This window comes from Vibrio sp. TH_r3, assembly GCF_033101115.1.
Lineage (GTDB): Bacteria > Pseudomonadota > Gammaproteobacteria > Enterobacterales > Vibrionaceae > Vibrio.
Map to the genome: position 1 here is coordinate 57,672 of NZ_JAWMPW010000012.1, position 48,338 is coordinate 106,009.

Consider the following 48,338-nt stretch of genomic DNA (forward strand, 5'->3'; position numbering starts at 1 on the left):
AACTTCGTACGTTTAGAAGTTGGCGAAGGCATCGAAAAAGCTCAAGAAATGAGCTTTGCAGACGAAGTCGCTGCGGTACAGAAAGGGTAATTCCTTGTATGATCGCACAGATAAAGACCGTAGCCAAGGCTGCGGTCTTTTTATGACTGGCAAATACTATTTAGCTGTGATGAATTAAAGCTTGAGGTAGTATGGAACTTAAGTGCTCATTCATGACGGTTAATAAATAACTCTACTTTGGAAGGTAAACTTCATGACAACAAATCCAAAACCCGCGTATCAACGTATTTTATTAAAATTAAGTGGTGAAGCACTTCAAGGTGAAGAAGGCTTTGGTATTGATCCAACTGTTCTTGATCGCATGGCTCAAGAAGTAAAAGAACTGGTTGAATTGGGTGTGCAAGTTGGTCTTGTTATCGGAGGAGGTAACTTGTTCCGTGGAGCGGGTCTTGCCGAAGCAGGAATGAACCGCGTAGTCGGTGACCACATGGGTATGCTAGCAACAGTGATGAATGGATTGGCAATGCGTGATGCTTTACATCGTGCTTATGTGGATGCTCGAGTTATGTCTGCTATCCCTCTTAAAGGGGTATGTGATGATTATAATTGGGCCGACGCTATTGCTCAATTACGTCAAGGTCGAGTGGTGATCTTCTCTGCAGGTACTGGTAATCCGTTTTTCACTACAGATTCAGCGGCTTGTTTACGTGGTATTGAAATAGCAGCCGACGTAGTTCTCAAAGCAACCAAAGTAGATGGCGTATTTACTTCTGACCCAGTAGCAAACCCGGATGCAGAGTTGTATGATAAGCTGTCTTATAATGCGGTACTGGATAAAGAACTAAAAGTAATGGATTTGGCGGCATTTACATTGGCTCGTGACCACGATATGCCAATCCGTGTATTTAATATGAATAAACCAGGCTCTCTTCGACGCGTGGTGATGGGCGAAACAGAAGGCACATTAATTAGCAGTGCTGAATAATTGCTTCCTAATGAGTGTAAAGATTAAGGTGAAAAAGTGATTAACGAAATCAAAAAAGACGCACAAGAGCGCATGGAAAAAAGTGTTGAAGCACTAAAGAACACCCTAAGTAAAGTACGTACAGGTCGTGCGCATCCGAGTATCCTTGCAGGAATAACAGTAGAATATTATGGTGCACCTACACCATTGAACCAAGTAGCAAATATCGTGGCAGAAGATGCACGTAGCTTGGCTATTACTGTTTTTGATAAAGAGCTAACTCCTCTAATCGAGAAAGCGATTATGAAATCGGATCTTGGCCTAAACCCAATGTCTGCGGGCACAGTTATCCGTGTACCTCTCCCTCCATTAACGGAAGAACGTCGTCGCGATTTGGTAAAAATTGTGCGTGGAGAAGCGGAAGGTGGTCGTGTTGCTATCCGTAATATTCGTCGCGATGCAAATGGTGATCTTAAAAGCTTATTAAAAGAGAAAGAGATTTCTGAAGATGAAGATCGTAGAGCGCAAGATGACATTCAAAAGTTAACGGATGCTGCTGTTAAGAGTGTTGATGAAGTACTTGCGGCTAAAGAAAAAGACTTAATGGAAGTGTAATCTATTATTTTTTTCGTTTTGAAATAAAACGCTGTGCTAACAGCCCAGCGTTTTTTTTATATTATTACTCTGAATCAATTAGATCTGTTAAATTACTATTATGCCTGACATTCCAGTTTCTTTATCTCATTTACCTAAACATATCGCTGTGATTATGGATGGCAACGGTCGTTGGGCGAAAGCAAAAGGTAAACCTCGAGTTTTTGGACATCGTGCGGGAGCAAAAGCTGTCAGAAAAACAATTTCAGGCGCAGCTAAGCTTGGTGTTAAAGCTATCACTATGTTTGCTTTTAGCAGTGAAAATTGGCGAAGACCAGAAGAGGAAGTCAATTTATTGATGGAACTCTTTGTTACTGCTTTGAGTCGAGAAGTAAAAAAATTACATAAGAATAATCTGCAACTGAGAATTATTGGTAATGTTAGCCAGTTCAACGATTCTCTTCAGCAAAAGATAGCCGAGGCACAAGCACTCACAGAAAATAACACTGGTATGGTGATTAATATCGCTGCTAACTATGGTGGGCAGTGGGATATTACCGAAGCGGCTAAAGCGATTGCCATAAAAGTTAAAGATGGCACATTGCTGCCTAGTGATATTACCCAAGATGTGTTTGCTGCTGAGTTGACTATGGCGGATTTACCTGAAGTCGACCTTCTTATTAGAACGAGTGGTGAATGCCGCATAAGTAATTTTATGCTATGGCAACTTGCTTATGCTGAAATGTATTTTACCGACGTATTTTGGCCTGATTTTGATGAAGATAAGTTAGTTGATGCAGTATCTTGGTATGTAAGTCGAGAAAGACGATTCGGCTGTACCGGTGAACAGATAAAATCTTTAATGGAATAAATTTAAGGTAACGCATTTGAAACAACGAATAATAACCGCGTTAATATTAGCCCCTCTTGCAGTGTTGGCTATTTTTGAGCTCTCTTTACCCTTTTTCATCGTAGTTGCAGCCGGTATTACGGTGTTAGCCTTTTGGGAATGGGCTCAGTTTGTTGGTAGTCAATCGCGTTATTTAGCGATGATTCCAACTTTATGCTGCTTTGCACTTAGTTATTGGTTAATACCAACTGATATACTGAGTTTAAATCAATTAATGCCGTCTCATTTTACCCTTCTTTTTCTTGCTTCTTTTTGGTGGTTGATAGCCAGTTTATTAGCAATTAGATACCCTAAATCTAAAGGGCTTTGGCAGAACTCTAAACTGCTGAGACAACTTTTTGGCTTACTTACTATTCTCCCCTTTTTTTGGAGCCTGCTTATTTTACGGGCTCAAAACATCGATTTAGAACCTTATCACGGTGCGAAGTTAGTTCTGTATGTTTGCTTACTGGTCTGGGCTGCAGATAGTGGTGCTTACTTTGCTGGCAGAGCGTTCGGCAAGCATAAAATGGCACCAAATGTTAGCCCAAATAAAACAGTTGAAGGGTTAATTGGTGGTATTATTGTTGCTCTGATTGTTGGAGGGGGAGCCGCAATGTGGTTTGATATTCCGTTCTCCAGCGTTGGTAGCATGATTATAATTACCTTAATTACGGTGATTATTTCAGTATTGGGTGACTTAGTCGAAAGTATGTTGAAACGAGTGTCTGGGATTAAAGATAGCAGTAATATTATACCCGGACATGGCGGTGTACTTGATCGAGTAGATAGTTTAACCGCTGCTTTTCCAGTGTTTACGTTGTTGTATTTCACAATTTGACTTACTTAAGAGGCAATTTTTTTGTCTCTTAAGTACTCTACCCTTCTTCCCATATATAACGGTTTTTCTTGATGCAAAACATGACGATTTTAGGTGCAACTGGCTCAATTGGCAGTAGTACATTAAAGGTTATCTCTGAAAACCCTGATAAATTTTCAGTGGTTGCTCTTACCGCAGGAACGAACGTAGAAGCTATGAAAGCGCTCTGCGTAAAATGGCGACCTAAGTATGCAGTGATGTCAGACCAACAAGCTGCAAGCAAATTACACTGTGAACTCAAGTCGTTACAGATCCCAACTGAAGTACTTGCCGGGGAAGCTGGCTTATGTTTTGTTGCCTCATTAGATGAAGTAGATTGCGTTATGGCAGCGATAGTTGGCGCGGCTGGATTGCGTCCGACCATGTCTGCTGTACAAGCGGGTAAACGCATTCTACTCGCCAATAAAGAAGCATTGGTTATGTCAGGGCAGCTCTTTATTGAAGCAGTTAATAAATATGGTGCTCAATTACTTCCAGTTGACAGCGAACATAATGCGATATTTCAGTGCTTACCCGAACAAATACAAACGAATCTAGGCCACTGTGAGCTCGATGCACACGGAATTGATACGATATTACTGACCGGGTCAGGTGGTCCTTTTCGTTACACAGATATTGAACAGCTTAAACAAGTGACACCAGAGCAGGCAATCGCTCACCCCAATTGGTCCATGGGACCTAAAATATCGGTCGATTCAGCAACGATGATGAATAAAGGATTAGAGTTTATTGAAGCTAAATGGTTGTTTAATTGCCAAAAAGAGCAATTAAAAGTCATCATTCATCCTCAGTCTGTCATTCATTCTATGGTGCAATATCGAGACGGTTCAGTGTTAGCTCAGATGGGACAACCCGACATGTGTACCCCCATAGCCTTGGCCATGTCCTACCCAGAAAGGATCGCGTCTACTGTTGCAGCGCTCGATTTCACTAAATTAGGTGAGTTGACTTTTCTCGAGCCAGATTATTCTCGGTATCCTTGTTTAGAGTTAGCGATAGAGGCTTGTTATGAAGGTCAACACGCCACAACGGCGATAAATGCAGCAAACGAAGTCGCGGTTGACGCATTTTTGAATAAACAACTGAACTTTATTGATATTGCTGTTGTCAATGAACGAGTACTTTCTAAGGTTTGTTCTGATAGCTATCAATTAAATATGGATGATTTGGAAAGCTTGTTCGACCTAGATAGAATGGCTCGTAAACTTGCTTTAGAAGTGATTAGAGAACGCTCACTATGATTGATGTTTTGTGGAATTTTGCCAGTTTTATTCTTGCCTTGGGTATCTTAGTCGCTGTGCATGAGTTTGGCCACTTTTGGGTAGCACGCAAGTGTGGTGTAAAGGTAGAGAAATTCTCTATAGGGTTTGGCAAATCGTTGTGGAATAAAATTGGTAAAGATGGAACTGAATACAGTTTATCGCTGATTCCACTCGGTGGTTATGTAAAAATGCTTGATGGCAGGGTAGATAATGTACCTGAATCGATGCAACAGTATGCCTTTGATAAAAAACCACTTTGGCAAAGAACCGCCGTGGTCTCTGCTGGGCCTATATTCAATTTTCTATTTGCTATTTTTGCGTATTGGTTAGTATTCCTGATCGGTGTGCCAACAATAAAACCTGTGATTGGAGAAGTTGCTCCTAATTCGATTATAGCGCAGGCAGGGGTAACACCAGGAATGGAGCTTACCTCTATTTCTGGTGTAGAAACGGTCAACTGGGAGTCGGTCAATATGGGATTAGTCTCTCATATTGGTGATGAACAAATGGTTATCACTGTTCGTCCTGCTGATGGTTATGGCATAGAAGAAACAAAAACTTTAGATTTAACCCAGTGGCGTTACGATCCCGAAAGTCAATCTGCGATGCAGACCTTAGGTTTTTCACCTTACCGGCCGGAAATTTATACCTCTGTAGCCTTTATTTCAGAGGAAAGTGCCGCTTATGCTGCTGGATTTGCTGTTGGTGATAATATTGTTGCCATTGACGATACGCCTGTTGAAGACTGGCAACAAATTGTTGAAACCATCAGTCGTTCTGCTGATAAAACTTTAACGGTTGAAGTTGAAAGAGACGGTGTAAATCAAACACTGTTATTGACTCCCGCAAGTAGAGAGTTATCGGACGGCAATGTTATCGGGTTTGCAGGGGTATCCCCAGCGATGGCAGAGTGGCCAGAAGAGTATCGATTTGACTTGCAATTTGGTGTGTTTGAATCATTAGTAAAAGCGACAGAAAAAACGCAGCAAGTCATCAGCTTAACATTTAGCATGCTGAAAAAATTGGTTGTTGGTGACGTAGGGTTAAATAACTTGAGTGGTCCTATATCGATAGCCAAAGGCGCAGGTGCAACGGCTGATTATGGGTTAGTCTATTTTTTAGGTTTTTTAGCATTAATTAGTGTGAATTTAGGCATAATTAATTTAATGCCATTACCAGTACTGGATGGTGGCCATCTATTGTTTTATGCCATTGAAGCGGTTATACGACGACCTGTGCCTGAAAAAGTACAGGAAATGGGTTTTCGCGTTGGAGGAGCTATCATATTTTCTCTAATGGCGATTGCTGTTTTTAACGATTTTATGCGTTTGTGATATCGATATATTTAAGTAAATGGAATTGAAATTATCATTCATGTTTATTAACAATATAATTCAACAGAAAGCAATAAGAAGTATCAAGGAATAGTCAGCAACAGTATGACAATTAAGCAATTATTACTCACTACTCTTTTAATTACTAGTTCAGCAGTTAGTCGTGCAGAGCAAAACCAGTTTGTAGTAACCGACATTAAAATAGAAGGGCTGCAACGGGTTGCTTTAGGTGCTGCGCTCTTGAAAATTCCCGTTCGAGTTGGTGATGATATCGATCAGCAGGATGTCGCTGACACGATCAAAGCACTGTATGCTTCAGGTAATTTTGAGAACGTAACCGCGCTAAGAGATGAGGGTGTATTGGTTATTCAGGTGAAAGAAAGACCAACGATAGCCAGTATCTCATTTTCTGGAAACAGTGCGATAAAAGATGAGCAATTAGAACCAAACTTGGATGCTTCTGGTGTGCGTGTTGGGGAAGCACTTGACCGCACTACGTTAAGTCAAATAGAAAAAGGCTTAGAAGACTTCTATTATAGTGTGGGTAAATATAATGCGACCGTTAGAGCGGTTGTAACGCCTTTGCCTCGAAACCGAGCGGATTTAAACTTTGTTTTTTCTGAGGGCGTATCAGCAAAAATTCAGCAAATTAATTTTATTGGCAATGAAGTCTTTACTGATGAAGAGTTGTTGTCGCGCTTTGATCTCAATGTTGACGTATCATGGTGGAACTTTCTTTCTGATGATAAATATCAAAAGCAAGTATTAGCCGCAGATTTAGAAGCGCTTAAATCGTATTACCTTAATCAAGGCTATTTAAAGTTTAAAGTCGATAGTACTCAAGTCTCCATTTCTCCGGATAAGAAAGGTGTTTATATCACCTTGAATATAGATGAAGGCAAACCTTATACGGTAGACAGCGTTGACTTTAAAGGAGAGTTAATAGGGAAGAAACCCGAATTTGAGCAAATGGTGCCATTTGAAGAAGGTGATTTATACAGTGGTGCTCTAGTTACCGCATTAGAAGAAAATGTAAAGAAAACCATGGGAGAAGCCGGTTATGCTTACCCTAATGTTCGTACTCAACCAGAGTTTGATGATGAAAATCAAACGGTAAAACTCACCATTCATCTTCAAGCTGGTAATCGAATCTATGTGCGAGATATTCGTTTTACTGGTAATAACTCAACACAAGATGAAGTATTACGACGCGAAATGCGTCAAATGGAAGGCAGCTGGTTAAATTCTAAAGCAATCGAAACCAGTAAGTCTCGATTGAGTCGTCTTGGTTTTTTTGAAACTGTGAATGTACAAACCGTAAGAGTGCCAGGTACGGATGATCAGGTCGATTTGGTTTATTCTGTTAAAGAGGCGAACTCAGGTAGCATCAATTTTGGTGTTGGTTATGGTACGGAGTCTGGTGTAAGTTTCCAAGTCGGCTTACAACAAGATAACTTTGCTGGAACAGGTAACCGAGTCGGTATCAGCGCCAGTACAAATGACTATCAAGATAATATAACCCTTGAATACCGAGACCCGTATTGGAATTTAGATGGTGTGAGTTTAGGCGGAAAAATTTTCTACAATAAATTCGAAGCCTCTGAAGCAGGGATTGTCGATTATACTAATGAAAGTTATGGTACTAGTTTAACCTGGGGGTTCCCGTTTGATGAACTCAACTTTTTTGAAATAGGCCTAGGATACACCCATAATAAAATATCTAACCTTGATCCCTATGTTCAAGTCGAACAGTTTCTTGAAGCTCAAGCAGATAATATTAATAGTTCTGGTGAGCTGATGGTTGATGATTTTGATGTCACATTAACATGGACTCGAAATAACCTAAACCGAGGTTACTTCCCAACCGCAGGTAATCATCAAAGAGCATCGTATAAAGCGACTGTTCCGGGAAGTGACGTTCAGTTTTTTAAAGCTCAATACGATGTTCGACAATATATTCCATTGACCAAAAAACATGAGTTTACTTTATTGCTACGAGGCCGGTTAGGTTACGGAAATGGTTATGGTACCTCTGATGATGGTAATGATAACTTATTCCCATTTTATGAAAACTACTATATGGGGGGCTTTTCTTCCCTCAGAGGATTTGGTTCAAACTCTGCTGGCCCTAAAGCGGTTTATGATGAGAATGTAAAAGGTAATAACCCTAACTACATCGCCACAGATGATGCGGTTGGTGGCAATGCGGTTGCCTTAGCGAGTATCGAGTTGATTTTGCCGACCCCATTCTTGTCTATAGAGATGCAGAGCCAAGTACGTACCAGCGTTTTCTTCGACGTAGCTAGCGTGTGGGATACGGAGTTTAATTATTTAGAAAATAATACGTCTTATGGTGAAGATTATTATTATGATTACTCCGATCCATTAAATTATCGTTCATCTTATGGTGCTGCATTGCAGTGGATCTCTCCAATGGGACCATTAGTATTTTCTATTGCAAAACCAGTCGAAATATATGAAGGTGACGATGAAGAATTCTTTACTTTCACAATAGGCAAAACTTTTTAAAAGGAACATGTTTTGAAAAAATTAGTTAAAGTGGTTGGCGTAAGTCTTGTTATTATTAGTTCGGCTTTTTTTGCCAATGCAGCAGAAGCCGCACAAAAAGTAGGCTATATCAGTACCAGTTATATCATTAGTAAATTGCCTCAACGTGAAGCTATCGTCAAAAAATTACAAGCTGAATTGAAAGATGACAGAGCTGAATTAGAGAAACTTCAAGCAGAAATATCGACAAAACATCAAAAAATTCAACGTGATGGGGCATTATTGGGTACTGAAGGTGTTGAGAAACTTGAGATTGAAATCAGTAAGCTCAATGCAGAAGGTCAAATTAAGCAACAATCATTTAAGAAAAAAGCACAATCTCTTGATATGCAATCACGACAAGAAATGTTGAAGCTCATTCAAGAAGCAACGTCGAAAGTAGCAAAGAAAGAAGGGTTTGACATGGTAATTGATAGTCAAACACTTCTCTATGCTTCGGATGACTCTGATTTAACCAAGAAAGTATTAGCAGAGCTGAATTAAAAATATGGCTAGAGTGACTCTCGCTGATTTAGCAGCGATTACAGGAGGCACAGTACATGGTGATAGTACTATCACCATTACATCTGTAGCACCAATGGATAGATCAGGAGTTGGACAAATCACCTTTTTGTCTAATGTTAAATACCGTAAGCATTTAGGTGAGTGTCAGGCTTCTGCGATTATGGTTAAAGAGTCCGAATTAGAACTCTGTAAAACCAACGTTTTAGTCGTTAAAGATCCCTATCTTGCTTATGCGCTTGTCGCTCAAGCATTGGATTCTACTCCTAAGCCAGCGTGTAACATCCACTCTTCTGCCGTTATTGCCAATTCTGCATCTATCGCTTCAGGCGTTACCATTGGAGCGAATGCCACTATCGAGGCGGGTGTGTCACTTGGTGAAAATGTATCGATTGGAGCCGGTTGCTTTATTGGTAAAAATAGCACGATTGGTAAAGGTAGTAAGCTTTGGTCGAACATTTCGATATATCATGATGTTCAAATTGGTGAGAACTGTCTTATACAGGCCAATACCGTGATCGGATCGGATGGTTTTGGCTATGCAAATGATAAAGGTGAGTGGGTTAAAATTCCACAAGTTGGCTCAGTGAGAGTAGGAAATCGTGTAGAAATTGGTGCATGTACTACTATTGATAGAGGGGCGTTGGATGACACGGTTATTGAAGACAATGTCATTCTAGATAATCAACTGCAAATTGCACATAATGTGCAGATCGGATATGGTACCGCGATTGCTGGTGGTACAATTATCGCAGGCAGTACGTCAATCGGTAAATACTGTATTATCGGTGGCGGTACCGTTATTAATGGTCATATACAAATCACAGATCAAGTGACCATTACTGGTATGAGCATGGTGATGAAGGGGATCGACACTAAGGGTGTCTATTCTTCTGGTATTCCTGTTCAGCCAAATAAAGAGTGGCGGAAAATGGCGGCTCGTACTCATCGTATTGACGAAATGCATAAGAGACTGAAAGAAATAGAGAAAAAACTGGACGCGTGACGCGATCAATTTCTACTAATTCTTATTAAAAGGTCTGCAAATAGCGGGCCTTTTTCGTTTATAATGCGCCCTAAATATGATGCTTTATTATTTGTGATAGTAATCAATTGAATTGTTAATAGGAATATGGCTTTGACAACTGAAAAAAAAACCATGGATATAACTCAAATCAGGGAATTACTTCCTCATCGTTATCCATTTTTATTAATCGATCGTGTTACCGAGTATGTAGAAGGTAAGCACCTGATTGGTTTGAAAAACGTATCAGTAAATGAACCTCAGTTCACCGGTCATTTCCCTCAAATGCCGATCTTCCCTGGTGTACTTATTTTAGAGGCAATGGCACAAGCAACTGGGCTACTTGCTTTCGCTACTTTTGGCGCACCGACCGAGAACGAATTGTACTACTTTGCTAGTATTGATAACGCAAAATTTCGTAAACCAGTTGTTCCTGGTGATCAACTCGTCATTGAAGTTGAGTTTATTAAAGAGCGCAGAGGGATCGCCTTATTTACTGGAGTAGCAAAAGTGGATGGCGGTGTGGTGTGTTCTGCTGAACTCAAATGTGCCCGTAGAGAATTCTAATTATGATCCATGAAAATGCTCAGGTTCATCCAAGTGCGATTATTCACTCAAGTGCCATCATAGAAGAAGGTGCGGTTATTGGGGCGAATGTTAAAATTGGTCCATTTTGTACTGTTGGTCGTAAAGTAGAGATAGGGAAAGGGACAGAACTTCTCTCTCATGTTGTCGTAAAAGGGCCAACAAAAATTGGCCAAGATAACCGTATCTTTCAGTTCGCTTCTATTGGTGAAGAGTGCCAAGATCTTAAGTTTGCAGGCGAAGATACTCGCTTAGAGATCGGGGATCGTAATACCATTCGCGAAAGTGTGACAATGCATCGAGGTACAATTCAAGATAGCGGTTTGACCAAAGTTGGCAACGATAACTTGTTTATGATTAATGCACATATAGCACACGATTGTATCGTAGGTGATCACTGTATTTTTGCTAATAACGCGACATTAGCAGGTCATGTTACCGTTGGAAAAAATGCGATTATCGGTGGGATGAGCGCTATCCATCAATTCTGTCATATTGGTGACCATGCGATGCTAGGTGGTGGATCTATTGTGGTTCAAGATGTCCCTCCTTACGTTATGGCTCAAGGTAATCATTGTGCTCCCTTTGGAATAAATATCGAAGGTCTGAAACGTCGTGGTTTTGAAAAGAAAGAAATCCATGCCATCAGAAGAGCCTACAAAGCACTGTATCGGAGCGGTAAAACATTGGAAGAAGCCAAAATAGATATTGCTAAAGAAGCACAAGATTTTGCTGCAGTTAAGCTATTCTTAGCCTTTTTAGAAAAATCTGCTCGTGGCATCATCCGTTAAGTTTTTATATAGGCTTAACTTCTTAAAGATCGTAACCTTTGTTACGGTCTTTTTCGTCTTAGTAATAAGTGAATTTTAGTTAAGTTAGGGAAACGAAATTTATGCAGCAACCTCGTCCTTTTACTATTGGTATCGTTGCCGGTGAACTTTCAGGTGATACACTTGGTGAAGGGTTCATAAAAGCGATAAAACAGATCATACCTCACGCACAGTTTGTTGGGATAGGTGGACCCAAAATGAATGCATTGGGTTGTCAGTCGTTGTTTGATATGGAAGAGCTCTCTGTTATGGGCTTGGTTGAAGTACTTGGCCGTTTACCGAGACTTTTAAAAGTAAAAGCTGAATTAGTTAACCATTTTACTGCTAACCCACCTGATGTATTTATTGGTATCGATGCTCCTGATTTTAATCTTCGATTAGAGAAAACGCTTAAGGATTCTGGTATTAAAACGGTGCATTACGTCAGTCCTTCAGTATGGGCTTGGCGACAAAAAAGAATTTTTAAAATAGAAGCTGCAACCAATCTTGTATTAGCATTTTTACCATTTGAAAAAGCATTTTATGATCAATACCAAGTACCTTGTGAATTTATTGGTCATACGTTAGCCGATGCTATCCCATTAGAAAGCCCAAATAAACAAGCACGACAAAAACTTAATTTACAGCCAGATAAACAGTGGCTCGCTGTACTCCCAGGTAGTCGCGCTAGTGAATTAAAAATGCTCGCGCAGCCTTTTATCGAAACCTGTCAAAAGTTACATAAAAAAAATCCTGATCTTGGTTTTGTGGTGGCGCTAGTTAATGAAAACAGAAGAGCGCAATTTGAGCAAGTCTGGCAAACCATCGCGCCTGAGTTATCTTTTACTCTCGTAAATGATACGGCTAGGAACGTGATAGAAGCATCAGATGTGGTGCTATTGGCTTCTGGAACCGTTGCGCTTGAATGCATGTTAATCAAAAGGCCAATGGTAGTCGCGTATAACGTGAATCCTATTACCGCCTTTATCGCTAAACGATTAGTGAAGACAAAGTTTGTCTCTTTACCTAATATCTTAGCTGACCAAGAATTGGTAAAAGAATTTATCCTAGAAGAGTGTCATGCAGATAACCTATTTACCGAAGTTGATAGATTACTTTCGAGTGATAATCAAAAAATGTTAGACAAGTTTACTGAAATGCATCAATGGATCCGTAAAAATGCCGATAAACAAGCTGCATTAGCTGTTTTAAAGCTAGTAGGTAGAGAACATGGATAAAGAGTTTCCTCCGTTTGAGTATCCTAGCGAGTATAAATTGTTCGCTGGCGTTGATGAAGTAGGCCGTGGTCCATTAGTTGGTGATGTTGTGACTGCTGCTGTTATTCTCGATCCTAACAAGCCTATTTCAGGATTAACCGATTCGAAAAAATTATCGGAGAAAAAACGTTTAGCTCTGTTTCCTGAAATTCAAAAAAAAGCGATATCATGGTCTATAGGTCGTTGTTCTCCAAAAGAAATAGATAAGTTAAATATCTTGCATGCTACAATGCTTGCGATGCAACGTGCCGTGAATGGATTATCTATTCAACCAGAATTTGTATTGGTTGATGGTAATAGAATACCCAATTTATCTATGCCTGCTCAGGCGGTAGTGAAAGGTGATTTACGTGTAGCGGAAATTAGCGCCGCTTCGATTTTAGCCAAAGTTATTCGTGATCAAGAAATGGAAGCCTTAGACTTTCAGTACCCAGAGTTTGGTTTTGCCAAACATAAGGGTTACCCAACTAAAGCGCATTTTGCTGCAATTGATAAGTATGGTGTCATTGAGCAACATAGAAAAAGTTTTAAGCCAGTAAAAAAAGCACTTGGCTTACTAGAATCGTGAACATTAAATAGAATTTTTTATCGCCAGCAATGAATACCGAGTAATCAAAAAATAATGTCAGAACCTAAATTTATACATCTACGTGTTCATAGTGACTATTCCATGATTGATGGAATATCTAAAGTTCCGCCGTTAGTTAAAAAAGTAGCAGAATTAGGCATGCCAGCGATGGCATTGACTGATTTTACTAACTTATGTGGCTTGGTTAAGTTTTATTTTACCGCACATGGTTGTGGTGTTAAGCCAATTATCGGTGCTGATTTTGTTATGCAGTCAGATGAGTTTGGCGATGAACTCACGACGTTAACCATCCTGGCAAAAGATAATAAAGGTTACAATAATCTTACTTTGCTGATCTCTGAAGCTTATCAACGGGGACATATTCAGCATAGACCAGTGATTGATAAAGAGTGGTTGATCAATCATAAAGAAGGGTTAATTGTGCTTTCCGGTGGGAAAACAGGTGAAATTGGTAAGGCACTCCTTAAAGGCAATCAAACTCTCGTTAATAAATGTGTTGATTTTTATCAGACTTATTTTCCTGATCACTTCTATCTCGAGCTAACAAGGACAGGTAGAGTGGATGAAGAAAGTTATCTTCATTTCGCGATTGAGCTAGCGGAAAACACGGAGTTACCCGTTGTAGCAACCAACGAAGTGGTTTTCTTGAATGAAGAGCAGTTTGATGCGCATGAAATACGCGTTGCTATTCATGATGGTTACACCTTAGTTGATCCTCGTCGACCTAAAAATTACAGCGCTGAACAGTATTTACGCACAGAACAAGAAATGTGCACTTTGTTTGCTGACATACCTGAGGCATTAGCGAATAGTGTTGAAATTGCCAAACGTTGTAATGTAACAGTTCGTTTGGGAGAAATATTTTTACCTAACTTCCCAACAGAAGGAATGAAGATAGAAGACTATTTGGTTAAAAAATCCCAAGAAGGTTTAGAACAACGCTTGGCATTTTTGTTTCCTGATGAACAGGTAAGGTTAGAGAAGCGGCCTCCTTATGATGAACGGTTACAAATTGAATTAGACGTTATCAACCAAATGGGATTCCCTGGTTACTTCTTGATAGTGATGGAGTTTATTCAGTGGTCAAAAGATAATCTTGTTCCTGTTGGTCCCGGTCGTGGTTCCGGTGCAGGTTCATTAGTTGCCTATGCGCTGAGTATTACCGATTTAGATCCTCTTGAGTATGATCTGCTATTTGAGCGTTTTCTTAACCCTGAACGTGTCTCTATGCCAGATTTCGACGTTGATTTCTGTATGGACAAACGTGATAAAGTAATAGAACACGTTGCTGAAATGTATGGTCGTGATGCGGTATCTCAAATCATTACTTTTGGTACGATGGCTGCCAAAGCGGTTATCCGAGATGTAGGACGAGTTCTTGGCCACCCTTATGGTTTTGTCGACCGTATCTCTAAACTTGTTCCACCTGATCCAGGAATGACGTTAGAAAAAGCCTTTAAAGCCGAACCGCAACTACCTGAAATCTATGCTGCCGATGAAGACGTTAAAGAACTCATTGATAAATGTAGGATCTTAGAAGGGGTCACACGTAATGCCGGTAAACACGCTGGAGGCGTGGTCATTTCACCAACCACAATTACCGATTTTGCTCCTATTTATTGTGATGCCGAGGGTAATTTCCCCGTTACTCAGTTTGATAAAAACGATGTTGAAACTGCTGGCTTAGTTAAGTTTGACTTCCTCGGTCTACGTACGTTAACCATCATTGATTGGGCTCTGGGCTTAATTAATCCTCGTTTAGAAAACGAAGGTAAGCCACCGGTTCGTATTGAATCGATTCCTTTAGATGATCCTCGTTCATTTAAAGTGTTGCAAAACTCTGAAACAACTGCAGTATTCCAACTTGAATCACGTGGAATGAAAGAGCTGATTAAGCGGCTTCAGCCAGACTGTTTTGAAGATATTATTGCATTGGTGGCCTTATTCCGTCCTGGTCCCTTGCAATCGGGAATGGTAGATAACTTTATCGATCGTAAGCATGGCCGAGAAGCCGTCTCATACCCGGATGAAACATGGCAACATGAGTCATTAAAAGAAACCTTAGAACCGACTTATGGCATCATCTTGTATCAAGAGCAAGTTATGCAAATAGCTCAAATTCTTGCTGGCTATACCTTAGGTGGTGCCGATATGTTGCGCCGTGCTATGGGTAAGAAAAAACCAGAAGAGATGGCAAAGCAACGTTCTGTATTTAAACAAGGAGCCATAGACAACGGTGTTGATGGCGAATTGTCGATGAAAATCTTCGACCTTGTAGAAAAATTTGCTGGTTATGGCTTCAATAAATCACACTCCGCCGCCTACGCATTAGTGTCGTATCAAACACTTTGGTTAAAAACACATTATCCGGCCGAATTTATGGCTGCGGTAATGACGGCTGATATGGATAACACCGAAAAAGTGGTCGGATTGGTTGATGAATGTATTCGTATGAAATTGACGGTTTTACCGCCTGACATTAATGCGGGTGTGTACCGCTTTAATGTTGACGATACTGGAGCCGTTGTATACGGTATTGGCGCAATTAAAGGGGTTGGTGAAGGACCGATAGAAAATATTATTGAAGCTAGAAATCGTGATGGTCATTTTAAAGATCTGTTCGATTTTTGTGCTCGTATAGACCTCAAAAAAGTCAATAAACGAGTAATAGAAAAGTTGATTCAAGCTGGTGCATTAGATAGATTGGGCCCACATCGGGCAGCTATGATGGCGTCAGTTGAGGCTGCGGTAAAAGCGGCAGGTCAGTACCATCAAGCAGAAGCTTTTGGTCAGTCAGACATGTTCGGAGTACTAACGGACGCGCCTGAAGCGGTTGAGCAAGCGTATGCACAAGTGCCTGCATGGCCAGAGAAAGTTTGGCTAGAAGGTGAGCGTGAAACGTTAGGGTTGTATTTGACTGGGCATCCCATAAACGCGTATTTAAAGGAACTTGCTCGGTACACCAGTTGTCGGTTAAAAGATGCGACACCGACTAGAAGAGATCAAAGTCTTACTTTAGCTGGATTGGTTATTGCAGCAAGAGTGATGACAACTAAGCGCGGATCGCGAATTGGATTAATGACATTAGATGACCGTTCTGGCCGAATAGAGGTGATGCTTTATTCAGATGCTCTTGATCGGTATGCAGAATTGTTACAAAAAGATAAAATATTGGTCATTTCTGGACAGGTCAGCTTTGATGACTTCAATGGTGGCCTTAAACTGTCTGCTCGTGAAGTGATGGATATTGGAGAAGCTCGTGAAAAATTCACTCGAGGCTTATCTATTTCTATTATGGAATCACAGATTAATAACCAGTTTTTTGAACGGTTTAGTCGCATATTAGAACCACATAAAGCTGGAACCGTTCCGGTTAATATTTATTATCAAAGAAAAGATGCTAGAGCGAAACTGGCATTAGGAACAGAATGGCGTGTGACGCCGAATGATGAGCTAATAGACGAATTAAAACAATTGCTTGGAAAGAACCAAGTAGAACTCGAATTTAACTAAATCCAGATGCGATAACCTGAACTATATTAGTTTAAAGTTAACAATATTGTTCAAAGTTAGCTATATTGATATAAAGTTAATTATATTGATATATCGTTAATTTTATCAATATAAAGGGTTGTTAGCGGCTGAATAACAAAGGATTCATGATGAGCCTGAACTTTCTAGAATTTGAAAAGCCTATTGCTGAACTAGAAGCAAAGATCGAAGCACTTAGAGATGTATCGCGTCATGGTGGCGATGTATCGGTGGATCTTGACAAAGAGATTTCTCAATTAGAAGAAAAAAGTTTAGAGTTAAAAAACAAAATTTTTAACGACTTAGGTGCGTGGCAAGTTGCTCAACTTGCCCGTCACCCAAAACGTCCATATACACTAGATTATGTTGAAACCGTCTTCACTGAGTTTGAACCCTTAGCCGGTGACCGTGCTTATGGTGATGACAAAGCGATTGTTGGTGGTATGGCGCGTTTAGATGGTCGACCAGTTATGGTTATCGGTCATCAAAAAGGACGTGAAACTAAAGAAAAGGTACTGCGTAATTTTGGTATGCCTAAACCTGAAGGGTATCGTAAAGCGTTACGTTTAATGCAAATGGCTGAACGTTTTAATATGCCTATCATTACCTTTATTGATACGGCCGGTGCCTATCCTGGTGTTGGTGCAGAAGAACGAGGCCAATCTGAAGCAATTGCAAGAAACCTAAAGGTAATGTCCGGCTTAAAAGTGCCTGTGATTTGTAATGTTGTAGGTGAAGGTGGTAGTGGTGGGGCGCTAGCTATTGGTGTTGGTGATTATGTTAATATGCTTCAGTATTCTACTTACTCAGTGATTTCTCCGGAAGGGTGCGCCTCTATTTTATGGCGTGATTCTGATAAAGCACCGCAAGCCGCTGAAGCGATGGGTCTTGTTGCTCCGCGTTTGAAAGAACTGGAACTCATTGATGAAATCATTCAAGAACCATTAGGTGGCGCGCATCGTGATCCAATTCAAATGGCTGAAAATATAAAGGCGACACTGATTAAGCAATTAGATGAGTTGGTCGAAATGGAAAATGATGATCTGCTAGAACGTCGTTACCAACGCCTGATGAGCTACGGCTATTGTTAATGGCTATTTTGATGGTTGCCTACAGCGGGTAATAATAGCGCACTAGGTAGAGTCATAGGTTAGAATAAAACGGACTTTTGAGTCCGTTTTTTACATCTACAAATAGAGGTTACGCTTTGTTAGATTCGGTTATCTCATCGATTGAAAAGTATCGCCAACCAAACAGTCGAGTGGTACTGGCGTTAAGTGGGGGGGTTGATTCTAGAGTTCTACTCGATCTGTTGGCTCAGTATCAAGCACAAAATCAATCAGTGACTTGTTTTGCTATCCATATTCATCACGGTTTAAGTGACAACGCAGATGGCTGGGTTGAATGTTGCCAAAAATGGTGTGATCAATATCAGTTGCCATTAGTAACGGAACGAGTCGAACTCAATCTAGGTGGGCAAGTTAGCCTTGAGCAAGAAGCTAGAAATAAACGTTATCAAGCGCTAACAAAACATATAAATAAAAATGATTTACTACTTACTGGCCAACACTGCGATGATCAAATGGAGACTTTCTTACTGGCATTAAAAAGAGGCAGTGGTCCCAAAGGGTTATCTGCAATGCCGAAAGTTACCGAGTTTTCAGATGGCTGGTTACTTCGGCCTCTGTTAGATGTATTTCGTGCCGATATTGTAAATTATGCTCAGCAAAAAAAGTTACATTGGATAGAAGACGAAAGCAATCAAGATACTAAATTTGACCGTAATTTTTTGCGAAATGACATCATTCCTAAATTGAAAAAACGTTGGCCAACCATTGCTAAATCAGTATTACGTAGCAGCCAACTTTGTGCTGACCAAGAAGCTCTTATTAATGAATTGCTCGCCGAACGACTAGCACAATATATCGATAATGATTGTGGCTTGTGCATTGCTCAACTTGAAACTGAAAGTGAACTTGCTAGAAACCAATTGTTGAGGCTTTGGCTTGCTAAGCAAAATTGTATAATGCCTTCGTTAGTACAATTACAATTAATTTGGCAGCAAGTCGCTTTGGCTAAAGAGGATGCCAATCCAGTTATCAATATTACTTCGGGACAAGTTCGTCGTTTTAGAAATCGGCTGTATTGCATTCAAAAGTCTACCGATGTGACTTTTTGGTCTGCTGATATGTTTGTTGACAAAACAATACGGTTACCAGATTCATTAGGGAAGATTTGTTTAACGAGCAAATACGGCTCTGGCAATTTATCATTGCGAGCACCAACACAACATGAACAGGTTCGCGTTCATTTCAACCCGACAGGTTTAGTTGCTCATCCGTTGGGAAGGGGACACAGTCGTAAACTGAAAAAACTCTTCCAAGAATATAACGTTCCAAGTTGGTTAAGAACCAGAACGCCTATTATTATGTATGGAAATGAGGTGGCTATGCTAGTAAACCTCTTTGTGTGCAAAGATTTTCATGGTGATGATTGTGAAATTCAGTGGGATAAAGTATAAAAGTGTAAGATAAATAATAAAAAAAACTTAGGTATAAGGAAGCATTATGAGTAAATTTGTCGCGGGGTTAGTTGTAGTAACAGCGTTATTGAGTAGTTCTGCATTCGCTGGCGATCCAGAAGCAGGTAAAGCTAAATCTATGATATGTGCTGCTTGTCACGGTATGGATGGAAAATCTGTTATTGATGGCTATCCTAACTTAGCAGGACAGAATGAGAAATATATTATTTCTTCAATCAAAGCTTATCGTTCTAAGCAAAGAACGGGTGGAAATGCCGCAATTATGCAACCACAAGCTGCTATTTTGAATGATCAAGATATTGAAAACTTGGCCGCTTATTATTCACAGATGAAGTAAGCCGATTAACTCATTAGCTTTATTTGTTTTTATCAGTACAATTACAAATATTGTCATATGAGTAAGATTAAGGGATTAAGATGAAAAAAATTGAAGCGATCATTAAACCATTCAAGCTAGACGATGTTAGAGAAGCGTTGGCAGAAGTTGGTATTACAGGTATGACTGTCTCAGAAGTTAAAGGATTTGGACGTCAGAAAGGGCATACTGAATTGTATCGTGGCGCTGAATACGTTGTTGATTTTCTGCCTAAAGTAAAACTCGAAATCGTAGTTAATGCTGATGTTGCAGAGCAATGTATTGATACGATTATTCAAACATCGCAAACAGGAAAAATTGGTGACGGAAAGATTTTCGTAACCAATGTTGAACGCGTAGTACGTATCCGTACTGGCGAAGAAGATGAAGACGCTATCTAAAGTTATATGATTAAAAGGAGCCTTAGCTCCTTTTTAATCGTTTGGTCCTGTCTCTTTCGTAATGAAACCATTCATAAAAAAACTTCTTACTGTTTATTTCTTGTTAGCGGTACTAGGTTTATTACTGTTTAAACTCATATTTGATGTGCCGCAACAGCCTCTGCAATTTGTTATAGGCAGTAATCAAGATAGTTTAATACCGTTTTGTTATCACAACGCTTCACCCGAACCAGTTGATAAAAATGGACAATTGAATCTATTAGTTTGGAATATTTATAAACAAAATAGAAGCAATTGGAATAAAGCTTTAGACGCCTTTAGCCAAGATGCCCAACTGTTGTTGCTACAAGAAGCGAGTCTATCGGATGAATTTAAATCCTGGATAAAGAAACAAGAATGGGATAGTAATTACCTCCAAGCATTTTCGGCTTTTAAGACCAGTGCTGGCGTGGTCAATCTAGCCAACCAATTTCCAACCACTGCTTGTGGTTATCGTGTGATGGAACCTTGGCTTCAATTGCCTAAGTCAGGCCTATATGCTGAATATTTGTTATCTAATGGACAAACACTTGCTGTAGTTAATATTCATGCAATTAATTTCACTTTAGGTACCAAAGACTACCAACAACAAATCCAAGTTTTTAAGCAAAATCTACTGTTACATTCTGGCCCGATCATTGTTGCAGGGGATTTTAATACTTGGAGTGAGGATAGGTTAGCCAGTTTACGACAACAACTGGATGTATTGCAGTTAACAGAAGTAAACTTCATACCTGATAACCGAAAACGCTTTTTGAACGGTATGCCTCTTGATCATGTTTTTTATAAAAGACTTACTCTTATCAGTGCAGAAGCGCCTATTACCGACGCTTCAGATCATAATCCGCTATTGGTTAGCTTTGCATTAAACAATTAAAAAATGATTAGGTATACAGCCCAAATAAAGTAGTAACCCAACCATGGCAATGCAGAAATCATTATCGCCTGTTTTTTGGTAAATTCAGTCCATGCACCCATTGCAGCGTAACCGAGTATGATATACCAAGGTAATAAAAGCGGAAATGCACGCGCAAACCCAGACCATTGTTCAGTTAAAGGAAGTTTAATTAGTCCATTTAAACTATTAAGATCCGCTGCATAATAAAGCACATTACCGTGGTTCATCAGTAGACTAATATAACTGGTAAGATCGCCCAAAACAGCAGGAAACATCACGACACTCGAGGCGGCAAACCATTTCCAATATCCGTGTTGATAACGACTAGGTTTCGCAGCCAATAAAAACCAGAATGCTAATAGTCCAATTGTTAACGTCCTATTAAAAATCGCTTTTATTATTTCGCTAGCCATTAAAGTATTGGCTTCAATGAGCTCTATTTGTTCTGGTTCGGAAGATGAAATTTGATCGACTAAATGCGATTTTAACCATTCAAAATCAACCGTGTCAAAATAGTAACCCCAAAATAAAAAAGGGCTAAGTAGCAAAGCAACGAAAGGTAACCATCCCCATATCCCTTTTTCATACAAAGCAGCGAAGCAGGAACTAGGCGCACGAAAGATATCGAGTAACATGGTTAACGGATTACTGGAAGGAATGATCATACATTTACCTTGGTTACATCAACATACAGTTTAAGGCTTTGGCCTGGATTGATGTATTTTTGGTTGGAGAGATTATTCCACTTTACGATATCTGAAGTTTTGACTTTAAATTTATTGGCGATAGCACTAATCGTATCTCCTGAGCGTACCTTATAATGTACGGTGCGCATGATGCCACCGTCACTACTATTTTTCCATATAACCAGCTTCTGACCAATTTTGAGTGTGTCTCTCGGTCCCATACCATTCCATTCTGCCAATGATTGGTAGCTTACTTTGTGCTCCTTCGCAATAGTCCACAAACTTTCGCCTTTAGAAACGGTATGAGTTACTTTAAACTTACCTCGTTGCTTAGACTGAATTTTTGTTAGTCGGTTAGTGGCGCTTAGAGCATAAGCTTCATTATTCTTACTGGAAATCGGTACCATTAACTGCTGTCCAACACGAATTAAGTTACTGGATAAATTATTTGCAGTTCTAATGATTTTACTTGTCGTATCATAATTTCTTGCTATAACACTCAAAGTGTCGCCCGACTTAACTTGATATCGTACTAGTTTGACGCCTTTACCTTTGTTTTCTTCTACCGATTTATTGAATTGTTCGATGGAATTTAGCGGCAGCAGAAAATGGTGTGGTCCTTCTGGTGGTGTAGCCCATTGGTTGTAAGCAGGGTTGTAGCTTTGTAGTTCAGTGACCGACAGTCCCGCATAGTTGGCGGCGATAGCTAAATCTAACTGCTCGTTTGGATCAACGGTTTGTAAAACGGGTTTATTTTCAATCGCAGGAATAGTTATGCCGTACTTTTTCTGGTGTGAAACCACATCGGCTAATGCAAGTAATTTAGGCACATAGCTACTGGTTTCTTTAGGTAAATCTAACGAGAAAAAATCAATGGGTTTGTTGGCTTTTTTATTTTTAGTGATAGCACGAGAAACTCTTCCACCACCGCTATTGTAAGCGGCAATAGCATGGCTCCAGTTTCCGTTAAATCGTTTGTTTAGAGCGGTTAAATAATCTAATGCCGCGTCTGTTGCTGCCGCTACATCACGTCGACCATCGTACCAGTAGTTTTGTTCTAAACCATACATTTTTCCGGTGCCGGGAACAAATTGCCACAAGCCTGCCGCACTGCCATGTGAATAAGCAAAGGGGTCAAATGAGCTCTCTACTATAGGTAACAGAGCAAGTTCCATAGGTAACTCGCGTTGTTCGATTTTTTCTACAATAAGATAGAGGAAGGGTTCTGCACGTTTGGAAACAATAGCTAAATGATTTGGATGAGAAATGTACCAGTTTCGATACCGTTCAACGGTAGTTTGATCCGGTATATCTAACGATAATTGCATCGCTATGCGCTGCCATACATCTGAACTATTTTGAGGCGTTGCTTTTTGTGCCACACTATCGTTGTCTTTACTCGTATTTGATGAAGTACGGTTAATATTTGATGAGCGACTGGTATCAGAAGAACTTAAAGTCTGATTGGCATTATTATTGTTGGTTGGATTCGTCTCAGAGGCAGACTCAATTTGTTGGGTCATTTGGCACCCCGCCAATAAAAACACGACGACCCAACTAAAAAAGATTCTCATTTAATATCACCTAGTAAAAAATTGACTGATGATAATACTTGCGCTCTAAATTATAGACAAGCTTGAAAGTGTTAAAATGCGTTTTTCCACTCTCTTAAAGCAGTAAAAACTGCAATTTTAGACGTTTCTTTGGTTCTATTAGCGACGGAATTGATCACACTCGGTTGATCTACTCGTAAAAATGGATTAATTCGTTTCTCTTTACCTATTGTTGTAGGAAGCGTTGCAATGCCTTCTGCTCGTTTTTGGAAAACTTCTTCTCGGTAGGAATGTAAATCTTGGTTATCCGGTTCTACCGATAATGCAAAGGATATGTTTGCACTGGTATATTCATGTGCAGCATACACTTCCGTTTCGTTTGGCAGGATTTGCAGTTTATTTAATGATTCAAACATTTGCTCTGCTGTTCCTTCAAAAATGCGCCCACAACCAGCAGAAAATAAGACATCACCACAAAATAGTTTACCATCGCCAAGGTAACCTAGGTGACCTTTAGTATGGCCTGGTAGTTCTAGTACTAGAAATGTTTCTTCAAATAACCCAAATTGATCGCCAGCATTGAGCTGATGAGTAAGAAGAGGTATATCTTCTTTTTCTGGACCAACTACTTTTATACTGGGAAACTGTTCTAGCAATGGCAATACACCCCCAATGTGGTCTTGATGATGATGGGTAATGAGGATGGCTTCTAAAACCAAATCATGTTGTTTTAAATAATCGAGTACCGGTAAAGCATCACCAGGATCAACAATAGCACAGCGTTGATCGCTATTTTGAATCAGCCAGATGTAATTATCATTGAATGCGGGTATGCTCTTGATGGTTAACATTTTATTCTCCAGCAATGAAATAGTAAGTTAGGGTATAGATGAAAGCAGCACATACAGCAAAAAAAAATCAACAGCCACATTCTTGGCAACAGCTGAAAAACGGAGATTGGGTTTCCGAATCCGTTCAAACGCGGCTTGATGAATGGTGCCCTAAACTGTTTGGTTACCATATGCTCAAACTGGGTGGACTCAGTTGTGAGATAATGAGTAGGATGTGTAATATTCAGCATCAAGTCAACCTCGATATTGAGAATCCAAATCATACTTTGGTTGCTGATTTGTTTGATTTGCCTTTTTTAGAGAAAAGCATCGACGTCGTTTTGCTTGCCCATCAATTAGACTACTCGCCCGATCCCCACCGTTTATTACGTGAAGTTGATAGAGTCATGGTGGACGATGGATATTTAATTATGAGCGGCTTTAATCCTATAAGTTTAACTGGGTTATCCAGTTTAATGCCATGGCGAAAAAATAATCTACCATGGAGTGGTCGCATGTTTACGCCAAGACGGATAAAAGATTGGCTTAGTCTTTTGAATTATGAAGTGGTGCATGTAGACCAATACGCTATTTTTCCAATGAAGCATCCATTTTGGACGTGGTTAGAAAATATTATTGGTGATTGGTTACTACCTTGTGGCAGTCTATATTTCATCGTAGCGAGAAAAAGAACTTACCCACTTAAACTGATTAAGCCGCATTGGCATCTAAAAAGCCGATTAGCTCCGGTTGGGGTCAATTTAAAAGCGGGCTGTCGTTCTGAATCTGTTGATAAATAAAGCCATTATTACCTTTATTTTCAGATGTATGGGTACGTTATTTTTTTGTCCTTTAGCTATTTTTCGCTAACATAACCTTCGTCTATGTTCGATGGATTTTCAGCCGCAGCTCTTGCAATTTCATCACATATTTCATTTTCTCTATGTCCAGCATGGCCTTTAACCCAGTGCCATTCGATAATGTGACGAGCAGCTTGTTGGTCTAATTTTTTCCACAGATCGGCATTTTTTACCGGTTGCTTATTCGAGGTTTGCCATTCTCTTTTCTTCCAATTATGTATCCATTTAGTGATCCCTTGGCGTACATATTGGCTGTCGGTAGTGAGGGTTACATTACACGATTCTTTTAACGCTTGCAGTGCAACAATAGCCGCTAACATTTCCATCCTATTGTTAGTGGTTAACTTATAACCTTGTGCTAATTGTTTTTCTGTTTGCTTATATCTCAGTACAATACCATAGCCACCAGGGCCGGGATTACCTAAACATGAACCATCTGTGAAAACTTCAACTTGTTTCGCCATGATTTGATATTATTACTCTATTCGCTTTTTCAATATGACTCTAGTCTGACATATATACCATTATGAATACCAATAACATTTCAAAACAACAAAGAATAGTCGTTCTCGATACCGAAACTACCGGTATGAACCGGGAAGGTGGTCCTACCTATCTTGGGCATAGAATTATAGAAATTGGTGCGGTAGAGATTATAGACAGAAAGTTAACAGGCAAACATTTTCACGTATATATAAAGCCAGATCGTCTGATTCAAGAAGATGCGATTGATGTTCACGGTATTACCGACGAATTTTTAAGAGACAAGCCACTTTATAGTGAAGTACACCAAGAGTTTTTAGACTTCATACAAGGTGCGGAGTTGGTTGCTCATAATGCTCCCTTTGATGTGGGGTTTATTAATCACGAATTTGAAACGCTTGATCCAGCTATTGGTAAAGTAGAACAGTTTTGTAACATTACCGATACGCTTGCCATGGCAAAAAAATTATTCCCTGGCAAAAGAAATAATCTGGATATTTTATGTGACCGTTATGGCATAGATAACTCTCATCGTACCTTACATGGGGCATTACTGGATGCCGAGATTCTAGCGGATGTTTTCCTGTTAATGACAGGGGGACAGACAACCTTAGAGTTTAATGCAGCGGAAAAAAATGATAATCGAGATCAATCTATCAAACGAGCTGTTATCGAGCGAAAAGCTCTTAAGGTTTTAAGTGCATCTGCCGATGAAGTAGAAGCGCACCAAAAACGTTTGGATATCGTAGCAGACAAAGGCGGGATCTGTCTCTGGCGACAATAGAGGTCATTATGTTCAGGGTTGTACTTTTTTTTATCTATCTTATGGCGAGTTTTTCAAGCTGGGCAGAAACAGCAACATCATCAGTGTCTTTGTTGGATAATCGATTTAGAGTCGATCCAACCATAAAACAGATATCGTTTGTTATTTATCGAGAGAGTCCTTCTCGTTCTGTGGTACTGGTTCGTCCCGATGGGGAAAAATATTACGCTTGGGAGCATCCAGAATCCGTATCATGGTATGAAGAAAATGGTATGGATATTGTTTCTATTGAAAGTCCAATGCCTGGGCCTTGGCAAGCAGTAGGAAAAGTTACGCCTAAAAATAACATCAAATTATTATCTAATTTAAAATTACATGTAGACAGTTTCCCAAGCCGATTGTATCAGAACGAGAAGTTAAAATTTACCGCGAGGTTGACTCAAGAAGGAAAACCTTTAGTTCTGCAAGATTTTCTCGATAGAGTAAAATTAAGTGTCAAGCTTATCAAATATGTAGAAGACGAGGATAACCCAGAATTAAACACACAACCGGAAGCGATTAATTTAGGGGACTTTGAAGATGATGGCAAAAATCTAGATGAAATTTCCGGAGACGGTGTATTTACTGTTGATCTGCCCATTTCAGTTTCTCCTGGAAAATATCGAGCGCGAATTACTTCCGAAAACGGCGTGTTCTTAAGAGCGGTAGAGCAAACAGTTCTTATTTATCCTTCACCTATTACTGTCAATTTTACGCAAGCCAAAGAAGAAACTGAACCTCATATGGTTACCGTTATTGGTGAAGCAGGGATGATTTTACCAGGAACATTAGCTGTGAGCGTAGAGCAAACCACCCCCGATAAACAGACCATTACTACGCAAAGTAGTGTGGCGAGAGATGAACTGACCACCGATCTTTTGATGCCTAATGATCGCCAAGCGGGTAAACACATTTGGAAAGGAACAGTTTATGCCACAGAAGGTGCCGCCAGAAGAGAGCTAGTGTTACAGATTCAAGAGCGTGCTTTTAGTGTTATGGCTAAATTAGATATAGAGCAATCGACTAAAGAGTACCAGCGTATTCAAGAAGAGAAGCGTCGGTTACTTGAGATAGAAAGAATCAAACGTGATCGGGAAGAAGCGAGAATGACAGGGATGTTAACAATTCTGGTTGGTAACCTTGTTGTTATTGTGCTTGGTTTACTCATTTGGTTTATCATTGGTAAATTAAGGGCTCGTAAGGCTGCTGTCCCAACAATGCAACTGGATGCGCCACCTAAGAGCTAGGTAATTGGTCATCAGGAAGTTGGTTTCTTGTTTGTATTGTGCGCAATGATAGATAAAAAGAGAAGAGTCAAACAAAGGCTCTTCTCTTTTTATCCTAAATAGGAATCTTTTATTTATTTACTCGACAGCCGAATTATATTCTAGGTAAACTCTAGCCATATTTTTATTTCCCCCCAAAAAACTAGTGAGAGTCATTATGTATCAAAATCTTATTCGCTCTGAATTAACGGAAGCTGCAGACGTACTTAATAAGTTTTTAAGCGATGATCATAATATTCAACAGATCGAAGCAGCCGCAAAAATGATAGCAGACTCTTTTAAGCAAGGGGGGAAAGTACTTTCTTGTGGTAATGGAGGATCTCATTGCGATGCTATGCATTTTGCCGAAGAGTTAACTGGACGTTATCGTGAAAATCGTCCTGGTTATGCAGGCATTGCTATTTCGGATCCAAGTCATATCTCTTGCGTTAGTAACGATTTCGGTTATGACTACGTTTTTTCTCGTTACGTTGAAGCAGTCGGCTCAAAAGGCGATGTATTGTGGGGGCTTTCAACTTCAGGTAATTCAAGTAATATTTTGCGCGCAATTGATGCAGCTAAAGCAAAAGGAATGAAGACTATTGCTTTAACAGGTAAAGATGGCGGTAAAATGGCAGGTTGTGCAGATATAGAAATAAGAGTTCCTCACTTTGGTTATGCAGACCGAATACAAGAAATTCATATTAAGATTATCCATATTGTTATCCAATTAATTGAAAAAGAGATGGAAGGTTAACGTTAACTTTTTACTCATACTGTCTTATTTTTCGTTATAGCGGTATCGAATTATTGGCAAGAAAATTGTGAATTATAGTCAGTTAAATAAAAGTACTAATAAAGGTCAGAAAAATGTGTGAATTGCTCGGAATGAGCGCCAATGTGCCAACAGATATCTGTTTTAGTTTTTCTGGATTAATGCAACGAGGTGGCAAAACTGGCCCTCATAGTGATGGCTGGGGCATTACCTTTTATGAAGGAAAGGGTTTTAGAACCTTTAAAGACCCAAATCCTAGTTATAACTCTAAAATAGCAGAACTGGTTCAGCAGTATCCGATTAAAAGTCTGGCTGTTATCAGCCACATTAGGCAAGCAAATCGTGGTGGTGTTAATTTAGAAAATACACATCCTTTTACACGAGAGTTATGGGGACGCTATTGGACCTTTGCTCATAATGGTCAGTTGTCTAATTATGAATCACTCGATACTGGTCGAATTAGGCCAGTAGGAAAAACCGATAGTGAATTGGCATTTTGTTGGTTGCTGAATAAATTAGAATCTAAATACCCACAGCCGCCAGAAAATATGCAAACAATGTTCAGCTTTATTGCAGAATGTTGTGATGAATTAAAGCATCTAGGTGTTTTTAATATGATTTTAAGTGATGGCGATTATGTGATGACTTATTGCACCAATCACCTTTACTGGCTGACACGTCGTGCCCCATTTGGTAAGGCTAGCCTAATCGATGAAGACATAACAATTAATTTTCAAGAAGAAACCACACCAAATGATGTGGTTTCGGTTGTTGCTACTCAACCTCTGACCGATAATGAAGCTTGGATTAGAATGAAACCTGGTGAGTTTAATCTATTCTATTTTGGCGAAGTAGTCAGTAGTAACTCAGAGTCGTTAAAGGATGTTGCTTTCGCACCACCAAAACAAGATTAATGAGATTACTATAACCAGATAACCAGGCCTTAGATGTACTGATTACTCGGCTGCGTAGCCTGAATGACCAAGAACACAGTCATCAAGAACCGCTTGGTTATCGATCATTTTTAGTCGTGATTCGATAAACCACCGTATAGTGAGTGGGTAGATATCATATTCTTGTTTTTGTACTCTTTGACTCAGGGTTTCTGCGCTGTCATCTTCAAACACTGGCACTTTTGCTTGCAAAATTACCGGTCCACCATCTAACTCTTCGGTAACAAAATGCACGCTGGTGCCGTGTTGGCTATCACCTGCGTCAATCGCACGTTGATGAGTGTTTAGCCCTGGGTATTTAGGTAATAAAGATGGGTGTATATTAAGCATCCTACCGAGGTAATGATTTACAAATTCACTGCTTAGTATGCGCATGTAACCAGCCAGAACAATAAGATCAGGCTGGTAGGTGTCTATTTGACGCATAAGTTCTGCGTCAAATAATTGCCTAGAGTCAAACATACTAGGATCGACAAAATGAGCGTCTATACCTGCAACTTTGGCTCTTTCAAGCCCGTATACATTAGCCTTATTAGAAAAAACAGCGACCACTTCCGCATTGGGTATCTGTGAACCACAAGCATCAGATATTGCTTGCATATTACTGCCATTTCCGGAAAGGAGTATTACGATCCTTTTCATCATGTTTGAGCTATTCCTTAGTTAATTTCGACCTGCTCTTCGTTTTCGGCTGCGTTAGCTATTTCGCCTATTACCCAAGCATTTTCGCCTTCAGATTTCAGCAGTTCAACGGCTGATGCAGCTTGCTCTTTAGGTAAAGCAATCACTAGACCAACGCCACAGTTGAATGTTCTGTACATTTCGAAGGTATCAACATTGCCTTTTTCTTGTAACCAATTGAAAACGGCAGGCCATTGCCAGCTGTTACCATCAATAACGGCTTTAGTGCCTTGAGGTAAAACGCGAGGAATATTTTCCCAGAATCCACCACCAGTAATATGAGAAATTGCATGAATGTCGTGTTCTGCAATCATCTTGAGAGCGGATTTAATGTAAATTTTGGTTGGCTCTAATAGTTGCTCACCGATAGTTTTACCGTTTAGTTGCTCGGTTAAGTCGGCGTTTGATACTTCAATTATCTTACGAATTAAAGAATACCCGTTTGAATGAGGACCACTTGATCCTACCGCGATAAGTGCATCACCAGCCGCAACCTTTGTGCCATCGATGACATCAGCTTTTTCTACCACACCAACACAGAAACCCGCCACATCGTAATCTTCGCCTTCATACATACCTGGCATTTCAGCGGTTTCACCACCGATTAATGCACAGCCAGCTTGGATACAACCTTCACCAATACCGGAAACGACATTTGCTGCCGTATCAATATCGAGTTTACCAGTCGCGTAGTAATCTAAGAAAAATAACGGTTCAGCACCTTGAACAATTAAGTCATTAACGCACATTGCTACAAGGTCTATCCCTATAGTGTCATGCTTATTCATATCCAAAGCGAGACGAAGTTTAGTACCTACGCCATCTGTGCCTGAAACAAGTAAAGGCTGTTTATATTTAGTTGGTAGTTCGCAAAGGGCACCGAAGCCACCAATACCACCCATAACCTCTGGGCGACGGGTGCGTTTAACGACCCCTTTAATTCGATCTACTAGAGCATTACCTGCATCAATATCTACACCAGCGTCTTTATAGCTAAGAGAAGTCTTATTGCCACTCACGGGAAGTCCTCGTCATGATAGTTTGGATGTGAAAATCGGCGTTATTCTAACTGAGTTAAGCCAATAAGGAAAACGTTTGCGTGAGAAATTTTTGCTTATATTATCTCGGGGAAAAGACAAAAAACATGTATAATTAGAAGGTTTATTTAAAATATTGTCGGAGATGGAAATGAAAGTTGTTGAAGTAAAACACCCTTTAGTTAAACACAAAGTTGGTTTATTACGTGAAGGGGATATCAGCACCAAGCGTTTTCGTGAGTTAGCTACTGAAGTTGGTAGCCTGTTAACCTACGAAGCGACTGCAGATTTCGAGACAGAAAAAGTGACCATCGAAGGTTGGGATGGTCCGGTAGAAGTGGATCAAATTAAAGGTAAAAAAGTCACCGTTGTACCAATTCTGAGAGCAGGATTAGGGATGATGGATGGCGTACTAGAACATGTTCCAAGTGCTCGAATTAGTGTGGTCGGTATTTATCGTGATGAAGAAACGTTAGAACCTATTCCTTACTTCAACAAGTTGGCTTCACATATTGACGAGCGTATTGCGTTAGTCGTTGATCCTATGCTGGCTACTGGTGGTTCAATGATAGCCACTATCGATTTGCTAAAAGATAAGGGCTGCAAATATATCAAAGTGTTAGTTTTAGTTTCGGCTCCAGAAGGCATTGCTGCTTTAGAAAAAGCGCATCCAGATGTTGAACTGTATACCGCTGCAATCGATGAAAAACTGAATGATAAAGGTTACATCGTACCGGGGCTTGGTGATGCTGGCGACAAAATTTTCGGAACCAAATAAACCTTCTATTTAAGAAGATTAACAAGGGTTATTGCGTTTGCAATAACCTTTTTTTTTGCCTTTTATGTACTAGTTTGCGATAACAATACCATGATGTGACTTACATGCTTAATGCCAGGTTTGCTTTGGTGTAGCATGGTTAATTGCAATAATACAACGACAGTAAAGGATGATAATAATGAAAAATAGTTTTGAGCATAAGTTGCCTAATCAAGATGGATATTTTGGTGAATATGGTGGAAGTTTTATCCCACCACAGTTAGACGTTATTATGAAAGAAATTAATGATGCTTACCAAACTTGTCGACAAGACCCACAATTTCAAGCTGAACTAGCTAGGCTTTATAAGCATTTCGTTGGACGACCAAGTCCTATTTTTCATGCTCAAAATTTATCGGAAAAATATGGGGTTGATATTTATTTAAAAAGAGAAGACTTAAACCATACTGGTGCTCATAAAATAAATCACTGTCTAGGAGAAGCGTTACTAGCCAAAAAGATGGGTAAGAAAAAAATCATTGCAGAAACAGGGGCTGGTCAACATGGCGTTGCATTGGCTACCGCTGCAGCATTAGTGGGCTTAGAGTGCGATATTTACATGGGGGAAGTTGATATTGCTAAAGAACACCCTAATGTGGTGAGAATGCATATATTAGGGGCGAAGGTTATACCTGTTTCTCATGGGAGAAAAACGTTAAAAGAAGCTGTAGATGCAGCATTCGAAGCCTACCTCAGCGATCCAATTAGCCAACTTTATGCTATTGGTTCTGTGGTTGGTCCGCATCCATTTCCTATGATGGTACGTGATTTCCAATCGATTGTTGGTAATGAAGCCAAAGTTCAGTTTGAAGAAATGACCGGTAAACAACCTGATCATCTTGTTGCTTGTGTGGGCGGTGGTTCCAATGCGATGGGCTTATTTACTGCTTTTTTAGATGATGAAAAGGTTTCTATGCATGGTGTGGAACCATCAGGTAAAGGGTTAGACATTGAGGGCGAGCATGCCGCAACGCTAACCTTGGGTGAGCCTGGTGTGATGCATGGTTTTAAATCTTACATGCTCAAAGATGCTCAAGGCGAACCGCAAGAAGTGTATTCAGTTGCGAGTGGATTAGATTATCCGTCAGTCGGTCCTCAACATAGCTACTTAAAAGATATTGGTCGAGTACAATATGGTTCGATAGGTGATAAAGAAGCCATTGATGCTTTTTTTGAACTGTCCCGTTTAGAAGGCATTATTCCTGCTATTGAATCCTCTCATGCAGTTGCTTATGTTTTTAAATTAGTTGAGCAAGGGCTAAAAGGTAGTGTACTAATTAACCTATCCGGCCGAGGAGACAAAGATATAGATTTCGTAGTTGAAAACTATGGACAGCAGTATGGAATTACCTCGGCTTGATAATGTACGGAAGTGATAAGTAGGTGAATATGGTTTCAATAACAGGATATTGAACCGTCAATCATTGCAAATAAATAGAGGGAGACTTTAAAAGTCTCCCTCTTTAGTAATGCCGTGAAGTGTAATAACCTGTTTGAAACCTAAAAAACTAATTTGATGAATAAGATTTGATTTTATGCGTTAGACGTTGACGCTATAGAATTAAGCATCATCCTCTATTTGTGCATTATCTACCACATGGTTGTCACCTAAATCGTGAGGCAGTACTAGGTTGAGTATAATCGCAACAATACCACATAGGCTCACACCTTGAAGGCTAAATTCTCCAATACCGAATGCCATGCCACCAATACCAAAAACAAGCGTAACAGCAACAATGGCAAGGTTACGTGATTTATGTAGATCAACGTTGTTTTTAATTAATGTGTTAAGACCAACGGTTGCAATTGAACCAAACAGAAGGATCATAATGCCGCCCATTACTGGCATTGGGATAGTTTGTAACACGGCGCCAAGTTTTCCAACTAATGCAAGAACGATAGCGGTAACCGCAGCCCAAGTCATTATTACTGGATTGTATGCTTTAGTTAACATAACCGCACCTGTCACCTCACTATATGTAGTATTTGGTGGTGCACCCAGCATAGAGGCAGCCATGGTTGCCAGTCCGTCACCAGTAATGGTGCGATGCAATCCTGGCTTTTTAAGATAGTCTTTACCCGTTACATTAGATATTGCCAGCATGTCACCGACATGCTCCACTGCCGGGGCAATCGCGACTGGAATCATAAATAATATAGCGTTGATGTTAAATTCAGGCGCGACAAAGTTAGGAATGGAAAGCCAAGCCGCTTGGCTAACAGGCGTAAAGTCCACTACGCCAAACATCAGGCTAGCGGCATAACCAACAAAGATGCCACCGAAAATCGGCAACAATTTCATGAAACCTTTAGCAAAAACGCTAATGATAATAACGGAGATAAGCGATAGACTTGAAATCCATAGCGATGCTGTTGCATCAACCAACTGAGTACCATCGCCAGCCCTACCTAATGCCATGTTTACGGCAACCGGTGCTAATCCTAAGCCAATAACCATAATAACAGGGCCAACAACGACAGGAGGTAAAAGCTTATGAACAATCTCGACGCCTTTTGCCTTGATTACTCCACCAAGTACAACATACATAAGCCCTGCAGCCATAAGACCACTCATTGTTCCAGCAATACCCCATGTTTGTACGCCATACATAATAGGAGCGATAAAAGCAAAAGAGGAAGCTAAGAAAATTGGAACCGAGCGTTTTGTTACCACTTGAAAAATAAGCGTTCCTATACCAGCACCGAACAGTGCTACATTGGGGTCGAGCCCGGTTAATAGAGGAACGAGTACAAGCGCACCAAATGCAACGAAAAGCATTTGTGCTCCCTGAAGTACGTTAGTCATGATTCCTATCCATAGTTGGTTAAAATTAAATTCGCAGGATTCTATCATTAATGCAAACGTTTGCCTCGGGGTTTAGATCAAAAAATGTATATAATTAATCTGTTTTTAAACAAGCGATAAACTATATTACAGTGGGACTAAGTATGATCCCGAATAAAGCTATTTGGGCTTAATTTGGTAGAGTGTCTTTTTCTCGTTATACTAGAAACACTTAAAACGTTTTATTTATTCATTCCTCATTTTAGTTAGGGTTAGCATGCACTATTTAGTTGTTTTGTTCATTGGATTATTTGTTTTGCCCGTTCAAGCTTCAGTCAATATAGATGTATTTAACTACGAAGTTGTTCTGGACAGTAATCAAGCCGATGCCGAAAGTATGGCGAAAACAGAAGCGATGAAGCACGTCGTAATTAAAGCGTCAGGTAATAGTAACGCCATTACTAACCCTGTAATTAAAAAGGCATTGAATAGAACCAGTTCTTATTTATCTCAATTAGGTCATGGAGAGATAAATGGGCAGAAAACACTCCAAGTCGGTTTTAACCCAGAGCAAATTCAATTACTTCTAAATCAAGCTGATTTGTCATATTGGTCAAGTTCTCGCGCTAATTTATTAGTTTGGGTGGTTAGAGATGGGGAATATGGTCGTCAGATTCTTTGGGAGCACGATGAAGATGAGTCGTTAAGTAATATAAAATCGTTTTCCAGTTCGTTAGGCTTACCTATTGTTGTCCCTGTAGGAGACATTGAAGATGTCAGCAATATTACTGCTTCTGATTTATGGGGAGGATTTACTTCATCAATTAGTACGGCAAGCCAACGCTATACTTCTGACGCAGTATTGGTGATAAAAATACAACAAGCTTCCAATGGAGAGTATATCCGTTGGACATTATATGACGAGAAAGCACAATTTATTGTCGATTCAAAACGTCAACCGATAGTAGGGACGGCTAGTGGCAATGCGAATGATGCTTTACGAGATATTATTGATGAAATTAGTCAGTATTATGCGCAAAAAAGCGCAATTAAATTCAGCGGTAAGTCAAAAAATACCGTATTAGCCAATTTTATAGGCATTAGCTCAGCAACGCGTTTTTTTAGCCTAGAAAAAACATTGAAGAGCCTAAATTCGGTTGCTGGTGTTGATGTGGAAAAAATTGTTGGTGATGAAGTGATGTTTACCATTCACTTGCTTAGTTCAGAAGAAGATTTCTCAACCGAAGTTGGCCAAATTCCTAATATTGGTAAGTTAGCATTTCCAAGTCAAGTAGAGCAACCGGTTACTTCACCTGAAATGGGTGAAAGCTCGGAAATACCAGTAAGTAATATGCATACCAATATTAATGATGAAAATAGTCCTGCTCAGTTATCTGAGCCCGATGCTAATTCGGAGCGACCAGATTCAGCGAACAATAATAATCAAATTGACGAAGCGAAAGCTGAGTTGCCAGTAATAGAAAAGGCCAGTGTGCTGACCTTTGAATGGATCAATTAACCATTCTCTACTGAATCATATGGTTGTTATAGTGACCAATCGAAGCCACCTTTATCGGTGGCTTTGTTGTTTGGGGTTACTTTTTAATATGGTTGCTTGAATGGTTAAATTTAGCTTTCTCTTGTTTTTCAACTTCAGAAAGTCTAGGCAATTTTAGCCCTAATTCCCTACCTCGATTTCTTGCGTACATGACGTTACCAATAAAAGCCACACAGGTTAATAGTAACTCAATTGCCGCAAGCCATCTTTCACCTTGGTCGACATACAAAATCGTTAATGAATGTAAAAAATACAGCATTAAAATAAAGTTTGCCCAAGCATGGGTATAAGCTTTTCCTGACAGAATCCCTCTTAGTGGTAGTAATAATGGAATACACCAAGCAATTGCCAGAGTTGCCGAATTTATATGGGGATGAGGCGAAACAAATATTTGCCATAAAGCAACCCAACTCAACAGTGACAGGTACCCTGTAAGGGCAATATATCGATAGCGCTGAGTATTCGGTAGAGTTTGTTCTTTTGCCATTGCCAACTCTCTAAATTATGTCTAATACTTGTTCAGGTGGTCGGCCGTGTCTAGCTTGTCCATTGGCGACAACAATAGGTCGTTCAATCAGTTTTGGGTTTTCAGACATAGCTTGAAATAATTGGTCGTCAGATAAACTTTGATCAGAAAGATTTAACTCTTTATAGACGGTTTCTTTTGTTCTCATCATATCACGTACTTTAGTACAACCGAGTTGCGTATAAAGTGTTTTCAAAGTATCAACAGACGGCACATCGGTTAAATACGCGATGACTTCAGGTTCAATCCCATTATCTTGCAGAAGTTGTAGGGTTTGTCTGCTTTTAGAACACCTTGGATTATGGTAAATCAAGACGGTCATGAATCTTCTCCTTGCTTATTAGAATTATTGTAGTGATAGAAACCTATCACGCTGAACTAACAGTTGATCGATTCTAGCATCATATCGAGCTTGATTTAAGCTACCTAATTCAGCTATTTGACCCGCTTGAGTAAAGTTTTGTATTGCTTTATTCCAATTCGCCTTTAGGGCAAAAACTTCACCAAGAGCCGCAAGATTTTGGTCTGTTTTTCCTTGTTGCCCGTAGGCGCTTGCAAGTAGTTGCCAACCAACCGTATCGGTAGGGTTATCGTGGGTGTATCGTTGCAATAGGCTGACTGCTTGGGAGTAGTCACTACTCTCAATCAATGCGTTAGCGTAGTTAATCAGTAATACAGGATTATTGGGTTTTTTATTTAAAGCGTTTTCAAGCATCTGCACAGCTTTTTTTGATTTATTTTGATAAATATATAAATCCGTCAACGCATCAAGATAAAAGTCATTCAAAGCATCTTGTTTGAGTAACGATGTTAAGATAGATTCCGCTTCATCTAGTTTTTTGCTATCTAGATAAACGAGCGCTTTCCCATATTCATACGTGGGTTTTAATGTTGGGTTATTTTTCTTTAATCTTCTTTCAAACCAGTCTAAAGCTGCGTCAGATTCGATGCTGACATGTCTCGCTATAATTCTGGCTTTTGCTAAATGGTACTCGATAGACGGGCCTAATTTTATAGGGGAATAGTTTTGAGCTCTAGCCCTAGAGTCGGTAATTCGATCTTGCGGTAATGGGTGAGTTAGCAACATGGCAGGGGGGGTACTTGCATAGCGGTATTGATCTGCTAATCGGCTAAAAAAGGTCGGCATCGCATTTACGTCAAAGCCAGCTTTGGCTAGTGTGCTGATACCAAATCGATCCGCTTCTTTTTCATTGCTACGAGTATAGTTTATTTGACTTTGTATATTACCGGCAGTTGCCGCGGTAAATGCAGCAATACCTGCTTCTGGTGCCGCTATAGCTAACAATAACGATCCTGCAAGTGCCGCTATTGTTGCAGGTGAGCGCCTAGCTTGTTCTTCCATACTTCTGGCTAAGTGACGTTGGGTAACATGAGCAATCTCATGGGCAACGACCGAGGCGAGTTCGCTTTCGGTACTGGCATGTAGAAACAAACCGGAATGCAATGCCACGTAGCCACCAAAAAAGGCAAAAGCGTTAATATCCCGATCTCTGATCATGAAGAATTTAAAAGGCGTTTTTACATCATCTGAATTGGCAACGAGCTTGTGGCCGAGATTGGTAATGTATTCGTTGATAACTGGGTCGTTCACAATCGGTTTACTGGCTCGAAGCATTCTCATGTAAGCATCACCATAAATTAGCTCTTGATCTATGGTTAACGTGCCAGCGGCAGCCGTGCCAATATCGGGAAGGTCGTTATTGGCTGCACTTACAGGCATGACCATATAAGCGGATAGGATTAAAGCGATAACAGAGCGTGTTCTTTTCAGCATTGTTGTTGTATAAACTCCGAGTTTATTTCCAGTTAAGACCGCAAAATAACGGATTTGTTTCTGTTTGTTTCAGCAAACTCTATCTTTCTGTTTTAACAAAAATAGTTACATAATGCTCGAGTTTTACTAAGTTTATTTTTTTGGTCATCAAGAGTAAGATGATAAAACAAGCTCTTGATAGCAAAACCCATTACAATATCCTCTTTATAATAAACATCGAACAATATAATGAAACCTTATATTCTGGATTTACGTGAAGAAGGTTGCCCTATGGCACTTTTAACAGTTAAAAGAGCAAGTCGTAACCTAGACAATAGTCAATTAATTGTTCAAATTAGAGACGTTAGCTCTAAGGATGATATTGTACGGTATTTACATAAGCAGAATTTTTCGGTGCAAGTTGAGCAAAAAAAGCACCATTACGAGTTAGTTATTCATAAATTAGAGAGCTCATTTTAATGTTTGATATGATCAGTCGCTGGTATAAGCGACGTTTTTCAGATCCTCATGCCGCGAGTTTAGTTGCTATTCTCCTCGTTGGATTTATAACCATTTATTTTTTTGGACACTTGTTAGCGCCTTTATTAGTCGCTATCGTGCTTGCCTATTTGTTGGAATGGCCTGTGGTTCATATGGTGCGTTTGGGCGCGCCTAGAGTTGTGTCGGTTGTATTGGTATTGATTATATTTGTAGGGATAATGATTCTCGCCGTATTTGGATTGGTGCCAACCATTTGGAAACAGGTCGGTAATTTAATTAACGATATACCAACCATGTATAATGGTTTTCAGGAATTTTTGAAGACGATTCCAGAGCAATACCCAGAACTGGCGAATCTACAAATCGTTGAGTCAGTCTTAGAAAATACCAAAACTCAGGTTTTAGGTTTGGGTGAAACGGTGGTTAAAGGCTCGCTTGCTTCGTTGATAAATTTAGCAGCTTTAGCTGTTTACATGATCTTAGTTCCGCTATTGATTTTCTTTTTATTAAAAGACAAAGAAGAAATGTTAGCAATATTTAGCGGTCTTCTTCCTCAAAACCGCCGTTTAGCAACAAAAGTGTGGAAAGAGATGAATCTACAGATCGCCAATTATATTCGCGGTAAAGTGGTTGAAATCTTAATCGTAGGGTCATCGAGCTATATTACTTTTGCGCTACTAGACCTTCGTTATTCCGCTTTGCTTGCTGTCGCTGTTGGGTTATCTGTACTGATTCCTTATATTGGTGCGGCCGCTGTTACGGTGCCTGTGGCTATTGTTGGTTTGTTCCAATGGGGATTGACTCCAGAGTTTTATTGGTTACTTGCTGCGTACGGTATTATTCAAACTTTAGATGGCAATGTATTAGTTCCCGTACTGTTTTCCGAAGCTGTTAATCTTCACCCTGTCGCCATAATATGTGCTGTATTAGTATTTGGCGGGTTATGGGGCTTTTGGGGGGTCTTTTTTGCCATTCCACTTGCCACACTAGTAAAAGCGGTATGGAATGCGATTAAAAACCAAGAAACATCAGAAGCGTTAACTATCACAGATTAAATAAGCTCCAGAATAAAAAGCTCCCCCGAATCTTAATGGTTCGGGGGAGCTTTTATTGGATAGTTTCAAGTAGTAGCCTGAATAAGTTTATTTTTCAGTTAAATATTCCAATACAACTTCATGGTGTGTTTTGGTCTTAAACTTATTAAATACATGCTCAATGATGCCATCTTCATTAATCAAAAATGAGATTCGATGAAGGCCATCATAAACTTTGCCCATGAACTTCTTCTCTCCCCATACCCCAAATTTATCTGCTGCTGAATGGTCTTCATCTGAAAGTAGCGTGAAATTTAATTCATCTCTTTCGATAAATTTACCTAGACGTTTTACTGGATCAATACTGACACCAAGAACCACCACATTTAGGTCATCAAGTTGTTTTTTTATGTCTCTAAGGCCTTGTGCTTGTACCGTACAACCGGGAGTCATTGCTTTTGGATAAAAATAGAAAAGCACTTTCTTTCCTTTGAAATCGGAAATAGTCACTTCGTTACCGCTTTGGTCGAGTAAAGTCACATCAGGTGCTGGTGTTCCAGCCGTTAATGTTTCCATTTCGGGTTTCCTTTATAGACTGTTTTTTATGAAATTGAGAGAACCTTGCACCGATAATTGAGTACAAAGCTGGTTAAAGTCTTCTTGTAACTGCATCAAGTTATACTCTGCGTTTACTGTTGCTGTAATAGTAATTTGAAACAAATTATTGTCTCTGTTCAGTTTGTTTTTATCTATAGTTTTTGCACTTAGCGAGGATAGTTCTATATTTTTTTCGGCAAAAAACTGAGTAAACTGTTCGGTTAACCCTTTTCTATCATCCGATTCTACGTATATCTCAACCGTATAATTTTGATTTAACGCTTGGTGAGGAGAGGTGCGCTTCATCATGGTAATTAACCCGTGCTCCTGCCCAAGAGTTGGAAGCATCGTTTCAACACGCGTAATGGTGTTCGTGTCGCCAGATATCAACATTAATAGGGTAAATTCGCTACCAAATAATGCTATTCGACTATCTACAATATTACACTCTGACTGAGTGACCAGTCTAACAATTTGATTGCATATCCCTGGTCGATCCGTACCTACCGCAGTAATGACTAGATGTTGAGGCATAAATGTCGCTTTTTTTTGAGTTATAAATCAATACTAGCACAATTGATATTTGGGTAAATAACAAACCAGTTTGACGCTTTTTGTTTAATAAATGGATAAAAGGGTAATTATTGGCGTATTTAGTGTAAAGCATCACACTATAATCCCTTGTGTTTTCTCAGTTTCATGCATTACTATGCAGGTAGTTAAATTAAAGGGAGAGAGACATGTTTTCAGGAAGTATAGTAGCGTTAGTTACACCATTTAAAAGTGACGGTGAAGTAGATTACGATGGCCTAGAGAAATTAGTAAATTTCCATGTTGAATCGGGTACTGATGGTATTGTAGCGGTAGGTACAACAGGCGAATCAGCTACGTTGACTATTGAAGAGCATGTTAAGGTTGTAAACAAAATCGTTGAGTGTGCTGATGGTCGAATTTCGGTTATTGCGGGCACAGGTGCTAATGCGACTCACGAAGCTGTAACTTTTAGCCGTTTGCTAAATGATTCTGGTATTGACGGTGTTCTTAGCGTAACGCCTTATTACAATAAACCGACGCAAGAAGGCTTGTATCAACATTACAAAGCGATTAACGATGTAAGTGAAGTTCCGGTTATTCTTTATAATGTACCAGGACGTACAGCTGTTGATCTTCTTCCAGAAACCGTTGCTCGTTTATCAAAATTAGACAAAATCGTTGCTATTAAAGACGCGACAGGTGATTTGAAAAGAGTTGCAATTCATCGTGAACTTTGTGGCGAAGATTTCGTCTTACTTAGTGGTGATGATGCAACTAGCCTAGAATTTATTCGATTAGGTGGTAAAGGTTTTATCTCTGTTACAAATAATGTAGCCGCTAAAGAGATGGCTACACAATTTAAACTTACCCAACAAGGCAAGTTTAAAGAAGCAGCAGAAATTGATAAAAACTTAGCAGCATTACACAAAAATTTGTTTATTGAAGCGAGTCCAATTCCAGTTAAATGGGCAGTGCATCAAATGGGTCTTATAAGTGATGGCAGTTTACGTCTACCGTTAACCGTACTTTCTGAAGAGGCTCAACCTGTTGTATTGAAAACCCTTAAAGACGCTGGAATATTATAAGTCGATATTAAATTCGAGATAACTCTATGGTCATCTCGAATTTTATTAGGAGTACAGATGAAGTTTTCTCATCAGCTAGTGATTGGTTCACTGGCTGTTCTTGTTTTAAGTGCATGCGCGAGCAGTCCTGAACAACGACGCCAAGCTAAAGATGATTTTGAATACCTAGATACGGTTGCCTTTGAATCATGGAAGGTCCAAGAAGATGCGATTGGAGAGTTCTATCCGAACTATGATATTCCGTCTGCGGATTATAAAGGACCGATTGGTCCTGAGGTAGATATAAGACCACCGCAACAAGTTTTGGAATTGATACCTGGTGCTCGATCTGAAGTTAAAGATGGCGTGGTCACACTTTGGTTACTTCAAGAAGCAGAGCTAGATAAAGTATGGAATACCTTGCGTCAATTGATCGATGATAGAAACATTCAATTAATCGATGATAGCGATAAGCACATAGAAACCGATTGGATATCTTGGCAGTCTGAAGATGAAGAAAGCCTGATAGAAGCACGTTATTTATTCGAAAGATTTGCTGCTAATAATCGACATGGTTTTAAAGCGACGTTGATTGATTGGAAAGAAAATGGTGTAGAGAAAGAGGTTAGTATCACTAACAAAGAACGATACAACACATTTATGACCAACGTAATTACTTCTACCTATGATCAAAACTTACGAGCAGAAGCCGAACTTAAAGCGCTTGAATTAGTTAAGAAAATACCGATTAGCATGGGTAAAGATAGAAGTGGTCTGCCGGTTATTATTGCTCGTTCACCTTATAATATCTTTTGGCAAAGAACGGTGACAGTTCTTCCTTTGGTCGGGTTTGATTTAGAAGAGAGAAACCAATCTCAGGGATTAATAAAGGCAACATATTCTTCACCAGACGATGAGTTTTGGACTTCAATAGGTACCAAACCATTACAACTGGAAAGTAAAAGTTATACTTTTGTTCTTGGGGATCTCGGCAACCGTACTTCGGTGAATATTACTGATAGCTCAGGTAAACCAGTAACTGAAGAAGTTTTACAATCCATCGTTCCAGTCTTGACCGCAGTGATAGAGAATCAAGAATAACTTTTATTACTTGATTGTAGAAAAGAGGACGCTATTCAGTGTCCTTTTTTTTATTCGGTGTTTGCCGTTGTTTGTCTAACTCGTTCAATTTATCTAAATCGCTTTTTTCTTTATTCTGACCAAATTTCATATTGGCGGTATATTTTAATGCGGCAATATTACCTATAACTACACTTACAATAATGATACTGATGACCCAAGGGTTTAAAAGAAATTCAATCATATGACCTGCTCCGGCAGATGTTCGTTACGTAGTGGGTATATATGTGCTTAAAATTTTCATTAATCACTGAAAAACCCAAGACATCCTGTTGTTCTAGCGTTTCTATGATTACTGATTTCGATAATTTTTCCAGATAGGGTTCACTGATTTTAACGTGACTAATATGCCAAGGCTCAGGAGCTATCCCCCCTAGATCCATCTCATAAGGAAAGAAAAAACCGAACTGGGTTAAATTTCGTTTAAGCCAATGGTAAAAAGGAGCTTGATGTCCAGTTAAATACTCCCATGGCTCTAATTGTAGGCGATGATTTTTAGGTAGTAAGTTTTTTGCATAGATATCGAGGTCCGTTCCCCAGTGGTGTCGACTTGTTCCGGGTAAAGCGGACCAACGTAAAATAGCAAACAAACGTTCCTTATCCGTTAGCAAAGAGTGATCTAGCGTTTGGCTTGCCGAATCTAAAATTGCTGTTTTACCTGAAAACTTATTGTTCCAAATTTTCTTCTGCCGTTCAAAATTACGAAAACCACTTGCTACTTCAAGTTGAAATCCGGCTTTATCAGCAGCATCAACAAGATGAAGTAAATCCTCTTGAATAAGAGTGTTGATTTTTACTGTTTGGAATTTTGTCTGAGCTAAGGTCAAATGAGATTCCGTTAATCCTATTAATTGCTGCTGATTCATCGGTTCTATTTACCTAATAACTTTTGCAGAGTTTTTTCATACATGTCGGTAAGTTTTTCAAGATCAGAAATACTGACACATTCATTAACTTTATGAATAGTGGCGTTTATAGGACCAAGTTCTATTACCTGGCAATCCATTCGAGCAATAAAGCGTCCGTCGGAGGTTCCTCCAGTGGTTAACAATTGCGGTTTGGTATGGTTTACCTCTTCAACGGCTTCTACTACCGCATCGAGAAGTGCACCACGATCAGTTAAGAAAGGGTCGCCATTAAAGGTCCAATCTAATTCATAATCTAGACCAAAGGAATCTAATGTGGAATGAACTCGACGCATTATCTCTTGGTTATTTAATTCGGTGCTAAAGCGCATATTAAACTGAACGTTAAACTCACCCGGAATCACATTCGATGCTCCAGTACCAGATTGAATATTTGGAATTTGGAAACTGGTTGGCGGAAAGTACTCATTACCGTCGTCCCATTTTGTGTTAACCAGTTCAGCGAGAGCGGGCAGAGCTTGATGAATAGGGTTGTTGGCTAAATGCGGGTAAGCAACATGACCTTGTACCCCTTTGATCTTTATATCGCCAGTGATAGAGCCCCGACGGCCATTTTTAATGATATCACCAGTGAAATGAGTACTAGAAGGTTCACCAACAATACACATGTCAATATTTTCACCGCGCGCCATCAATGCTTCAACGACTTTAACGGTGCCGTTGATAAACGGCCCTTCTTCATCAGACGTGATAAGAAAGCCAATAGAACCGGTATGATTTGGATTTTCTGCTATGAATCGTTCTACTGCAACAACCATACAGGCTAATGAACCCTTCATATCAGCGGCTCCACGTCCATGCAAATGTCCATCAATAATTGTTGGTTCAAATGGAGGAGTATGCCACTGATCAACTGGACCAGATGGTACAACATCGGTATGCCCAGCAAAGGCAAAGAGAGGCGCTTGAGTACCACGTCTAGCCCAAAAATTGGTGGTATCGTCAAATACCATTATTTCGATTTCAAACCCTAGCGCTTTAAGTCGTTCTATCATTACAACTTGGCAACCTGCGTCTTCCGGAGTGACCGATTGACGACTAATTAAATCTTTTGCTAATGCTAGTACTGGGCTGTTGCTCATTTTAAAAAAATCCTTTTATTTGAATATATCTGTGTACATTGGTGCTTTAAAACCAATATAAAATTGGTCATTTACTTTTAAAATAGGGCGCTTGATCATCGCTGGATACTCAACCAAAAGAGTGACAGCCGATTGTTCATCTAATGCCTCTTTTTGCTCGGCAGATAATTGGCGATAAGTGGTGCCCCTCTTGTTCAGCACTTGCTCCCAACCCAGAGTTTGGCAAAATAATTCGACTAGTTCAGAGTCAATGCCTTGTTTGCGATAATCATGAAAATCAAAATTGATATCAGCCTCTTGCAGCCACTTCTTTGCTTTTTTTATTGTGTCGCAGTTTGGAATACCGTACATGGTAATCATTATTATTTTCCTTATGTTTGAACTCTATCTTGAATCCTATCAGGAACATGGCCTACAGACAAAGTAACTCAGCTTAACGATTAAATTACCATCTATTACATAAATTATCTTAATCCTCATGAATAATGTGTTCTTATTGATCGAACGCAAAAACAATCACGGCAAAAAAGAAATAATACAAGGCACTGTGAATTTAATTCCTGAAATGATGAGTCATCGACTCTACGCTGTATTGGAGAGAGCAATGGATTTGAGTCCTGTTTTTGCGAGAAGGTTATATTTAGCTCTTTTAGTAGAAAATTTAGAAAGGCCAAACGTACCTAAATTAATTGAAAAAACGGGCTGGCCACGCAGAACCATTCAAGATGTATTAAAAGCATTACCAGGTATTGGTATTGAGCTTATTTTTGTTCAGGATGGTAGAAGACATAACGATGGTTACTATCAGCTTTCAGATTGGGGGCCGTTCGATAGTCAATGGGTATTAGAGCGACGGAGAGAAATTGCTTCTGCGTTGCTTGAGCGTTAATAGGTTTAGCCGGTTAATTTAATTAACAGCGTTAAGCCTATCTAATCAAACCAACAAAAAGTGCCGCTCGGAACGTCGCACTTTTTGTTGTCAAAATCATATCTTCTGGCAGAAATAACATTCACGGCAATAATAAATAGGCTAAAAATCCTAACCAACTTAGCAACAGCAACAGCCAAGGTAATTTTTGTGTATGGTTATTTGAAATGTTTGTTTCAGCGTGGTCTGAGGCGTTTTCAGTTAAGTTACTTGCCTGTTGTTGTTTTACCTTTTGGCTTTTCTTTCTGGTTTTATCCGCTTGACGTTTTTTTTCTTTTTGTTGTTTCTTATACAGCGAAATACCTTTTTCAATGCCTTGTGCAATGAGCTTAGTATGTTCTTTGCTTTGGCCTTGTCTTTGGGTTGCTTTAGCGATTTTCATTGCTTCAGCTTGAGATTCGGCAGAAATTGTTTGTTTTGTTGGTTTCATAAAAAATCTTACAGAAAAATGAGTAACCGAGCTAGATTATATGATATATGTTCCTAGATAAATAACTTGATGAATAATGTGATCAGTGCGTTACACAATAGAAGAATATAATAGCGATGGATTTCTAAAAGCTCCAATATGGTTGTGGCTAGGTTGGTTACTTTTAGCCAAGGCATGGATTGTTTTTGTTGTGGCGGGTGCCAGTCGAAATGTAGGGGCGACATTGTTGGAAATTATATATCCAGTGCATTCAACTTTATATATCGGCTTAGTGGCAGGTTTTCCTGCCATTACATTTATGTGGTTACTTGGTTTGCGAAAAACAGAACGAAAACTGATTTGCCGCTTGTTAACGCACGGCAAAAGCTGCACTATTTTTACTGTGTGTATTCAGTTAATTTTAGTCAGCTACCAAATTTATTTAGATGATATTCAGTTTAACTGGCCTAATGCCATCACTTTAGTCAGTTTATTATGGTTGTTGATTTATGTCGTAAAAAGTCGGCGAGTTCGTGATTGTTTTCGTTCTCCATTATTGACATAAATTATGAAAAACTTATTTAATGATTGTTGGTTTTTACATCATGGATGTGAGTGTGTTACAAGATAAGTTTTGAAGGCAAGTTTGAACTTGCGTGGTATGTAATCCCCTCAGTTGGATGTCGCTAGTTATATGCACTTCCCGTCGTTGGGAAATAGAATTTTACAATATGTATGCGGAGACAACGCTATGGCGTCATATCAATCGGCTATTGTTCCAGTTACTGGACCATTTGCACTTTATGTCCAATTAAAAATAAATTCACAGGCAAAAGAAGTCATTGCTCAGCTCAAAGCACTACCTAGATTGGTAGATGAAGTAAATCAAAGTCAATCTGGAGCAGCGTTAACCTGTTCTATGGCTTTTAGCCGCAAATTTTGGGCGCAGAGTAACCAGCCTATGCCTGAACAATTGATTGATTTTTCTCAACTAGGAGAGGGTGATATTACTGCTCCAGCAACCGACGTGGATGTTCTGATGCATTTTCACTCTAATCGTCACGATCTCCATTTTTATCTATTTAGAAAATTGATGTCAGAAATACAAGATTATGTTGCTGTTGTTGATGAAACATACGGCTATCGTTACTTAGACGCTCGTGATATGACTGATTTCATTGATGGAACAGAAAACCCACAAGGCTCAGAACGAGAGAAAGTAGCCATAATTCCGGATGGTGATTTTGCTGGTGGTAGCTATGTTATGGCACAAAGATTTGTGCATAATTTGCCTGCATGGAATCGGTTATCTGTTTCAGCTCAAGAAAAAATTATTGGTCGTACCAAACCAGATTCTATAGAGCTTGACGACGTACCAGCTGCATCTCATGTTGGGCGCGTTGATATAAAAGAACAAGGTAAAGGGCTTAAAATCGTTCGGCAAAGTTTGCCTTATGGTTCTGTGACAGGAGAGCACGGGCTATTTTTTATTAGTTATTGTAATCAATTACACAATATTAAAGTCATGTTAGACAGCATGTATGGAGTAACGGATGGCAAAACTGACCAGATGTTACGTTTTACTAAAGCCGTTACAGGCGCCTATTTTTTTGCACCATCGAACGAAATGCTTCAAGTATTAGACGTTTAATAAACAGGTAAATAGACAGAATAGAATCAAGAGAGCATGTTGCTC

52 protein-coding genes (1 of these 52 only partly in view) are annotated in these 48,338 nt (G+C 39.6%); 35 read left to right on the top strand and 17 right to left on the bottom strand.

What is annotated here, in order from left to right; all coding sequences use genetic code 11:
* From tsf to R3X26_RS11630, 20 genes are all read left to right on the top strand, one after another.
* Window positions 1-90: the final stretch of a translation elongation factor Ts gene (tsf, locus tag R3X26_RS11535; protein WP_317717466.1), read on the top strand. Its footprint begins 756 nt before the window's first position; 90 of the gene's 846 nt are visible here — the last part of the coding sequence; the start codon falls outside the window, past its left edge; it ends in the stop codon at window positions 88-90.
* Between the two features lie 163 nt (window positions 91-253).
* Window positions 254-985 (top strand): UMP kinase, encoded by a 732-nt coding sequence (gene pyrH / locus R3X26_RS11540; RefSeq protein ID WP_317717467.1) that lies wholly within the window; start codon window positions 254-256, stop codon window positions 983-985.
* Between the two features lie 36 nt (window positions 986-1,021).
* Complete coding sequence (frr, locus tag R3X26_RS11545; protein ID WP_317717468.1) at window positions 1,022-1,579, top strand: ribosome recycling factor; 558 nt, start codon at window positions 1,022-1,024, stop codon at window positions 1,577-1,579.
* 100 nt (window positions 1,580-1,679) lie between these two features.
* Window positions 1,680-2,429 carry an isoprenyl transferase gene (locus R3X26_RS11550; protein ID WP_317717469.1) on the top strand — a complete coding sequence of 250 codons (750 nt, stop codon included), beginning with the start codon at window positions 1,680-1,682 and terminating at the stop codon, window positions 2,427-2,429.
* A 16-nt stretch (window positions 2,430-2,445) separates the two neighbouring features.
* Window positions 2,446-3,288, top strand: a complete 843-nt coding sequence (locus tag R3X26_RS11555) for a phosphatidate cytidylyltransferase (protein ID WP_317717470.1) — start codon at window positions 2,446-2,448, stop codon at window positions 3,286-3,288.
* Between the two features lie 71 nt (window positions 3,289-3,359).
* Window positions 3,360-4,568, top strand: a complete 1,209-nt coding sequence (gene ispC / locus R3X26_RS11560; protein WP_317717471.1) for a 1-deoxy-D-xylulose-5-phosphate reductoisomerase — start codon at window positions 3,360-3,362, stop codon at window positions 4,566-4,568.
* On the top strand, window positions 4,565-5,923 hold the full coding sequence (gene rseP / locus R3X26_RS11565) for a sigma E protease regulator RseP (RefSeq protein WP_317717472.1): 1,359 nt from the start codon (window positions 4,565-4,567) through the stop codon (window positions 5,921-5,923). The genes ispC and rseP overlap by 4 nt, the downstream gene beginning before the upstream one ends.
* A 105-nt stretch (window positions 5,924-6,028) precedes the next feature.
* Window positions 6,029-8,452 (top strand): outer membrane protein assembly factor BamA, encoded by a 2,424-nt coding sequence (gene bamA / locus R3X26_RS11570; RefSeq protein ID WP_317717473.1) that lies wholly within the window; start codon window positions 6,029-6,031, stop codon window positions 8,450-8,452.
* A 12-nt stretch (window positions 8,453-8,464) separates the two neighbouring features.
* A complete protein-coding gene (locus tag R3X26_RS11575) occupies window positions 8,465-8,974 on the top strand; it encodes an OmpH family outer membrane protein (protein WP_317717474.1) in 510 nt (169 codons plus the stop codon).
* Window positions 8,975-8,978: 4 nt separating this feature from the next.
* Window positions 8,979-9,998, top strand: coding sequence for a UDP-3-O-(3-hydroxymyristoyl)glucosamine N-acyltransferase (gene lpxD, locus R3X26_RS11580; protein ID WP_317717475.1), 1,020 nt, complete (start codon window positions 8,979-8,981; stop codon window positions 9,996-9,998).
* 153 nt (window positions 9,999-10,151) lie between these two features.
* The gene (gene fabZ / locus R3X26_RS11585) at window positions 10,152-10,583 is read left to right on the top strand and encodes a 3-hydroxyacyl-ACP dehydratase FabZ (protein ID WP_317717515.1); all 432 of its coding nucleotides are present in this window, start codon (window positions 10,152-10,154) and stop codon (window positions 10,581-10,583) included.
* A 2-nt stretch (window positions 10,584-10,585) separates the two neighbouring features.
* The gene (lpxA, locus tag R3X26_RS11590; protein WP_317717476.1) at window positions 10,586-11,392 is read left to right on the top strand and encodes an acyl-ACP--UDP-N-acetylglucosamine O-acyltransferase; all 807 of its coding nucleotides are present in this window, start codon (window positions 10,586-10,588) and stop codon (window positions 11,390-11,392) included.
* A 101-nt stretch (window positions 11,393-11,493) separates the two neighbouring features.
* Window positions 11,494-12,648 carry a lipid-A-disaccharide synthase gene (gene lpxB / locus R3X26_RS11595; protein ID WP_317717477.1) on the top strand — a complete coding sequence of 385 codons (1,155 nt, stop codon included), beginning with the start codon at window positions 11,494-11,496 and terminating at the stop codon, window positions 12,646-12,648.
* The gene (rnhB, locus tag R3X26_RS11600; protein WP_317717478.1) at window positions 12,641-13,255 is read left to right on the top strand and encodes a ribonuclease HII; all 615 of its coding nucleotides are present in this window, start codon (window positions 12,641-12,643) and stop codon (window positions 13,253-13,255) included. The genes lpxB and rnhB overlap by 8 nt, the downstream gene beginning before the upstream one ends.
* 54 nt (window positions 13,256-13,309) lie before the next feature.
* Window positions 13,310-16,789 carry a DNA polymerase III subunit alpha gene (dnaE, locus tag R3X26_RS11605; RefSeq protein ID WP_317717479.1) on the top strand — a complete coding sequence of 1,160 codons (3,480 nt, stop codon included), beginning with the start codon at window positions 13,310-13,312 and terminating at the stop codon, window positions 16,787-16,789.
* 149 nt (window positions 16,790-16,938) lie between these two features.
* A complete protein-coding gene (accA, locus tag R3X26_RS11610; RefSeq protein ID WP_317717480.1) occupies window positions 16,939-17,898 on the top strand; it encodes an acetyl-CoA carboxylase carboxyl transferase subunit alpha in 960 nt (319 codons plus the stop codon).
* Between the two features lie 116 nt (window positions 17,899-18,014).
* The gene (tilS, locus tag R3X26_RS11615) at window positions 18,015-19,328 is read left to right on the top strand and encodes a tRNA lysidine(34) synthetase TilS (protein ID WP_317717481.1); all 1,314 of its coding nucleotides are present in this window, start codon (window positions 18,015-18,017) and stop codon (window positions 19,326-19,328) included.
* A gap of 46 nt (window positions 19,329-19,374) precedes the next feature.
* Window positions 19,375-19,686 carry a cytochrome c gene (locus R3X26_RS11620; protein WP_317717482.1) on the top strand — a complete coding sequence of 104 codons (312 nt, stop codon included), beginning with the start codon at window positions 19,375-19,377 and terminating at the stop codon, window positions 19,684-19,686.
* 80 nt (window positions 19,687-19,766) lie between these two features.
* A complete protein-coding gene (gene glnB, locus R3X26_RS11625) occupies window positions 19,767-20,105 on the top strand; it encodes a nitrogen regulatory protein P-II (RefSeq protein WP_317717483.1) in 339 nt (112 codons plus the stop codon).
* Between the two features lie 61 nt (window positions 20,106-20,166).
* A complete protein-coding gene (locus tag R3X26_RS11630) occupies window positions 20,167-21,021 on the top strand; it encodes an endonuclease/exonuclease/phosphatase family protein (RefSeq protein ID WP_317717484.1) in 855 nt (284 codons plus the stop codon).
* Here the strand turns inward: R3X26_RS11630 and R3X26_RS11635 are convergent.
* From R3X26_RS11635 to gloB, 3 genes are all read right to left on the bottom strand, one after another.
* Complete coding sequence (locus R3X26_RS11635; protein WP_317717516.1) at window positions 21,018-21,704, bottom strand: YIP1 family protein; 687 nt, start codon at window positions 21,702-21,704, stop codon at window positions 21,018-21,020. The genes R3X26_RS11630 and R3X26_RS11635 overlap by 4 nt on opposite strands.
* The gene (locus R3X26_RS11640) at window positions 21,704-23,302 is read right to left on the bottom strand and encodes a LysM peptidoglycan-binding domain-containing protein (protein ID WP_317717485.1); all 1,599 of its coding nucleotides are present in this window, start codon (window positions 23,300-23,302) and stop codon (window positions 21,704-21,706) included. The genes R3X26_RS11635 and R3X26_RS11640 overlap by 1 nt, the downstream gene beginning before the upstream one ends.
* Window positions 23,303-23,373: 71 nt before the next feature.
* A complete protein-coding gene (gloB, locus tag R3X26_RS11645) occupies window positions 23,374-24,132 on the bottom strand; it encodes a hydroxyacylglutathione hydrolase (protein ID WP_317717486.1) in 759 nt (252 codons plus the stop codon).
* A 38-nt stretch (window positions 24,133-24,170) separates the two neighbouring features.
* Here gloB and R3X26_RS11650 point away from each other — a divergent pair, with 38 nt between their 5' ends.
* Window positions 24,171-24,911 (top strand): class I SAM-dependent methyltransferase, encoded by a 741-nt coding sequence (locus tag R3X26_RS11650; protein WP_317717487.1) that lies wholly within the window; start codon window positions 24,171-24,173, stop codon window positions 24,909-24,911.
* A 56-nt stretch (window positions 24,912-24,967) separates the two neighbouring features.
* Here R3X26_RS11650 and rnhA read toward each other — a convergent pair whose 3' ends face one another.
* Window positions 24,968-25,435, bottom strand: a complete 468-nt coding sequence (rnhA, locus tag R3X26_RS11655) for a ribonuclease HI (RefSeq protein ID WP_317717488.1) — start codon at window positions 25,433-25,435, stop codon at window positions 24,968-24,970.
* A gap of 62 nt (window positions 25,436-25,497) precedes the next feature.
* On the opposite strand from rnhA, the gene dnaQ reads away from it, so the two are divergent.
* The 4 genes from dnaQ (at window position 25,498) to R3X26_RS11675 (ending at window position 29,210) form a co-directional block, all read left to right on the top strand.
* On the top strand, window positions 25,498-26,238 hold the full coding sequence (gene dnaQ, locus R3X26_RS11660; RefSeq protein ID WP_317717489.1) for a DNA polymerase III subunit epsilon: 741 nt from the start codon (window positions 25,498-25,500) through the stop codon (window positions 26,236-26,238).
* 8 nt (window positions 26,239-26,246) lie between these two features.
* On the top strand, window positions 26,247-27,503 hold the full coding sequence (locus R3X26_RS11665; protein WP_317717490.1) for a TIGR03503 family protein: 1,257 nt from the start codon (window positions 26,247-26,249) through the stop codon (window positions 27,501-27,503).
* Between the two features lie 196 nt (window positions 27,504-27,699).
* Window positions 27,700-28,278, top strand: a complete 579-nt coding sequence (gene lpcA, locus R3X26_RS11670) for a D-sedoheptulose 7-phosphate isomerase (protein ID WP_317717491.1) — start codon at window positions 27,700-27,702, stop codon at window positions 28,276-28,278.
* Window positions 28,279-28,391: 113 nt separating this feature from the next.
* Window positions 28,392-29,210, top strand: a complete 819-nt coding sequence (locus R3X26_RS11675) for a class II glutamine amidotransferase (RefSeq protein WP_317717492.1) — start codon at window positions 28,392-28,394, stop codon at window positions 29,208-29,210.
* 42 nt (window positions 29,211-29,252) lie between these two features.
* Here R3X26_RS11675 and purN read toward each other — a convergent pair whose 3' ends face one another.
* A complete protein-coding gene (gene purN / locus R3X26_RS11680; protein WP_317717517.1) occupies window positions 29,253-29,891 on the bottom strand; it encodes a phosphoribosylglycinamide formyltransferase in 639 nt (212 codons plus the stop codon).
* 17 nt (window positions 29,892-29,908) lie between these two features.
* Window positions 29,909-30,949 carry a phosphoribosylformylglycinamidine cyclo-ligase gene (purM, locus tag R3X26_RS11685; RefSeq protein ID WP_317717493.1) on the bottom strand — a complete coding sequence of 347 codons (1,041 nt, stop codon included), beginning with the start codon at window positions 30,947-30,949 and terminating at the stop codon, window positions 29,909-29,911.
* 169 nt (window positions 30,950-31,118) lie between these two features.
* Between purM and upp the strand changes: the two genes are divergently transcribed.
* Both upp and trpB read left to right on the top strand, forming a co-directional pair.
* The gene (gene upp, locus R3X26_RS11690) at window positions 31,119-31,745 is read left to right on the top strand and encodes a uracil phosphoribosyltransferase (RefSeq protein ID WP_317717494.1); all 627 of its coding nucleotides are present in this window, start codon (window positions 31,119-31,121) and stop codon (window positions 31,743-31,745) included.
* A 178-nt stretch (window positions 31,746-31,923) separates the two neighbouring features.
* On the top strand, window positions 31,924-33,144 hold the full coding sequence (gene trpB, locus R3X26_RS11695; protein ID WP_317717495.1) for a tryptophan synthase subunit beta: 1,221 nt from the start codon (window positions 31,924-31,926) through the stop codon (window positions 33,142-33,144).
* Window positions 33,145-33,345: 201 nt separating this feature from the next.
* Here the strand turns inward: trpB and R3X26_RS11700 are convergent, their stop codons facing one another.
* On the bottom strand, window positions 33,346-34,590 hold the full coding sequence (locus R3X26_RS11700) for a uracil-xanthine permease family protein (protein ID WP_317717496.1): 1,245 nt from the start codon (window positions 34,588-34,590) through the stop codon (window positions 33,346-33,348).
* 256 nt (window positions 34,591-34,846) lie between these two features.
* Here R3X26_RS11700 and R3X26_RS11705 point away from each other — a divergent pair, with 256 nt between their 5' ends.
* Window positions 34,847-36,088 (top strand): DUF2066 domain-containing protein, encoded by a 1,242-nt coding sequence (locus R3X26_RS11705; protein WP_317717497.1) that lies wholly within the window; start codon window positions 34,847-34,849, stop codon window positions 36,086-36,088.
* A 76-nt stretch (window positions 36,089-36,164) separates the two neighbouring features.
* On the opposite strand, the gene R3X26_RS11710 is transcribed toward R3X26_RS11705, so the two are convergent.
* From R3X26_RS11710 to R3X26_RS11720, 3 genes are read right to left on the bottom strand one after another with little or no spacing between them, the layout of a single operon-like run.
* Window positions 36,165-36,614, bottom strand: a complete 450-nt coding sequence (locus tag R3X26_RS11710; RefSeq protein ID WP_317717498.1) for a DUF2069 domain-containing protein — start codon at window positions 36,612-36,614, stop codon at window positions 36,165-36,167.
* A 10-nt stretch (window positions 36,615-36,624) separates the two neighbouring features.
* Window positions 36,625-36,975 (bottom strand): arsenate reductase (glutaredoxin), encoded by a 351-nt coding sequence (gene arsC / locus R3X26_RS11715; protein WP_317717499.1) that lies wholly within the window; start codon window positions 36,973-36,975, stop codon window positions 36,625-36,627.
* A gap of 24 nt (window positions 36,976-36,999) precedes the next feature.
* A complete protein-coding gene (locus R3X26_RS11720; RefSeq protein WP_317717500.1) occupies window positions 37,000-38,448 on the bottom strand; it encodes a M48 family metallopeptidase in 1,449 nt (482 codons plus the stop codon).
* Between the two features lie 228 nt (window positions 38,449-38,676).
* On the opposite strand from R3X26_RS11720, the gene R3X26_RS11725 reads away from it, so the two are divergent.
* Both R3X26_RS11725 and R3X26_RS11730 read left to right on the top strand, forming a co-directional pair.
* Window positions 38,677-38,907, top strand: coding sequence for a sulfurtransferase TusA family protein (locus R3X26_RS11725; protein WP_317717501.1), 231 nt, complete (start codon window positions 38,677-38,679; stop codon window positions 38,905-38,907).
* The gene (locus R3X26_RS11730) at window positions 38,907-39,983 is read left to right on the top strand and encodes an AI-2E family transporter (RefSeq protein ID WP_317717502.1); all 1,077 of its coding nucleotides are present in this window, start codon (window positions 38,907-38,909) and stop codon (window positions 39,981-39,983) included. The genes R3X26_RS11725 and R3X26_RS11730 overlap by 1 nt, the downstream gene beginning before the upstream one ends.
* An 87-nt stretch (window positions 39,984-40,070) precedes the next feature.
* On the opposite strand, the gene bcp is transcribed toward R3X26_RS11730, so the two are convergent.
* Together bcp and R3X26_RS11740 are read right to left on the bottom strand one after the other, a co-directional pair.
* Entirely contained in the window at window positions 40,071-40,538 is a 468-nt protein-coding gene (bcp, locus tag R3X26_RS11735) for a thioredoxin-dependent thiol peroxidase (protein ID WP_317717503.1), read from the bottom strand.
* Window positions 40,539-40,550: 12 nt separating this feature from the next.
* On the bottom strand, window positions 40,551-41,093 hold the full coding sequence (locus R3X26_RS11740; RefSeq protein ID WP_317717504.1) for a glycine cleavage system protein R: 543 nt from the start codon (window positions 41,091-41,093) through the stop codon (window positions 40,551-40,553).
* 206 nt (window positions 41,094-41,299) lie between these two features.
* Here R3X26_RS11740 and dapA point away from each other — a divergent pair, with 206 nt between their 5' ends.
* Both dapA and bamC read left to right on the top strand, forming a co-directional pair.
* Complete coding sequence (gene dapA / locus R3X26_RS11745) at window positions 41,300-42,178, top strand: 4-hydroxy-tetrahydrodipicolinate synthase (RefSeq protein WP_317717505.1); 879 nt, start codon at window positions 41,300-41,302, stop codon at window positions 42,176-42,178.
* A 57-nt stretch (window positions 42,179-42,235) separates the two neighbouring features.
* Window positions 42,236-43,258, top strand: coding sequence for an outer membrane protein assembly factor BamC (bamC, locus tag R3X26_RS11750; RefSeq protein WP_317717506.1), 1,023 nt, complete (start codon window positions 42,236-42,238; stop codon window positions 43,256-43,258).
* Window positions 43,259-43,289: 31 nt separating this feature from the next.
* Here bamC and R3X26_RS11755 read toward each other — a convergent pair whose 3' ends face one another.
* Genes R3X26_RS11755 through R3X26_RS11770 form a run of 4 tightly spaced genes read right to left on the bottom strand, consistent with a single transcriptional unit; the run spans window position 43,290 to window position 45,668 of the window.
* Window positions 43,290-43,481 carry a DUF2897 family protein gene (locus tag R3X26_RS11755; RefSeq protein ID WP_317717507.1) on the bottom strand — a complete coding sequence of 64 codons (192 nt, stop codon included), beginning with the start codon at window positions 43,479-43,481 and terminating at the stop codon, window positions 43,290-43,292.
* Window positions 43,474-44,163 carry a M15 family metallopeptidase gene (locus R3X26_RS11760; RefSeq protein WP_317717508.1) on the bottom strand — a complete coding sequence of 230 codons (690 nt, stop codon included), beginning with the start codon at window positions 44,161-44,163 and terminating at the stop codon, window positions 43,474-43,476. The genes R3X26_RS11755 and R3X26_RS11760 overlap by 8 nt, the downstream gene beginning before the upstream one ends.
* Window positions 44,164-44,168: 5 nt before the next feature.
* Window positions 44,169-45,305 carry a succinyl-diaminopimelate desuccinylase gene (dapE, locus tag R3X26_RS11765; protein WP_317717509.1) on the bottom strand — a complete coding sequence of 379 codons (1,137 nt, stop codon included), beginning with the start codon at window positions 45,303-45,305 and terminating at the stop codon, window positions 44,169-44,171.
* Window positions 45,306-45,320: 15 nt separating this feature from the next.
* Window positions 45,321-45,668 carry an ArsC family reductase gene (locus tag R3X26_RS11770; RefSeq protein ID WP_317717518.1) on the bottom strand — a complete coding sequence of 116 codons (348 nt, stop codon included), beginning with the start codon at window positions 45,666-45,668 and terminating at the stop codon, window positions 45,321-45,323.
* Window positions 45,669-45,909: 241 nt separating this feature from the next.
* Between R3X26_RS11770 and R3X26_RS11775 the strand changes: the two genes are divergently transcribed.
* Window positions 45,910-46,194, top strand: coding sequence for a helix-turn-helix domain-containing protein (locus tag R3X26_RS11775; protein ID WP_317717519.1), 285 nt, complete (start codon window positions 45,910-45,912; stop codon window positions 46,192-46,194).
* Window positions 46,195-46,315: 121 nt separating this feature from the next.
* Here R3X26_RS11775 and R3X26_RS11780 read toward each other — a convergent pair whose 3' ends face one another.
* A complete protein-coding gene (locus tag R3X26_RS11780) occupies window positions 46,316-46,663 on the bottom strand; it encodes a DUF2956 family protein (protein ID WP_317717510.1) in 348 nt (115 codons plus the stop codon).
* Between the two features lie 85 nt (window positions 46,664-46,748).
* Between R3X26_RS11780 and R3X26_RS11785 the strand changes: the two genes are divergently transcribed.
* Window positions 46,749-47,207 carry a DUF2919 domain-containing protein gene (locus tag R3X26_RS11785; RefSeq protein WP_317717511.1) on the top strand — a complete coding sequence of 153 codons (459 nt, stop codon included), beginning with the start codon at window positions 46,749-46,751 and terminating at the stop codon, window positions 47,205-47,207.
* 186 nt (window positions 47,208-47,393) lie between these two features.
* Window positions 47,394-48,293, top strand: a complete 900-nt coding sequence (locus R3X26_RS11790; RefSeq protein ID WP_317717512.1) for a Dyp-type peroxidase — start codon at window positions 47,394-47,396, stop codon at window positions 48,291-48,293.
* Window positions 48,294-48,338 lie beyond the last annotated feature (45 nt).

Bases quoted from the DNA above. Each gene is read 5' to 3' on its own strand.
- pyrH (WP_317717467.1), top strand. From the start codon at position 254: ATGACAACAAATCCAAAACCCGCGTATCAACGTATTTTATTAAAATTA.
- R3X26_RS11550 (WP_317717469.1), top strand. From the start codon at position 1,680: ATGCCTGACATTCCAGTTTCTTTATCTCATTTACCTAAACATATCGCT.
- ispC (WP_317717471.1), top strand. From the start codon at position 3,360: ATGCAAAACATGACGATTTTAGGTGCAACTGGCTCAATTGGCAGTAGT.
- rseP (WP_317717472.1), top strand. From the start codon at position 4,565: ATGATTGATGTTTTGTGGAATTTTGCCAGTTTTATTCTTGCCTTGGGT.
- bamA (WP_317717473.1), top strand. From the start codon at position 6,029: ATGACAATTAAGCAATTATTACTCACTACTCTTTTAATTACTAGTTCA.
- lpxD (WP_317717475.1), top strand. From the start codon at position 8,979: ATGGCTAGAGTGACTCTCGCTGATTTAGCAGCGATTACAGGAGGCACA.
- fabZ (WP_317717515.1), top strand. From the start codon at position 10,152: ATGGATATAACTCAAATCAGGGAATTACTTCCTCATCGTTATCCATTT.
- lpxA (WP_317717476.1), top strand. From the start codon at position 10,586: ATGATCCATGAAAATGCTCAGGTTCATCCAAGTGCGATTATTCACTCA.
- lpxB (WP_317717477.1), top strand. From the start codon at position 11,494: ATGCAGCAACCTCGTCCTTTTACTATTGGTATCGTTGCCGGTGAACTT.
- rnhB (WP_317717478.1), top strand. From the start codon at position 12,641: ATGGATAAAGAGTTTCCTCCGTTTGAGTATCCTAGCGAGTATAAATTG.
- dnaE (WP_317717479.1), top strand. From the start codon at position 13,310: ATGTCAGAACCTAAATTTATACATCTACGTGTTCATAGTGACTATTCC.
- accA (WP_317717480.1), top strand. From the start codon at position 16,939: ATGAGCCTGAACTTTCTAGAATTTGAAAAGCCTATTGCTGAACTAGAA.
- R3X26_RS11620 (WP_317717482.1), top strand. From the start codon at position 19,375: ATGAGTAAATTTGTCGCGGGGTTAGTTGTAGTAACAGCGTTATTGAGT.
- glnB (WP_317717483.1), top strand. From the start codon at position 19,767: ATGAAAAAAATTGAAGCGATCATTAAACCATTCAAGCTAGACGATGTT.
- R3X26_RS11630 (WP_317717484.1), top strand. From the start codon at position 20,167: ATGAAACCATTCATAAAAAAACTTCTTACTGTTTATTTCTTGTTAGCG.
- R3X26_RS11640 (WP_317717485.1), bottom strand. From the start codon at position 23,302: ATGAGAATCTTTTTTAGTTGGGTCGTCGTGTTTTTATTGGCGGGGTGC.
- gloB (WP_317717486.1), bottom strand. From the start codon at position 24,132: ATGTTAACCATCAAGAGCATACCCGCATTCAATGATAATTACATCTGG.
- R3X26_RS11650 (WP_317717487.1), top strand. From the start codon at position 24,171: ATGAAAGCAGCACATACAGCAAAAAAAAATCAACAGCCACATTCTTGG.
- rnhA (WP_317717488.1), bottom strand. From the start codon at position 25,435: ATGGCGAAACAAGTTGAAGTTTTCACAGATGGTTCATGTTTAGGTAAT.
- dnaQ (WP_317717489.1), top strand. From the start codon at position 25,498: ATGAATACCAATAACATTTCAAAACAACAAAGAATAGTCGTTCTCGAT.
- R3X26_RS11665 (WP_317717490.1), top strand. From the start codon at position 26,247: ATGTTCAGGGTTGTACTTTTTTTTATCTATCTTATGGCGAGTTTTTCA.
- lpcA (WP_317717491.1), top strand. From the start codon at position 27,700: ATGTATCAAAATCTTATTCGCTCTGAATTAACGGAAGCTGCAGACGTA.
- R3X26_RS11675 (WP_317717492.1), top strand. From the start codon at position 28,392: ATGTGTGAATTGCTCGGAATGAGCGCCAATGTGCCAACAGATATCTGT.
- purN (WP_317717517.1), bottom strand. From the start codon at position 29,891: ATGAAAAGGATCGTAATACTCCTTTCCGGAAATGGCAGTAATATGCAA.
- upp (WP_317717494.1), top strand. From the start codon at position 31,119: ATGAAAGTTGTTGAAGTAAAACACCCTTTAGTTAAACACAAAGTTGGT.
- trpB (WP_317717495.1), top strand. From the start codon at position 31,924: ATGAAAAATAGTTTTGAGCATAAGTTGCCTAATCAAGATGGATATTTT.
- R3X26_RS11700 (WP_317717496.1), bottom strand. From the start codon at position 34,590: ATGACTAACGTACTTCAGGGAGCACAAATGCTTTTCGTTGCATTTGGT.
- R3X26_RS11705 (WP_317717497.1), top strand. From the start codon at position 34,847: ATGCACTATTTAGTTGTTTTGTTCATTGGATTATTTGTTTTGCCCGTT.
- R3X26_RS11710 (WP_317717498.1), bottom strand. From the start codon at position 36,614: ATGGCAAAAGAACAAACTCTACCGAATACTCAGCGCTATCGATATATT.
- arsC (WP_317717499.1), bottom strand. From the start codon at position 36,975: ATGACCGTCTTGATTTACCATAATCCAAGGTGTTCTAAAAGCAGACAA.
- R3X26_RS11720 (WP_317717500.1), bottom strand. From the start codon at position 38,448: ATGCTGAAAAGAACACGCTCTGTTATCGCTTTAATCCTATCCGCTTAT.
- R3X26_RS11725 (WP_317717501.1), top strand. From the start codon at position 38,677: ATGAAACCTTATATTCTGGATTTACGTGAAGAAGGTTGCCCTATGGCA.
- R3X26_RS11730 (WP_317717502.1), top strand. From the start codon at position 38,907: ATGTTTGATATGATCAGTCGCTGGTATAAGCGACGTTTTTCAGATCCT.
- bcp (WP_317717503.1), bottom strand. From the start codon at position 40,538: ATGGAAACATTAACGGCTGGAACACCAGCACCTGATGTGACTTTACTC.
- R3X26_RS11740 (WP_317717504.1), bottom strand. From the start codon at position 41,093: ATGCCTCAACATCTAGTCATTACTGCGGTAGGTACGGATCGACCAGGG.
- dapA (WP_317717505.1), top strand. From the start codon at position 41,300: ATGTTTTCAGGAAGTATAGTAGCGTTAGTTACACCATTTAAAAGTGAC.
- bamC (WP_317717506.1), top strand. From the start codon at position 42,236: ATGAAGTTTTCTCATCAGCTAGTGATTGGTTCACTGGCTGTTCTTGTT.
- R3X26_RS11755 (WP_317717507.1), bottom strand. From the start codon at position 43,481: ATGATTGAATTTCTTTTAAACCCTTGGGTCATCAGTATCATTATTGTA.
- R3X26_RS11760 (WP_317717508.1), bottom strand. From the start codon at position 44,163: ATGAATCAGCAGCAATTAATAGGATTAACGGAATCTCATTTGACCTTA.
- dapE (WP_317717509.1), bottom strand. From the start codon at position 45,305: ATGAGCAACAGCCCAGTACTAGCATTAGCAAAAGATTTAATTAGTCGT.
- R3X26_RS11775 (WP_317717519.1), top strand. From the start codon at position 45,910: ATGGATTTGAGTCCTGTTTTTGCGAGAAGGTTATATTTAGCTCTTTTA.
- R3X26_RS11780 (WP_317717510.1), bottom strand. From the start codon at position 46,663: ATGAAACCAACAAAACAAACAATTTCTGCCGAATCTCAAGCTGAAGCA.
- R3X26_RS11790 (WP_317717512.1), top strand. From the start codon at position 47,394: ATGGCGTCATATCAATCGGCTATTGTTCCAGTTACTGGACCATTTGCA.